The sequence below is a fragment of the Rhizobium sp. RHZ01 genome, assembly GCF_014851595.1.
GTDB lineage: Bacteria > Pseudomonadota > Alphaproteobacteria > Rhizobiales > Rhizobiaceae > Rhizobium > Rhizobium altiplani.
The window spans coordinates 56,057-112,948 of the sequence record NZ_JACUZZ010000017.1; the positions used below are offsets into that span (position 1 = coordinate 56,057).

At 60.8% G+C, this 56,892-nt stretch carries 55 protein-coding genes (2 of these 55 only partly in view); 26 read left to right on the forward strand and 29 right to left on the reverse strand.

Annotated elements, in window-relative coordinates; translation table 11 throughout:
• Positions 1-192, forward strand: partial view of an AraC family transcriptional regulator gene (locus tag IB248_RS18250; protein WP_192241473.1) — the final stretch only. Its footprint begins 636 nt before the window's first position; the window shows 192 of its 828 coding nt (coding positions 637-828); its start codon lies off the left edge, out of view; its stop codon occupies positions 190-192.
• Between the two features lie 57 nt (positions 193-249).
• Here the strand turns inward: IB248_RS18250 and IB248_RS18255 are convergent, their stop codons facing one another.
• Positions 250-1,833: a DHA2 family efflux MFS transporter permease subunit gene (locus tag IB248_RS18255; protein WP_018856516.1), complete on the reverse strand. Its 1,584-nt coding sequence runs from the start codon at positions 1,831-1,833 to the stop codon at positions 250-252.
• Between the two features lie 23 nt (positions 1,834-1,856).
• The gene (locus tag IB248_RS18260) at positions 1,857-3,056 is read right to left on the reverse strand and encodes an HlyD family secretion protein (protein ID WP_192241474.1); all 1,200 of its coding nucleotides are present in this window, start codon (positions 3,054-3,056) and stop codon (positions 1,857-1,859) included.
• 123 nt (positions 3,057-3,179) lie between these two features.
• Here IB248_RS18260 and IB248_RS18265 point away from each other — a divergent pair, with 123 nt between their 5' ends.
• Positions 3,180-3,836 carry a TetR/AcrR family transcriptional regulator gene (locus tag IB248_RS18265; protein WP_192241475.1) on the forward strand — a complete coding sequence of 219 codons (657 nt, stop codon included), beginning with the start codon at positions 3,180-3,182 and terminating at the stop codon, positions 3,834-3,836.
• A 9-nt stretch (positions 3,837-3,845) separates the two neighbouring features.
• Here the strand turns inward: IB248_RS18265 and IB248_RS18270 are convergent, their stop codons facing one another.
• Complete coding sequence (locus IB248_RS18270) at positions 3,846-4,394, reverse strand: glutathione peroxidase (RefSeq protein WP_192241476.1); 549 nt, start codon at positions 4,392-4,394, stop codon at positions 3,846-3,848.
• Between the two features lie 136 nt (positions 4,395-4,530).
• Between IB248_RS18270 and IB248_RS18275 the strand changes: the two genes are divergently transcribed.
• Positions 4,531-5,292, forward strand: coding sequence for a DUF4239 domain-containing protein (locus IB248_RS18275; protein ID WP_018856512.1), 762 nt, complete (start codon positions 4,531-4,533; stop codon positions 5,290-5,292).
• Positions 5,293-5,352: 60 nt separating this feature from the next.
• Here IB248_RS18275 and IB248_RS18280 read toward each other — a convergent pair whose 3' ends face one another.
• A complete protein-coding gene (locus IB248_RS18280; RefSeq protein ID WP_192241477.1) occupies positions 5,353-6,387 on the reverse strand; it encodes an aldo/keto reductase in 1,035 nt (344 codons plus the stop codon).
• A 112-nt stretch (positions 6,388-6,499) separates the two neighbouring features.
• Between IB248_RS18280 and IB248_RS18285 the strand changes: the two genes are divergently transcribed.
• The 4 genes from IB248_RS18285 to lysS all read left to right on the forward strand — a co-directional run bounded on the left by IB248_RS18285 (position 6,500) and on the right by lysS (position 12,085).
• Positions 6,500-7,054 (forward strand): TetR family transcriptional regulator, encoded by a 555-nt coding sequence (locus tag IB248_RS18285; RefSeq protein ID WP_018856510.1) that lies wholly within the window; start codon positions 6,500-6,502, stop codon positions 7,052-7,054.
• Between the two features lie 100 nt (positions 7,055-7,154).
• Positions 7,155-8,924: an SLC13 family permease gene (locus IB248_RS18290; RefSeq protein ID WP_192241478.1), complete on the forward strand. Its 1,770-nt coding sequence runs from the start codon at positions 7,155-7,157 to the stop codon at positions 8,922-8,924.
• A 190-nt stretch (positions 8,925-9,114) separates the two neighbouring features.
• Entirely contained in the window at positions 9,115-10,572 is a 1,458-nt protein-coding gene (gltX, locus tag IB248_RS18295) for a glutamate--tRNA ligase (RefSeq protein ID WP_025658866.1), read from the forward strand.
• A 16-nt stretch (positions 10,573-10,588) separates the two neighbouring features.
• Entirely contained in the window at positions 10,589-12,085 is a 1,497-nt protein-coding gene (lysS, locus tag IB248_RS18300; protein ID WP_112646044.1) for a lysine--tRNA ligase, read from the forward strand.
• 67 nt (positions 12,086-12,152) lie between these two features.
• Here the strand turns inward: lysS and IB248_RS18305 are convergent, their stop codons facing one another.
• Positions 12,153-12,878, reverse strand: coding sequence for a hypothetical protein (locus IB248_RS18305; protein WP_113471964.1), 726 nt, complete (start codon positions 12,876-12,878; stop codon positions 12,153-12,155).
• A 181-nt stretch (positions 12,879-13,059) separates the two neighbouring features.
• Between IB248_RS18305 and IB248_RS18310 the strand changes: the two genes are divergently transcribed.
• The 8 genes from IB248_RS18310 to IB248_RS18345 all read left to right on the forward strand — a co-directional run bounded on the left by IB248_RS18310 (position 13,060) and on the right by IB248_RS18345 (position 20,537).
• Complete coding sequence (locus IB248_RS18310) at positions 13,060-13,968, forward strand: LysR family transcriptional regulator (protein WP_018856505.1); 909 nt, start codon at positions 13,060-13,062, stop codon at positions 13,966-13,968.
• 130 nt (positions 13,969-14,098) lie between these two features.
• Positions 14,099-15,259, forward strand: a complete 1,161-nt coding sequence (locus IB248_RS18315; RefSeq protein ID WP_018856504.1) for an ABC transporter substrate-binding protein — start codon at positions 14,099-14,101, stop codon at positions 15,257-15,259.
• Between the two features lie 199 nt (positions 15,260-15,458).
• Positions 15,459-16,445: an ABC transporter ATP-binding protein gene (locus IB248_RS18320; protein ID WP_018856503.1), complete on the forward strand. Its 987-nt coding sequence runs from the start codon at positions 15,459-15,461 to the stop codon at positions 16,443-16,445.
• Complete coding sequence (locus IB248_RS18325; protein WP_018856502.1) at positions 16,442-17,416, forward strand: ABC transporter permease; 975 nt, start codon at positions 16,442-16,444, stop codon at positions 17,414-17,416. Before IB248_RS18320 ends, IB248_RS18325 begins: the two co-directional genes overlap by 4 nt.
• Complete coding sequence (locus IB248_RS18330; protein WP_018856501.1) at positions 17,406-18,221, forward strand: ABC transporter permease; 816 nt, start codon at positions 17,406-17,408, stop codon at positions 18,219-18,221. Before IB248_RS18325 ends, IB248_RS18330 begins: the two co-directional genes overlap by 11 nt.
• Before the next feature lie 15 nt (positions 18,222-18,236).
• Complete coding sequence (locus IB248_RS18335) at positions 18,237-19,664, forward strand: gamma-aminobutyraldehyde dehydrogenase (protein ID WP_192241479.1); 1,428 nt, start codon at positions 18,237-18,239, stop codon at positions 19,662-19,664.
• Positions 19,665-19,722: 58 nt separating this feature from the next.
• The gene (locus IB248_RS18340; protein WP_018856499.1) at positions 19,723-20,217 is read left to right on the forward strand and encodes an ester cyclase; all 495 of its coding nucleotides are present in this window, start codon (positions 19,723-19,725) and stop codon (positions 20,215-20,217) included.
• Between the two features lie 146 nt (positions 20,218-20,363).
• The gene (locus tag IB248_RS18345; protein WP_018856498.1) at positions 20,364-20,537 is read left to right on the forward strand and encodes a DUF1328 domain-containing protein; all 174 of its coding nucleotides are present in this window, start codon (positions 20,364-20,366) and stop codon (positions 20,535-20,537) included.
• Here IB248_RS18345 and IB248_RS31810 read toward each other — a convergent pair.
• The 5 genes from IB248_RS31810 to IB248_RS18360 all read right to left on the reverse strand — a co-directional run bounded on the left by IB248_RS31810 (position 20,534) and on the right by IB248_RS18360 (position 23,285).
• Complete coding sequence (locus tag IB248_RS31810; protein ID WP_246779271.1) at positions 20,534-20,986, reverse strand: adenylate/guanylate cyclase domain-containing protein; 453 nt, start codon at positions 20,984-20,986, stop codon at positions 20,534-20,536. The genes IB248_RS18345 and IB248_RS31810 overlap by 4 nt on opposite strands.
• Positions 20,983-21,411 carry a hypothetical protein gene (locus IB248_RS31815; protein WP_246779272.1) on the reverse strand — a complete coding sequence of 143 codons (429 nt, stop codon included), beginning with the start codon at positions 21,409-21,411 and terminating at the stop codon, positions 20,983-20,985. The genes IB248_RS31810 and IB248_RS31815 overlap by 4 nt, the downstream gene beginning before the upstream one ends.
• A 23-nt stretch (positions 21,412-21,434) precedes the next feature.
• On the reverse strand, positions 21,435-21,776 hold the full coding sequence (locus IB248_RS31820) for a MerR family transcriptional regulator (protein WP_162763489.1): 342 nt from the start codon (positions 21,774-21,776) through the stop codon (positions 21,435-21,437).
• A 38-nt stretch (positions 21,777-21,814) separates the two neighbouring features.
• Positions 21,815-22,453, reverse strand: coding sequence for a DUF1345 domain-containing protein (locus tag IB248_RS18355; RefSeq protein WP_192241480.1), 639 nt, complete (start codon positions 22,451-22,453; stop codon positions 21,815-21,817).
• Between the two features lie 100 nt (positions 22,454-22,553).
• Positions 22,554-23,285, reverse strand: coding sequence for an SDR family oxidoreductase (locus tag IB248_RS18360; RefSeq protein WP_192241481.1), 732 nt, complete (start codon positions 23,283-23,285; stop codon positions 22,554-22,556).
• 208 nt (positions 23,286-23,493) lie between these two features.
• Between IB248_RS18360 and IB248_RS18365 the strand changes: the two genes are divergently transcribed.
• Positions 23,494-24,330 (forward strand): amidohydrolase, encoded by an 837-nt coding sequence (locus IB248_RS18365; RefSeq protein WP_192241482.1) that lies wholly within the window; start codon positions 23,494-23,496, stop codon positions 24,328-24,330.
• A gap of 57 nt (positions 24,331-24,387) precedes the next feature.
• Here the strand turns inward: IB248_RS18365 and tal are convergent, their stop codons facing one another.
• Positions 24,388-25,353, reverse strand: coding sequence for a transaldolase (gene tal, locus IB248_RS18370; RefSeq protein ID WP_018856492.1), 966 nt, complete (start codon positions 25,351-25,353; stop codon positions 24,388-24,390).
• A gap of 355 nt (positions 25,354-25,708) precedes the next feature.
• On the opposite strand from tal, the gene IB248_RS18375 reads away from it, so the two are divergent.
• Positions 25,709-26,692, forward strand: a complete 984-nt coding sequence (locus IB248_RS18375) for a sugar-binding transcriptional regulator (RefSeq protein ID WP_025658858.1) — start codon at positions 25,709-25,711, stop codon at positions 26,690-26,692.
• A gap of 20 nt (positions 26,693-26,712) precedes the next feature.
• Here IB248_RS18375 and IB248_RS18380 read toward each other — a convergent pair whose 3' ends face one another.
• The 3 genes from IB248_RS18380 to IB248_RS18390 all read right to left on the reverse strand — a co-directional run bounded on the left by IB248_RS18380 (position 26,713) and on the right by IB248_RS18390 (position 28,746).
• Positions 26,713-27,192 carry a hypothetical protein gene (locus tag IB248_RS18380; RefSeq protein ID WP_062374324.1) on the reverse strand — a complete coding sequence of 160 codons (480 nt, stop codon included), beginning with the start codon at positions 27,190-27,192 and terminating at the stop codon, positions 26,713-26,715.
• Positions 27,193-27,306: 114 nt separating this feature from the next.
• On the reverse strand, positions 27,307-28,179 hold the full coding sequence (locus IB248_RS18385) for a bifunctional helix-turn-helix domain-containing protein/methylated-DNA--[protein]-cysteine S-methyltransferase (RefSeq protein WP_062374322.1): 873 nt from the start codon (positions 28,177-28,179) through the stop codon (positions 27,307-27,309).
• Between the two features lie 69 nt (positions 28,180-28,248).
• Complete coding sequence (locus IB248_RS18390) at positions 28,249-28,746, reverse strand: DUF2244 domain-containing protein (RefSeq protein ID WP_112646056.1); 498 nt, start codon at positions 28,744-28,746, stop codon at positions 28,249-28,251.
• Between the two features lie 22 nt (positions 28,747-28,768).
• Between IB248_RS18390 and nth the strand changes: the two genes are divergently transcribed.
• The gene (nth, locus tag IB248_RS18395; protein ID WP_018856487.1) at positions 28,769-29,551 is read left to right on the forward strand and encodes an endonuclease III; all 783 of its coding nucleotides are present in this window, start codon (positions 28,769-28,771) and stop codon (positions 29,549-29,551) included.
• Between the two features lie 34 nt (positions 29,552-29,585).
• Here nth and IB248_RS18400 read toward each other — a convergent pair whose 3' ends face one another.
• The gene (locus IB248_RS18400; protein WP_192241499.1) at positions 29,586-30,299 is read right to left on the reverse strand and encodes a sulfate transporter family protein; all 714 of its coding nucleotides are present in this window, start codon (positions 30,297-30,299) and stop codon (positions 29,586-29,588) included.
• A 231-nt stretch (positions 30,300-30,530) separates the two neighbouring features.
• Between IB248_RS18400 and IB248_RS18405 the strand changes: the two genes are divergently transcribed.
• Positions 30,531-31,385 carry a MurR/RpiR family transcriptional regulator gene (locus IB248_RS18405; protein ID WP_025658852.1) on the forward strand — a complete coding sequence of 285 codons (855 nt, stop codon included), beginning with the start codon at positions 30,531-30,533 and terminating at the stop codon, positions 31,383-31,385.
• A gap of 20 nt (positions 31,386-31,405) precedes the next feature.
• Here the strand turns inward: IB248_RS18405 and IB248_RS18410 are convergent, their stop codons facing one another.
• The 8 genes from IB248_RS18410 to IB248_RS18445 all read right to left on the reverse strand — a co-directional run bounded on the left by IB248_RS18410 (position 31,406) and on the right by IB248_RS18445 (position 40,616).
• Positions 31,406-32,989, reverse strand: coding sequence for an FGGY-family carbohydrate kinase (locus IB248_RS18410; protein ID WP_192241484.1), 1,584 nt, complete (start codon positions 32,987-32,989; stop codon positions 31,406-31,408).
• Positions 32,989-33,678 (reverse strand): HAD family hydrolase, encoded by a 690-nt coding sequence (locus tag IB248_RS18415; RefSeq protein ID WP_018856483.1) that lies wholly within the window; start codon positions 33,676-33,678, stop codon positions 32,989-32,991. Before IB248_RS18415 ends, IB248_RS18410 begins: the two co-directional genes overlap by 1 nt.
• An 83-nt stretch (positions 33,679-33,761) precedes the next feature.
• Entirely contained in the window at positions 33,762-35,243 is a 1,482-nt protein-coding gene (locus IB248_RS18420; protein ID WP_192241485.1) for a mannitol dehydrogenase family protein, read from the reverse strand.
• A gap of 106 nt (positions 35,244-35,349) precedes the next feature.
• Entirely contained in the window at positions 35,350-36,348 is a 999-nt protein-coding gene (locus IB248_RS18425) for an ABC transporter ATP-binding protein (protein WP_018856481.1), read from the reverse strand.
• Between the two features lie 18 nt (positions 36,349-36,366).
• The gene (locus IB248_RS18430) at positions 36,367-37,197 is read right to left on the reverse strand and encodes a carbohydrate ABC transporter permease (RefSeq protein WP_026371704.1); all 831 of its coding nucleotides are present in this window, start codon (positions 37,195-37,197) and stop codon (positions 36,367-36,369) included.
• Position 37,198: 1 nt separating this feature from the next.
• Positions 37,199-38,071 carry a sugar ABC transporter permease gene (locus IB248_RS18435; protein ID WP_025658847.1) on the reverse strand — a complete coding sequence of 291 codons (873 nt, stop codon included), beginning with the start codon at positions 38,069-38,071 and terminating at the stop codon, positions 37,199-37,201.
• A 135-nt stretch (positions 38,072-38,206) separates the two neighbouring features.
• Positions 38,207-39,517: a sugar ABC transporter substrate-binding protein gene (locus tag IB248_RS18440; RefSeq protein ID WP_026371702.1), complete on the reverse strand. Its 1,311-nt coding sequence runs from the start codon at positions 39,515-39,517 to the stop codon at positions 38,207-38,209.
• Between the two features lie 145 nt (positions 39,518-39,662).
• Entirely contained in the window at positions 39,663-40,616 is a 954-nt protein-coding gene (locus tag IB248_RS18445; RefSeq protein ID WP_025658845.1) for a sugar-binding transcriptional regulator, read from the reverse strand.
• Positions 40,617-40,838: 222 nt separating this feature from the next.
• Here IB248_RS18445 and IB248_RS18450 point away from each other — a divergent pair, with 222 nt between their 5' ends.
• The 3 genes from IB248_RS18450 to IB248_RS18460 all read left to right on the forward strand — a co-directional run bounded on the left by IB248_RS18450 (position 40,839) and on the right by IB248_RS18460 (position 43,825).
• Entirely contained in the window at positions 40,839-41,492 is a 654-nt protein-coding gene (locus IB248_RS18450) for a response regulator (RefSeq protein WP_025658844.1), read from the forward strand.
• Between the two features lie 2 nt (positions 41,493-41,494).
• Positions 41,495-42,829, forward strand: a complete 1,335-nt coding sequence (locus IB248_RS18455) for an ATP-binding protein (RefSeq protein ID WP_192241486.1) — start codon at positions 41,495-41,497, stop codon at positions 42,827-42,829.
• Between the two features lie 72 nt (positions 42,830-42,901).
• Positions 42,902-43,825, forward strand: coding sequence for an ROK family protein (locus IB248_RS18460; RefSeq protein WP_169682948.1), 924 nt, complete (start codon positions 42,902-42,904; stop codon positions 43,823-43,825).
• 44 nt (positions 43,826-43,869) lie between these two features.
• On the opposite strand, the gene IB248_RS18465 is transcribed toward IB248_RS18460, so the two are convergent.
• The 6 genes from IB248_RS18465 to IB248_RS18490 form a co-directional block, all read right to left on the reverse strand.
• Positions 43,870-47,019 (reverse strand): efflux RND transporter permease subunit, encoded by a 3,150-nt coding sequence (locus tag IB248_RS18465; protein ID WP_169682966.1) that lies wholly within the window; start codon positions 47,017-47,019, stop codon positions 43,870-43,872.
• A 26-nt stretch (positions 47,020-47,045) separates the two neighbouring features.
• Complete coding sequence (locus IB248_RS18470; RefSeq protein ID WP_113472048.1) at positions 47,046-48,182, reverse strand: efflux RND transporter periplasmic adaptor subunit; 1,137 nt, start codon at positions 48,180-48,182, stop codon at positions 47,046-47,048.
• A 52-nt stretch (positions 48,183-48,234) separates the two neighbouring features.
• Entirely contained in the window at positions 48,235-48,843 is a 609-nt protein-coding gene (locus IB248_RS18475) for a TetR family transcriptional regulator (RefSeq protein ID WP_192241500.1), read from the reverse strand.
• A 295-nt stretch (positions 48,844-49,138) separates the two neighbouring features.
• Positions 49,139-49,570, reverse strand: coding sequence for an OsmC family protein (locus IB248_RS18480; RefSeq protein ID WP_018856470.1), 432 nt, complete (start codon positions 49,568-49,570; stop codon positions 49,139-49,141).
• A 149-nt stretch (positions 49,571-49,719) separates the two neighbouring features.
• The gene (locus tag IB248_RS18485) at positions 49,720-50,937 is read right to left on the reverse strand and encodes an adenylate/guanylate cyclase domain-containing protein (RefSeq protein WP_018856469.1); all 1,218 of its coding nucleotides are present in this window, start codon (positions 50,935-50,937) and stop codon (positions 49,720-49,722) included.
• A gap of 62 nt (positions 50,938-50,999) precedes the next feature.
• Positions 51,000-52,022 (reverse strand): LacI family DNA-binding transcriptional regulator, encoded by a 1,023-nt coding sequence (locus IB248_RS18490; protein ID WP_169682941.1) that lies wholly within the window; start codon positions 52,020-52,022, stop codon positions 51,000-51,002.
• Positions 52,023-52,116: 94 nt separating this feature from the next.
• On the opposite strand from IB248_RS18490, the gene IB248_RS18495 reads away from it, so the two are divergent.
• The 4 genes from IB248_RS18495 to IB248_RS18510 all read left to right on the forward strand — a co-directional run.
• On the forward strand, positions 52,117-53,298 hold the full coding sequence (locus IB248_RS18495) for a phytanoyl-CoA dioxygenase family protein (RefSeq protein ID WP_192241487.1): 1,182 nt from the start codon (positions 52,117-52,119) through the stop codon (positions 53,296-53,298).
• A gap of 84 nt (positions 53,299-53,382) precedes the next feature.
• The gene (locus IB248_RS18500) at positions 53,383-54,204 is read left to right on the forward strand and encodes an SDR family oxidoreductase (RefSeq protein WP_169682939.1); all 822 of its coding nucleotides are present in this window, start codon (positions 53,383-53,385) and stop codon (positions 54,202-54,204) included.
• Positions 54,205-54,303: 99 nt separating this feature from the next.
• Positions 54,304-55,215, forward strand: coding sequence for an SMP-30/gluconolactonase/LRE family protein (locus IB248_RS18505; RefSeq protein WP_018856465.1), 912 nt, complete (start codon positions 54,304-54,306; stop codon positions 55,213-55,215).
• 143 nt (positions 55,216-55,358) lie between these two features.
• A protein-coding gene (locus IB248_RS18510) for a glycoside hydrolase family 2 TIM barrel-domain containing protein (RefSeq protein ID WP_113472052.1) crosses the window boundary here: on the forward strand, positions 55,359-56,892 show its 5' portion. The gene runs 710 nt beyond the window's last position; only the first 1,534 of its 2,244 coding nucleotides appear in the window; its start codon is at positions 55,359-55,361; the stop codon falls past the right edge of the window.

A 56,892-nucleotide genomic window follows, 5' to 3' on the forward strand; every position in this document is an offset into this window, starting at 1 on the left:
CTGTCGCCGAAGGCTTTCCAGCTGCGCCTTCGTATCGATCGGGCCAAGCAGCTGCTGACGACATCGGATCGGTCGATCGAGGCGATTGCGTATGCCGTCGGTATTGACGATTCCTTCTACTTTTCGCGACTGTTTCAGGATCGCGAACACTGTTCGCCAAGCGAATTCCGCCGTCACTACCGCAGAACATGACTGTGGCCGGATCGAGTCCGGCCGCAGTCATGCATTGATTCGGTTCAATTGCGCTGTTCAGTGGGCGCCGGCGCCGCCACCGGGCTGCGCCTTGCGCGTGAGCAACAGGGCGAAGGCGGCAATGGCCAGCACGACGCCGATCACAGCGAAGGTGTCGCTAAAGCCAAGGATCAGAGCCTGGCGTCTGACGATCTGACCCAAGGCGACGATGGCTTTCTGGCTGGCGACTGCCGGATCGGAGACGCCGTGTGCCAGGAAGTAGTTGGTGGTTTGGGCGAGGCGATCACGAACCTCATCGCGAGCCAGCGTTACAGACTGCCCGATGATATTCGAATGGAACTGCTCGCGCTCGGTCAGGATCGTGCCAAGCGACGCCGTGCCGACCGCGCCGCCGAGGTTGCGCAGCATGTTCGTCAGGCCCGAGGCAGCCGCCGCATCCGACGCAGCAATACCAGCGGTCGTGATTGCGGTGATCGGGGTCAGGACCAGGGCCTGGCCGATCGCCCGCACGATGTTCGGAATCCAGAACTGATCACCGGCGTTGTTCGCTGACAGCGTGATGTTCATGAAGCAGCTGATCGCGAAGATCGAAATGCCGAGGAAACCGATATAGCGGGCGTCGAAGCGCTTCATCAGCAGCGGAACGAGGGGAATGAGCAGCAGCTGCGGCAGGCCGGTCCAGGCCAGGACATTGCCGATCTGCTCGGCATTGTAACGCTGCACCTGTCCCAGATACTGCGGCAGGATGTAGACGGTCCCGAACAGCGCGACGCCGACGAGCACATTGACGGCAACGCCAATGCCGAAGTTGCGCTGCTTCAGGAGACTGAGCTTCACCAGGGGCTTTTGAACCGTCAGTTCGATCCAGATGAAGGCAGCGAGGAAGACGAACGCCACGATGCTGAGCTTGACGATGAAAGGCGAGGAGAACCAGTCCTCCTTGTTTCCCTCCTCGAGCACCGTCTGCAGGGCGGAAAGGCCGATCGCCATGGTAACAATGCCGGCCCAGTCACCTTCCTTCAGCAGGTGGAGCTGCATCGGCTGCTTCTCGAGCGTCAGGGCAAGCGCAGCGGCCATGATGGCGCTCGGGAGCGCGTTGATGAAGAAAATCGTCTGCCAGCCGTAGTTCTCCGTGAGATAGCCGCCGATCGTCGGGCCAATGGCCGGGGCAAAGGTGACGGACAGGGCAAAGAGTGCGAGGCCGCGAGGCTGCTGAAACTTGGGCAGCTTGGTAAGCACCATGGTGAACGCCATGGGGATGAGGACACCGCCGGCAAATCCCTGCAGGCCACGCAGCAGAATCATCGTGCCGAGATCGTGGGCGAAGGCACAGGCGATCGAAAAGATCGGGAAGAGAACCGAATTGACGAGAATGTAGCGGCGGAAGGAAAAGACGCTGCTGAAATACGCCGTCAGCGGAATGACGACGATCTCACCGATCAGATACGACGTCGAGATCCAGGCGCCGTTGTCAACGCCGGTGCCGATGCCGCCCTCGATATCGAGGAGCGAGGCGTTGGTGATCTGGATGTTGAGGATTGCCATGAACGCGCCGATCATCCCGGCAAGTACGGCAATCCAATCCTTTACGCTGGCGCCCGGCTGGGAGACAGGGGCAACGGTTGCAGTTGTGGTAGACATGGCACCACCCTCATCCTCTCCGGTCAGGCCCCATCGGCCGCATCGGCGGCCTTGGTGTTGATGCTTGGCTGCACCGACATGCCGGGGCGAAGATCGCCGGCTGCCGCTCCATTGCCGTCGAGCACGATCTTGACCGGGATACGCTGAACGACCTTCGTGAAGTTGCCGGTGGCGTTGTCCGGCGGCAGCAGCGCGAATTCCTGGCCGCTGGCCGGTGCGATGCTGTCGACGTGACCGTGATAAGTGCGGCCCGGGAACGTATCGACTTCGATCTCGACAGGCTGGCCGGCATGCACGTCGGTCAGCTGCGTTTCCTTGTAGTTCGCAACGATATAGGCCGCGCTGGTGGGAACGACCGACATCAGCTGCGTGCCTGCCTGGACGTACTGGCCAACGCGCAGTGTACGGTTGCCAACGGAGCCATCGACCGGCGCCACAATCGTGGCATAGGAGAGATTGAGTTCGGCCTGGCGCTCAAGCGCCTGGCTGCGGGTGAGCGCAGCCTTTGCCTGGGCAAGCTCGGCATTCAGAAGATCGACCTGCTTTACGGCTGCATCGAGGGCGGCGCTGTCGCGCACGATGGTCGCCTGTGCTGCCGCGATCTGCGAGGCGGCCTGCTGCGCGGTCTGGACCGGGGCGTAACCGTTGGTGGCCAGGCTCGAATAGCGCTTGTTGTTCTGCTCGGCGAACGTCTCGTTGGCCTTGTCGACCTCGACCGTGGCGCGGGCGGCGGCGATCGTCGATTGCTGGATCTGGAGGGCCGCCTCCTTCGCATTCAGCGTCGCCGCCGCGGCGGCAACGTCGGCCTTCGCCTGGTCGAGCGCGGCTCGGAAGTCGCGATCATCGATACGCGCAAGCGGCTGACCCGCCTTGACGGTCTCGTTGTCGTTGACGAGTACCCGGGCGATGTAGCCGGAAACCTTCGGCGCGATCGCACTGTTGTCCGCCTTCACATAGGCGTCGTCGGTCGACACGTGGAAGCGACCGACCGTCCAGTAATCGTGTCCGTAGTAGGCACCCGCGGCCACGATCGCGAGGGCGGCTGCGCCAAGCAGGAGCGACCGGCCGGCTCGCTTGCGGGCTTGCGGCACGTCAGCGGCAGCGCGTGGCGCCTCCGCGTGCGGCGGCTTGCTCGCTTCAAGCGTTTCCGGGATCACCTCTGCGACCGCTACGGCGGTTGGATCGGCGTTGTTGTTCAGAGCATGCAGCTTCTGGGCGGTCATTGTTTTCTCCGGATCATGGCCGCCGTCGCAAGCGATGCAGCCTCTGATGCACAAAATGGAAAATTGACGTTTTCCAAAATATGCTCTATAAAATGGATGTCAACTTGAATTTGGAAAATACAGATGGTCCAAAATCACAAGATCGAGAGAAGGCCGCGCGGCAGACCGCAGGCGCGGTGCGACGAGGACACCAGGAGCGTCATCATCGAGGCTGCCAACAAGCAGTTTCACGCGAACGGATATGCAACGGCGTGCATCGCGGATATTGCGCAGGAAGCGGGCGTCTCGACGAAGACGCTCTACAGGCTGTTCCCGACGAAAGCCGACCTCTTTTCCGACCTAATCACCGATCGCATTGGACGCTTTTTGCTGGCTCTCGACCCGACTACGCTTGCCGCGGCCGATCTTCGCCAGGGACTGGAGCGGATGCTGATGGCTTACGGCATGCTGACGCTTTCGGACGACACAATCACGATGATGCGGCTTGTGATCGGCGAGTCCGACCGCTTCCCGGAGATCTCCGCTTCCTTCTACGAAAAAGCCATCGTCCGAACGAATGCGCTGATGGAGGGGTGGCTGCGCAAGCAGGTTGATCGCGGCGTCATCGCTCTCGAAGACCCGCATGCGGCCTGCGGCATGCTGCGCGGCATGATGGCCATGGAGCCCCAGCGCGCCGCCATGCTGCGCCAGCAGCCGGCGCCGGGGATTGAGGAGATCGCGGCCCGGGCGAAAATGTGCGCCAACCTGTTTCTGAACGGCGCAGCAGTCGCTCCGGCTTAATAGCCGGCCTTAGGCGGTCTTTGAAAGTTCCTTGTCGATGGCCGAAACCAGTCGCTGGTCATCTGCCGTCACGTCAGGCGCAAACCGCGCCACGATCTTGCCAGCGCGACCGATCAGGAACTTTTCGAAGTTCCAGAGAATTTCACTCTTATCGTCGGTCGCCAGTCCATTGCTGCGCAGCCGCTCCCGCATCGGACCTTCGCCGACGGCAGTCCCGGCAGCCGCCGTCAGGTTCTGGTAGAGCGGATGCTTGTCCCCGCCCTTGACGGAGATCTTCGAGAAGATCGGAAACTTCACGTCATAGGTCAGCGTGCAGAACTCGACGATCTCGGCATCCGTACCCGGCTCCTGCCCCTTGAAATTGTTTGCCGGAAAGGCGGCAATCACGAAGCCGCGCTCTCGCTTGTCCTCATAGAGCTTCTCAAGCCCTTCATATTGAACGGTGAGGCCGCATTTGGAGGCGACATTGACGACCAAAATCACCTGGCCGCGGTGATCGTTCAGCGTTGTCTCGCGACCATCGGCCAGCTTCACCGGTATGTTCAAAAGATCCGTCATCGCTATCTCCACCATGAATTCCGCCGCGGAAGCTATACCCAACGGAGCGTTTGTCCAGCGGGCAGATCCGGTCCACTGACAAAATCAATTAAAACAGCTAGTTTGCCGTCGAGAGCACGGGAGGGCGCAACGAAAGATGGCACTGGAATCGCTGGTGGCGGCCGTTGTCTTTGCTTTGCTCATGACAGCCTCGATCGGAACGATGCTGACCTATTCAAAGCTGCCTGTGCATCACCGGCAGGACGAGACCAACACCGTCGTTCGGCTCGTCGCCAACATCTTCGTCGTCATGACATCGCTGGTCTTCGGCCTGATGATCAATTCCTCGAAGAACACTTTCGGCGAGATCGACAAGAACGTTCACGCGTTCGCAACCCAGATCATCCTTCTCGACCGGACCTTGCGGACCTATGGCCTCGAGGCCACGGAAACTCGCAAGCGTCTGGAGAACTACGTCGAAAAGGCTCTCACCAATCCGGCACGCGCCGCGCCGGATCCGCTGGTCAAAAGCGACCGCACAAGCGAGATTGCCCTCAACGCCGTCGGAGACAGTCTGGCACTGATCGTGCCTTCCGACCCGGGCCATGTGGTGTTGTGGAACGACGCTCGCCAGCAATATCAACGGATCGTCGAGCAGCGCTGGGTCATCGTGGAACAGTCGGAAGGCGTCATCCCAAGGCCGCTCATAAGCATGCTGACGGCGTGGCTGACATTGATCTTTGCGAGCTTCGGCTATCGCGCGCCAAGAAACATCATTGTCGTGCTGATGTTCACCATCTCCGCGCTCCTGATATCGCTATCGATCTTCATCGTGCTGGATATGGATATTCCATTCTCGGGCTGGATCCAGATCTCCGACACACCACTTCGCAGGGCGCTTGCCGAGCTTCAACAATAGCAACTGCGAAGCACCGCGCCGTCCTGGAAGGAGCGACGCGGTGTGGCCACGGCATCACAGTTAGCGAACCGCAATCGTCGGCCAGTCGATGAGGTCGGCCTTTGCACCGGCCAGCGTGTTGCGGCTCTGGGAGACCACATCGTGGGGAAAGCCGAGCGATATCGCGCTCGCGTCATCGAGGCGCCGAACCTGCTCCTCACTAAGCTTCACGTCCAGCGCGGCAAGGTTGTCGGCAAGCTGCTCAGCCGTTCGCGGCCCGATGATCGGCAGCGTGCCCTTGTGCAGCACCCAGGCGATGGCGATCTGGCCGGCCGGCACGCCGGTTTCCTCGGCGATTGCCAAAACTGTATCGACCGTTGCCGTCTTGCGCGCATCGCTTTCGGAGTGAATGACGACGCCGAGCCCCTGCTGGCGGCCAGTTTCGCCCTTGCGGTACTTACCGGTCAGCAGCCCGCCACCGAGCGGCGACCAGCCGACAGTACCAAGGCCAAAGGCCGCCGCCATCGGCAGCAGCTCGCGCTCGGACGTACGCTCGACGAGGCTGTACTCCAGCTGCAGAGCCGACAGTGGCGCCCAGCCACGAAGCTCGGCAAGCGTGGCACCAGTCGCCACGCGCCAAGCCGGGAAGTCGGAAAGTCCGGCATAGAGGATCTTGCCCGAGCGGACGAGATCATCGAAACCTCGCATGATCTCGTCGATCGGCGTCACGGCATCCGGCATGTGCGCCCAAAGAAGATCGATCCGATCGGTGCCGAGCCGCTTCAGGCTTGCCTCGACCGACTGAACCATGGCCTTGCGGCTGTTGCCTGTACGCTGGAGGCCGGCCGCGTGACGATCACCGAGCGAGAACTTCGTCGCGACGACCATGTCATCGCGGTCGCTCGCGATGAACTCGCCGACCATCGTTTCCGACTGGCCGAATTGATACTGGTCGGCCGTGTCGATGAAGTTGCCGCCGGCGTTGCGGTAGCCATCGAAGACCACCTTGGCCTCCTCGCCACTGGAACCGTAACCCCAGCCCGTCCCGAAATTGCCTGTGCCAAGTGCCAGGCTGGAGACACGAAGTCCGGTTCGGCCGAAAATCCTATAGCGCATTGTCATTGCCTTCCTTGCTTCCTTGGTCAATTTTAAATGACGATCGTCATTCATTTGCATTTAAATGACGGACGTCATATAATTTGTCAAGAACAAATGATGAGAGCCTCAAATGCGCCCAACAAAGGAACAGGCGAACCAGAACCGCCAACGGATCATCGACACGGCCGGTCGGCTCTTTCGAGAGAAAGGAATTCATGCTGTCGGCGTCGACGAAGTAATGAAGGGCGCCGGATTGACGCATGGTGGTTTCTACGGCCACTTCAAATCGAAGGGCGACCTTGCCGCGGAAGCCGTCAGCCACGCCCTTTTGGAAAGCCTACGTTCCGAACCCGCCTACGCCACGCTCGGTGCGTTGGCGAAGAATTATCTATCGAGGGCTCATCGAGATGCGGCGGACAGCGGCTGCACGGTTGCGGCTCTTGGCCCGGAAATCGCCCGCCTCCCCAAGGGGCAGCGCGGCGGGATCACCGACTACGTTCGCGCACGCATCGAGCAGGTCGAACAGATCCAGGCGCAGCAGGGGCAAACGGTCGATCGCGGCAAGGCCATAGCAGATCTCTCAAGCCTCGTCGGAGCCCTCGTCATGGCGCGCGCCGTCGATGACCCTGCCCTCTCGGACGAAATCCTCACTGAAACGATCCGTATCCTCGACGGGCGGCGTTAGGAACTTTGCCCGCGGCGCGGCATTGATTAGTCCAGCGGAGCTTACAGTTATCGGTACGGCGGGGCACTCGCCGGTGCCAACCTCAAGTTGCTGGAATCGCATGACAACGCAGCAGATCCTCGCCTTCGGGCTCATCGGCCTGATGATGGCAGTCTTCATCTGGGATCGGTTTCGCTATGACCTGGTTGCCTGTTGCGCTCTCGTGCTGGCCATCTGCGTCGGTATCGTGCCTTTCAACCGGGCATTTTCGGGCTTCAGCGACGACATCGTGATCATCGTCGGCAGCGCCCTCATCGTCAGCGCCGGCGTGGCGCGCTCGGGGATCGTCGATACAACGATCAAGCGCTTCTTTCCGAACCTGACCAAGCTGCATGCGCAGCTCGCGCTGCTGCTCATTGTCGTCGCGCTTCTGTCGGCCTTCATCAAGAACATCGGCGCGCTTGCGATCATGATTCCAGTCGCCTTCCAATTTGCCCGAAAAAGCGGGAGGTCTCCGTCGCTTTACCTGATGCCGATGAGCTTTGCCGCGCTACTCGGCGGGTTGATGACGCAGATCGGCACCTCACCAAACATCGTGGTCTCGCGGCTTCGCGGCGAAATCACCGGGACGCCTTTTACGATGTTCGACTTCACACCCGTCGGCGCGACGCTTGCTCTGGTTGGCATTGTCTTCTTGATCCTTTTCCACTGGCTAGTTCCCGAACGGCAGAACGAGAACCCATCGCTTGAGGAAGCGTTGGATTTGAAGAACTATTTCTCCGAAGCAACGGTGGTCGAAGGCTCCGGCTTCGAAGGCAAAAAGCTCAACGAGCTCCTGCAGCTCGGCGATGGAGAAGTGGTCGCAACCGCGATCCTGCGCGGGCATTCGCGCCTCGCGCCGTTCCCCGACGTTCTCCTGAAGCCGGGCGACACGATTCTGCTGGAAGGGCGTCCTGAAGCCCTGGATCGCGTCGTTTCCAACGCCAAACTCAAACTTTCAGGCAAACCGATCCCCGAAGCAAAGACGGAGGGCGACGTGACTTCGATCGAAGCAGTGGTCTCCTCCGAGTCCATGCTGATCGGGTGGTCCGCGCGCCAGCTCTCGCTCTGGAACCGCCGGCGCATCAACCTGCTTGCGGTCAGCCGGCACGGGCACAGGCTGACCGAACGGTTGAGCGAAGTCACCCTGCGCGCCGGCGATGTTCTTGTGCTGCAAGGCAGCCGTCGAAACCTGCCGGGCTTCCTGCAGGAATTCTCCTGTCTCCCATTGGCGCAGCGCGAAATCATGCTCGGCACGCCGCGCAGAGCTTACGTACCGCTGCTGATCCTTGCGACAGCGATGGGGATGACGGCGGCCGGAATGGTTCCGGTTTCGGTCGCCTTCTTCTGCGCCGCGCTGGCGATGGTCGTTTTTCGGGCCATCCCCCTTGCCGAGGTCTACAAGGCGGTGGACGGCCCGATCCTCATCATGCTTGCCGCGCTGATCCCCGTCTCCGACACATTGCGAACGACCGGCGGAAGCGATCTGATTGCCGGGTGGCTGGGGCACTTCGCCGCCCAGATGCCGCCCTTCGGCGCGCTGACTTTGATCGTCATCACCGCCATGGCGGTAACGCCGTTCCTCAACAATGCGGCAACGGTTCTGGTCATGGCGCCAATTGCGGCGAGCTTTGCCCACACGCTCGGCTATAGACCGGAGGCCTTTTTGATGGGGGTCGCCATCGGCGCTGGCTGCGATTTCCTGACGCCGATCGGCCACCAATGCAACACGCTGGTCTTCGGTCCCGGCGGCTATCGTTTCAGCGATTACCCCCGCCTCGGCCTGCCGCTGTCATTCGTCATCGTCCTCGTCAGCGTACCTGTCCTGCTCTACGTCTGGCCTGTCCATTGATGCGATCGCCCATTTTCCTTGACGCGCGCGGTCGAATATGGCCTTAAGGCCAGCCAAATGGGCAATCGGCGGATGAACGGGGGCAGTGCCCTTTTCCGGCCGGTTTCCTGATCCAGTTATCTGCATTCTTTCCGGCCGAACGTCGCTTTCTCAGGCAAGCCGTCCGGCATTCATTTGACGGGCACATAAAATGACAGCTTCCGGCGTCCGCGTCCGCATTGCTCCCTCGCCGACCGGCGAGCCGCATGTCGGCACTGCTTACATCGCTCTCTTCAACTACCTTTTCGCCAAGAAGAACGGCGGCGAGTTCATTCTGCGCATCGAAGACACCGATGCGACGCGCTCGACCCCGGAATTCGAGACCAAGGTGTTGGACGCGCTGAAATGGTGCGGCCTCGAATGGAAGGAAGGTCCTGACATCGGTGGCCCCTACGGCCCGTACCGTCAGTCCGACCGCAAGGACATCTACACCCCATACGGCCAGGAACTGCTGGACAAGGGGCATGCATTCCGCTGTTTTTGCACGCCTGAGCGTCTGGAGAAGATGCGCGAAGAGCAGCGCGCCGCCGGCAAGGCGCCGAAGTATGACGGCCTCTGCCTGAAGTACTCGGCCGAAGAGGTCTCCGCGAAGATGGCCGCCGGCGAAGGCTCCGTGATCCGCATGAAGATCCCGACCGAGGGCTCCTGCGACTTCACCGACGGCGTCTATGGCGATGTCAGCATTCCGTGGGATTCCGTTGACATGCAGGTCCTGATCAAGGGCGACGGCATGCCGACCTATCACATGGCAAACGTCATCGACGACCATCTGATGCGAATCACCCATGTCGCGCGCGGCGAAGAATGGCTGGCATCCGTGCCGAAGCACATCCTGCTTTACCGCTACTTCGGTTGGGAGCAGCCGGTGTTCATGCATCTGTCGCTGATGCGCAATGCCGACAAATCGAAGCTCTCGAAGCGCAAGAACCCGACGTCAATCTCCTACTACTCCGCTCTCGGCTATATCCCGGAAGCGCTGATGAACTTCCTCGGCCTGTTCTTCGTGCAGATCGCCGAAGGCGAAGAGTTGCTTGATATGGACGAGCTTTCCGAGAAGTTCGATCCCGAAAACCTTTCGAAGGCCGGCGCCATCTTCGACATCCAGAAGCTCGACTGGCTGAACGGCCGCTGGATTCGTGAGAAGCTATCCGAAGAGGAGTTCCAGGCCCGCGTGCTCGACTGGGCGATGGAGAACGATCGCCTGAAGGCGGGCCTGCGCCTGTCGCAGTCGCGCATTTCCAAGCTCGGCGAACTACCTGACCTCGCAGGCTTCCTGCTGAAGTCCGACCTCGGCGTTGACCCGTCGGCCTTCGCCAAGATCAAGTCACCGCCGGAAGAGATCCTCGAGATCCTCAACACCGTCCAGCCGGATCTCGAAAAGATCCTCGAATGGAACGTCGAGACGATCGAAGCCGAGCTACGCGCCATTGCCGACCGCATGGGCAAGAAGCTGAAGGTCGTCGTGGCCCCGCTCTTCGTCGCAGTATCAGGCTCGTCGCGCTCGCTGCCGCTCTTCGACTCGATGGCGATCCTCGGCCGTTCCGTCGTGCGTCAGCGGCTGAAACTGGCCGCCCAGGCAGTTGCCTCCCTCGTCGGCCCGAAGAACTGAACCGGACGTTTGCATCATGACTGAAAAGACCGAAACAGCGACCCTTTCCTCCGACGCGACCGAGGTCCGCGCCCAGAAGCTGAAGCTGCTGCGCGAACAGATCGGCGAGGTCTATCCGGCGCATTTCCACCGGACCATGACCAATGCCGAACTGGCGGAGAAGTACAAGGACCTCGAATCCGACGTCGAGACGCAGGATGTCGTGACCGTTGCCGGTCGCGTCTATTCCTCGCGCAACTCCGGCATGTTCATGGATATCCATGACGCCTCGGGCAAGATCCAGATCTTCAGCCACAAGGACGTGACGCCGGAAGAAGCCCGCAACATGCTTGGCATGATCGATATCGGCGATATCATCGGCGTGACCGGCACGGTGCGCCGCACGAAGCGCGGCGAGCTGTCGATCAACGCTCGCGAAATCACCATGCTGACGAAGTCGCTGCTCCCGATGCCGGAGAAGTGGCACGGCGTTTCCGACGTCGAGATCCGCTATCGCAAGCGCCACCTCGACATCATGACCAACGAGGAATCGAAGCTCCGCTTCCAGCAGCGTTCGAAGATCGTGTCCGGCATCCGCCGCTTCATGGAAAACGACGGCTTCATGGAAGTCGAAACGCCGATGTTGCACTCGGTCTATGGCGGCGCCACCGCCGAGCCGTTCAAGACGCATCACAACACGCTGAAGCTCGACATGTACCTGCGCATCGCGCCGGAACTGTACCTGAAGCGGACGTTGGTCTCCGGCCTTACCGACAAGGTATTCGAGATCAACCGCAACTTCCGCAACGAAGGCGTCTCGACCCGGCACAATCCTGAATTCACGATGATGGAGTGCTACTGGGCCTATGCCGACTACGAGGACATCATGGACCTCGTGGAGCGGCTGTTCGAAAGCCTGGCACTGTCGATCCACGGCACGACGGAATTCCCCTTCGGCGACAAGACGATCTCCTTCAAGGGGCCGTTCAAGCGCGTGCCGATGCCAGACGCCGTCAAGGAAGTGACCGGTATCGACTTCCTCGCCATGAAGACCGACGAGGAAGCCCGCGCGGCTGCCAAGGCCGCCGGCTTCGAAGTCGAGAAGGACTGGACCTGGGGCGAATGCCTTGCCTTCATCTTCGAAGAAAAGGTTGAGGCCACGCTCATTCAGCCATCACACGTCACCCACTTTCCGAAGGACATCTCGCCCTTCGCCAAGGAAGTGCCAGGCGAGCCGCGCCTTGTCGAACGCTTCGAGACCTACTGCAACGCCTGGGAACTCGGCAACGCCTTCTCGGAACTCAACGATCCGGAAGAGCAGCGCCGCCGCATGGTCGAGCAGCTGGAGCAGGCGCACGCCCGCGGCGAAAAGGAAAAGCAGCTGGACGACGAATTCCTCGATGCGATCGACCAGGGCATGCCGCCCGCCGGCGGTCTCGGGATCGGCGTCGACCGCCTGATCATGCTGCTCACCAACGCCCCATCGATCCGCGACGTCATCCTCTTCCCGGCTCGACGCAGCAAGGCCGACTGAGCCGGCTTACCTGGAATAGAAAAAGGCGGCGACCCGTTGGGCTCGCCGCCTTTTTTGTTGGAAAGGGTTAGTGGCCGGCTCCGGGCGCGGCTTCCGGCGCAGCAGGCTCTTTGGCAGGTGCGGAGCCATGTTCGCCGCCTTCCGCGGGCTTTACTTCCTTTGCCTCTGCTGTCTTCGCAGTTTTCTTGCCCTCTCCTTCGCCGCCCTTGGTAGCGGCAACGGCGATGGGATCGATACAGTCCGAATAGTCCCTGAAGGACGCGTTCATCGCGGTTATCTCGTCCTCGGGTAGATCGACGCGTTCGCCGAAGAACAGCCCGTTGTCCGCCGCCTCCCCGTCATAGTAACGGGCGGTGTAGGTCTTGGCTTCCGTGCTTTCGAGGACGGGATCGGGATGCGGAATATAGACGACGTCAGCGCCGATCGCCCTGCCGCGAATATCCGAGCGCAGCGTCGGTCCGTTGGTATCGAGAACGACGACTTGCACGAGATCGGGCCTCTGCGCATCGTAGATCGTCTTGGCGACGCGAAGCGCGGTCTTGACGCGAGTCATGCCATCGGTCGGCTCGGTCTTGATATATTTACGGATCCAGACGCGGTTCTGCTTCTTGATGGTGACGAGATTGACGTCGGTGCAGGAGAGGCCGTTCATCGTCTCTGCGGAAGGGCCAAGGAGCCTATCCTTGCCGATAAAAAGCGCGGCACCGCCGGAGACGCCCCCGAGAAGGGCGACGCCAGCGATGATAAACACCAATTTCCGGGAAGGCCGGAAGATGCGCAGTAGGGCCTTCACGCCAACTGCTCCGCCATTAACAAGCTCCAACGCAATACGAGTGGTTTCGACGCTAGAGAAATGACGTTTCCGAATACTTAAACGCGGGCTCTAAGTTTGCATCAGTATGGGATTAACACCAAAAAAGGTCCAAGCTTTCCCTATGCTTGCCAATGTCCTCACGGCCATGCTCTAACGGCTGATGGCCTTCACGCTTCGCCAGATCCAGTACTTCGTTGCCGTCGCCGAGCAGGGCTCTGTAACGCGCGCCGCGCAGAACCTTTCGATCTCGCAATCGTCGGTCACGGAGGCCCTCAAGGAGCTTGAAACCGACCTCGGCGTCGAGCTTTTCGAGCGTCATCCACGCGGCCTGACGATCACCCACAATGGCCATCAGTTCCTTCGCCATGCGACGAAAATCCTGGCAAGCGTGACGGATGCGCGCACCAGCTTTTCCGGCAAGCAGAACGAGATCTCCGGCAAACTCAACATCGGCGTCACCTCGCTCGTCGCCGGCTATGTGCTCTCCGACCTCCTGGCCCGCTATCGCCGCGCCTGCCCGGGCGTCGAAGTCAGCGCAATCGAAGACAATGGCGGCTATCTCGAGCACCTGCTGGTCGGCGGCGAACTGGATGTGGCCGTCATGGTCATTTCCAACCTGCGCGACCGCATGGCCCTGCAGGCAGAGATCCTGGAGACGTCACCTTACCGGTTGTGGTTGCCCATGGGCCATCCACTCGTTTCCGCCGACATCATTTCCGTGGCGGACATCGCTCGCGAACCGCTGATCATGCTGACCGTCGACGAAATCGAGGAAAACACCGGCAAGCTGCTGTCGGCGCTTGGCGCACGGCCGCATGTCGCCTTCCGCACGCGCTCGGTGGAAGCGGTACGCAGTCTGGTCGCGACCGGTGCCGGCGTGGCGCTATTGCCCGACCTGGTCTATCGCCCCTGGTCGCTGGAAGGCGACCGAATCGAGAGCCGTGACGTGTCCGGCTCCCTTCCGGTCGTCCAGGTCGGCATGGTCTGGCGAAAGGGCTCGAGTTTGCCGCAAGCGGCGCGCGACTTCGTGGGCATCGCAGAAGCCCTGCGATCCGGCCGGCCCCGGTGATCCTTCGGACGATATCGGATATTCCGATATCGCCTTTCTGATAAATGAATTTGCGAAACCGGAAAATTCAGCGCACCTTTCAACCGGGAACATAACGCCACGAAAAGTGGCAACAACCGGGAGACATCAGATGAAATATCTTCTGAAATCGTGCACTGCTGCCCTCGCGAGCGTGAGCTTCGTGACGCAGGTTGCCGCAGCCGAACCGCTGAAGGCGCTTGGCAAGGGCGAAGGTGCTGTCAGCATCGTAGCCTGGGCGGGCTACATCGAACGCGGTGAAAGCGACAAGAGCTACGACTGGGTCACCGGCTTCGAAAAGGAAACCGGCTGCAAAGTGTCGGTCAAGACGGCGGCGACCTCCGACGAAATGGTCTCGCTGATGAACGAAGGCGGATTCGACCTCGTCACGGCCTCCGGCGACGCGTCGCTTCGCCTGATCGCAGGCAAGCGTGTCCAGCCGATCAACACCGATCTCATCCCGAGCTTCAAGAACGTCGATCCGCGCCTGCAGAAAGGCGCATGGTACACGGTCAAAGACGTCCACTACGGCGTTCCCTATCTCTGGGGGCCGAACGTGCTGATGTATAACACCGATGCCTTCAAGGATAAGGCACCGACCAGCTGGAAGGTCGTTTTCGAGGAAGAAACCCTTCCCGACGGCAAGTCCAACAAGGGCCGTGTTCAGGCCTATGATGGTCCGATCTACGTTGCCGATGCCGCTCTCTACCTGATGGCGCACAAGCCGGAACTCGGCATCAAGGATCCCTATGAACTGAACGAAGACCAGTACAAGGCGGCGCTCGACCTGCTGCGCGGCCAGCGCAAGCTCGTCTCCCGCTACTGGCACGACGCGATGATCCAGATCGACGACTTCAAGAACGAAGGCGTCGTGGCCTCCGGTTCCTGGCCGTTCCAGGTCAACCTGATGCAAGCCGACAAACAGAAGATCGCCTCCACCTTCCCGGAAGAAGGGGCCACCGGCTGGGCTGACACGACCATGCTGCATGTCGACAGCGAACACCCGAATTGCGCCTACATGTGGATGGAGCATTCGCTGCAGGCCAAGGTCCAGGGCGATGCCGCTGCCTGGTTCGGCGCCGTTCCTTCCGTTCCCGCTGCCTGCAAGGGCAACGAGCTGCTGACCGACGAGGGTTGCTCAACGAACGGTTATGATCACTTCGACAAGATCAAGTTCTGGAGAACGCCGACGGCCAAATGCGCAACGCAGGGCGAGTGCGTACCGTATCACCGTTGGGTCTCCGACTATATCGGTGTGATCGGCGGACGATAATCCGCCCGCACAACCTCTCCTTCTCCGCAAGCGGAGAAGGCGCCCGCTGAGGGCAAGGCGAGGGGACAATGAAGACAAGAGCGAAACGTCCGAGCGCTGGGGGCAACGACGGAACGCCGAATTGTCACCTCGTCGGGGCCCCTTGGGCCGCATCCTTCCCGCTGGGAAGATGAAAGACGCAACATCCCGGAGTTTTACAATGATTCCCGCCGTCCGTTTCCAACAGGTCTCGCGCCATTTCGGGCCGGTCCGCGCCGTCGACAGCGTCGATCTCGAAATCGCGCCCGGCGAGTTCTTCGCCATGCTTGGCCCTTCCGGCTCCGGCAAGACAACCTGCCTGCGCCTGATCGCAGGCTTCGAGCAGCCGACGGGCGGCCACATCGAAATCTTCGGTGAGACCGCCGAAGGCATCCCGCCCTATCGCCGCAACGTCAACACCGTCTTCCAGGACTACGCGCTCTTCCCGCATCTCAACATCCTCGACAACGTCGCCTACGGGCTGATGGTCAAGGGTGTCGGTAGGCCAGAGCGCACCAAAGCCGCCGAGCAGGCGCTGGAGCTTGTGAAGCTTCCCGGTTACGGCGCGCGCAAACCCGGACAGCTCTCCGGCGGCCAGCGGCAGCGTGTGGCGCTCGCCCGCGCCCTCGTCAACAAGCCGAAAGTCCTTCTCCTCGACGAACCGCTCGGCGCGCTCGACCTGAAGCTGCGCGAGCAGATGCAGGAGGAATTGAAGAGCCTGCAGCGCGCGCTCGGCATCACCTTCATCTTCGTCACCCACGACCAGGGCGAGGCCCTGTCGATGGCCGACCGCGTCGCCGTCTTCAACAACGGCGGCATCGTCCAGGAAGGTACGCCGCACGACATCTATCGGCGCCCGAAGACGCGCTTCGTCGCGGATTTCGTCGGCTCCTCCAATGTCATTGCGCCCGATATGATGACCGCGCTCGGCGGCGAGAAGCGCTGGGCGAGCCTGCGTCCGGAAGCGATCCACGTCGCCGGCGAAGGCGTTGAGGCGCGTGTGGAGCATGCAAGCTTCCTCGGCGCGGCAACCCGCCTCTCGGTCGATATCCGCGGCACCCGCCTGCACGTCATGCTGCCGGCCGGCGCCAACGTGCCGGATGTCGGCACAAGCGTCCGCCTCGTCTGGCAGCCCGTCGACGTGCATTACATGGATGACGCAGCATGACAGCGCTTGCCCTCACCAAACCGGCGGAACTGCGCGAGACCTCGATCCTTCCCGGTCGCGGCGGTTTCTTCGGACAGCTCTCGGACGCCTTCTGGCGCCATCCTAGACTGCTGCTCTTCCTGATGCTGACGCCGCCGCTCCTGTGGCTCGGCATCATCTACATCGGCTCACTGATCGCGCTGCTCCTGCAGAGCTTCTTCTCGATCGATGATTTCTCGGGCCTGGTGAATTACGAGTTCACGCTTGCGACCTATGCGCAACTCCTCAGCCCGACGAATTTTGACATCATCATCCGCACCATCATCATGGCGGCGCTGGTGACACTGGCTTCTGCCGTCGTCGCCTTTCCCATCGCCTACTACGCTGCTCGCTATGCGCAGGGCAAATGGAAGGCGCTGTTCTACCTCGGTGTCATGCTGCCGCTGTGGTCGAGCTATCTCGTGAAGATCTACGCCTGGAAACTCATCCTCGCGAAGGAAGGCATCCTCACCTGGATCTTCGAGAAGCTGCACCTGTCCTGGCTGCTCGACGGCATCCTCAACCTGCCCGTTGTCGGTGGCAATTCGCTGTCGGTCAGCTATCTCGGTACGTTTGTCGTCTTCGTCTATGTCTGGCTGCCCTACATGATCCTGCCGACACAGGCAGCACTCGAACGCGTCCCAGGCAACCTGATCGAGGCGTCGTCCGATCTCGGCGCCACACCGAGCCAGACCTTCCGCACCGTACTTTTCCCGCTGGCGCTGCCCGGTATCGTCGCCGGCTCGATCTTCACCTTCTCGCTGACATTAGGCGACTACATCATCCCGCAGATCATCGGTTCGTCGCGCCTCTTCATCGGCCAGGCGGTCTATGCCCAGCAGGGCACCGCGGGCAACGTCCCGCTCGCGGCCGCCTTCTCCGTCGTCCCGATCGTCATCATGGCCGTTTATCTCTGGCTGGCCAAGAAACAGGGGGCCTTCGATGCGCTCTGACCGTTCCCAGCGTTCACCGCTGCTTCTAAAGATCGCCGCAGCCGGTGGCCTGCTCTTCCTACACCTGCCGATCCTCTTGATCTTCGTCTATGCCTTCACGACGGAAGAGAAGAGCTATCAATGGCCGCCACCGGGACTGACGACGCAATGGCTCGCCATCGCGTGGAACCGCCCGGATGTCTGGTCAGCGCTCGGCCTCTCCGTGCAGGTCGCCTGCATCGCCACCGCGATCGCGCTGGTGCTCGGCACGCTCTGCGCAGCCGCAGTAAGCCAGACGAAGTTCTTCGGCCGTGAAGCAATCTCGCTCCTCGTCATCCTACCGATCGCGCTGCCCGGCATCATCACCGGCATTGCACTGCGCTCGGCCTTCAGCCTGTTCGACATTCCATTTTCGGTCTGGACGATCGTGCTCGGTCACGCGACCTTCTGCGTCGTTGTCGTCTACAACAACGCCGTCGCCCGCTTCCGCCGCACCTCGGGTTCACTGATCGAGGCATCGATGGATCTAGGCGCCGACGGTTTCCAGACCTTCCGCCACGTCATCCTGCCGAACATCGGGACCGCGCTTCTGGCCGGCGGCATGCTCGCCTTCGCGCTGTCCTTCGACGAAGTCATCGTCACCACCTTCACCGGCGGCCAGCAATCGACGCTGCCGATCTGGATGCTCGAAGAACTCATCCGCCCACGCCAACGCCCGGTCACCAATGTGGTCGCGATGGTCGTCGTGCTCGTCACTTTCCTGCCGATCCTGGCAGCCTACTACCTCACTCGCGACGGCGACCAGGTCGCCGGAGCCGGCAAATAATTAAGGGAGAACATCATGGACACCGCGATGCTGATTGGGTCCCGTTTCGAAGCGGGCACGGAAACGGAAGAGCACATCCTGAACCCGAAGACGGGCGAGACCGTGCTTGACCTGCCGGAAGCCTCGCTTGCCCAGATCGACGCTGCCGTCGACGCCGCAGAATCCGCATTCCAGGACTGGTCGCAGACGACACCGGGCCAACGCTCCAGCTACCTCCTCAAGATCGCCGATGCGATCGAGAAGGACGCCGAGGGGTTTGCCGCGCTGGAAGCCCTGAACTGCGGCAAGCCGATCAATGCCGTGTTGAACGACGAAATCCCGGCAATCGTCGATTGCTACCGCTTCTTTGCAGGCGCCGTCCGCAATCTGCACGGCCCCGTCGCCGGCGAATACCTGCCTGGTCATACATCAATGATCCGCCGCGATCCGGTCGGTATCATCGGCTCCATCGCGCCGTGGAACTATCCGCTGATGATGATGGCCTGGAAGCTGGCTCCGGCAATCGCCGGCGGCAACACCGTCGTCTTCAAGCCCTCCGAACAGACGCCGCTCACCGCACTTAAGATGGCGAAGCTGCTTGCCGATATCCTGCCGGAAGGCGTCGTCAACGTCATCCTCGGCCGCGGCGAGAGCGTCGGCAATGCCCTGATCAATCATCCGAAGATTTCGATGGTCTCGATCACAGGCGACGTCGCTACCGGCAAGAAAGTTCTGCAGGCAGCCGCCAAGACCGTGAAGCGCACCCACCTGGAACTCGGCGGCAAGGCGCCGGTCATCGTCTTCGACGACGCCGACATCGACGCTGTTGTCGCGGGCATCCGGACCTTCGGCTACTACAATGCCGGCCAGGACTGCACCGCCGCCTGCCGCATCTACGCCGATGCGAAGGTCTACGACAGATTCGTCGCCGACCTCTCCTCAGCCGTCTCCTCGATCAAGTTCAATCAGGCCGACGACACCGAGAACGAGATCGGCCCACTGATCTCCAAGCGCCAGCGCGACCGCGTCGAAAGCTTCGTCGCCCGCGCGTCCGAACACAAGCACATGGAAATCACCACCGGTGGCAAGACCTCCGGCGACAAGGGCTTTTTCTACACGCCGACGGTCGTCGCCGGCGCCACGCAGGATGACGAGATCGTTCGCCGCGAGGTTTTCGGTCCGGTCGTTTCCGTCACCCGCTTCACCGATGTCGAGGATGCCGTCACCTGGGCGAACGACAGCGACTACGGCCTCGCTTCGTCGGTCTGGACCAAGGACATCAGCCGCGGCATGAAAACTGCCGCCCGCCTGCAATATGGCTGCACCTGGATCAACACACACTTCATGCTCACCAACGAAATGCCGCATGGCGGCCTGAAGCAATCAGGCTATGGCAAGGACATGTCCGTCTACGCACTGGAGGACTACACCGCCGTCCGGCACGTAATGATCAACCACGGTTGATCCCGCGCGGCCGGGCCGTAACCTGCAAACAAGAACATGCAACAAAAGGGGAGTCGAAATGAAACGCCGTACCATTCTTGCCGCCTTCGGTGGCATCTGTCTCGCCTCGACGCTTTCGGCCATGCCGGTCTATGCGGCCGATCAGACGCCGGTTGAGGTCGTTCAACAGTACCTGGCCGCATGGAACGCCCACGATGCCGGCAAGGCCGCTTCCTATTTCGATGACAAGATCAGCTACTACGACGCATCGGTTGGCAAGCCGACCGTCGGCAAGGCCGAGGCCAAGGCGGCCGTGATCGACAACTTCATGACCGCTGCGCCGGATCTGAAATGGGAGATGCGGGGTGATCCGATCGTCAGCGGAAACAAGGTTTCCTTCGAGTGGACCTTCTCAGGGAAGAACAGCGGTCCTTGGGCCGATGGGACCAAGGCAACCGACAAGTCCTTCTCCTTCGACGGTGCCTCGGTCTTCGTCATTGAGAACAACGTGATCAAGCAGCAGTCGGACTACTACGACGCCCTTGGCTTCTACAAGCAACTGGGCCTGATGTAACATGGCAATCCGGCCGGCGGCGCTCCCCAGGGGCGTCGCCAACGCTTTCAGCTACCGCTGCGGGCTGCGCCCACCGGTTGCGTAAAATATGGAACAAATTTCCTCGCCCTGCGTCATCTAAACGATGAGCAAAAAGGAAAAAATCCATGCTTAGATGGGCTCTCATATTCTTCGTTATTTCGCTGATTGCCGGTTTCTTCGGCTTCTCCGGCATCTCGGCCGCAACGGCAACGATTGCTCGCGTTCTCTTCGGCATCGCGCTGGTGATCTTCCTGATCTTCCTGATTCTGGCGCTGATGGCCGGCAATGCGGTGCTTTAACCTGCCGCCGCGCGTTGGGCGGCAAAGAGAGGCACCGAGTCCTTGAAGCCTTTCAGGGAAACAGCTCCCAGACCCTGGAAGGCAAGACCGCGTGCTGCCGCTTCCGCGGCAGCACGCGTATTGAGGCAGACAAGTGTTTGGGACGGCCCGGCAACGGCCGAAACGCGCGCCGCGAGATTGACCGTCCGGCCGAAAATATCCCCGTCACGAGGCACAACCTGCCCCGTCGCTACACCGACCCGCACAGGCGGCAACTCATCCAAACGGCTCTGCTCCACCAGCGATAGCGATGCTTGCACCGCCGAGGCTGCATCCGGAAACAGCATCATGACGCCGTCGCCCAGTGGCTTGACGATACGTCCGTCGAACGCGCATGAAAGCCGTTGGGCGATTGCTTCAAAACGGGCGGCCTTCTCGGCGGCAGACACATCGCCAATCTCACGCGTCAAGCCCGTGAAGCCGGAAAGGTCGGGGCCACGGCCGGCAGGCTGTCCTCGTCGCCAGGCTCCAGCCCGTGTTCGCGCAGGGCATCCTGCAGCCTTCCGACGATATTGTCGAACACCGCCTCCTCCAGCATCCGCCGCTGCAGCAGGAACAGCATCCGGAAGCCGATCCGCTGTAGTGCCAAGCGCTTGGTGGCGGCAACCTCGAAAAGATGATGGTAGCTAAGGCCCGCATTCAGCATCGGCTCTTCGACCTCGCCGCGGAAGAGGTCGCGCATCGTGTCGACACAGCGGCGAACCGACTGACCGAAAACGCGCAGCACCCGCTCCATCCCGACAACGGAGGCACCAAGCTGCCTGCACTCCGCCAACAGCCAGATAAATTCCGCATCGTCCTCGCGAAGCGGTTGATCCGCTGAAAGCGGCGGCAAGCTGGCGCATGCCCTTATGCCATTCAGCTCGTCGAGATCCAGTTGCCCTGCCGCCACCTCGGCCGAAACAACGCCTCGGTCATCGCTACGGGCTCGAACATCAGCTGATTGGCGAACTCCAGAGTAAAGATCCGCCGCCTCAGACCTTCCGCCAGCACATCGAGGCTGATGCCGGCTTCCTGCAGGGCAACTATCAATCGGAGCCGGCTGACATCGCTTGCGGCATAGCCTGTGTATCCAGGACCAATGATCTCTAGGCGCTCGAGATCACGCAAGCGGGCATCGTCACAGCCGGCAAGGACCAACAATCTCTCACACGGCAATGCTTCCATCACGGCAACCTCTGGGGGATGAGATTGCTTCATACATCAAATCCGTGTGTCCCTCCACGCAGCCAAAGGCGTTAGAGCAGACTTGCTCCGACATTGATGGCAAGGGCCAGGATCGTCGTATTGAACAGGAATGAGAGGATGGAATGCAGGAGCGTCAGCTTGCGCATGGTGACCGATGTCGTCGCAACGTCGGCCGTCTGTGAGGCAACGCCGATCGTGAAGGAGTAGTAGAGGAAGTCCCAATAAATAGGCTCGTCATTGCCTTCCGGAAACTTCAGCCCTTCCCCCTTGGCCTCTCCGCCATAGAAGCGATGTGCGTAGTGCACCGTGAACAAGGTGTGCAGGAATGCCCAGGAGATCAGGATCGTGGCGATTGCACCAAGCGATCGTGCGAGCGCCTCGCTTGCGTCAGCCCCCTTGGCTGCATGAAGTTCCAGCGCGATACCGGCAATGCTGGCGAGCGCCGCCAAAATAGACAGCGCCATCAGGAAGACGTCTGAAAGGTCGAGATCCTCAGCTCTCTCGCGGATGCTAGCGACGGTCGCGCGCAGCATTCGGCGCCAGGTGAGCGCCGTAAAGACGATGGCGCCGGCGTTCCAGCCAAAAATCAGGTTCTGCGGATTGACCTCGCGGCTGGTGAGCAGCAGGAAAGTCACGAGTCCAGCGGTCACGGCGACGACGAACACCATGTGTCTGCGTAGTTGCTCCATGACCTGACTTTCCCGGCGCCCAGCGTCTGCCGCCGTCACAATCCTACCGCTGCAAGATTGCCTTTGATATCAGTTTGATGGCGGCAGGAGCAATATGGCTTTAGCCGGTCCAGCCGCCATCGACGACATGGATCTGGCCCGTCGTGAAGCCTGCCTCGTCACCGGCAAGATAGGTCACCAGAGCGGCGATCTCCTCGGGTGTGGCGATGCGACCCATCGGCTGGCGGGCGATGAAATCCTTCAGTGCCTTTTCGTAGTCGCCGGTCGCACGCAAGCGCTCGTGCAGCGACGGGCTGTCCACGGTACCGGGGCAGATCGCATTGGCGCGGATACCCTTGGCAACAAAGTCGGCGGCAATCGACTTGGTGAGGCCAATCACGGCTGCCTTCGATGCACTGTAGGCAAAGCGATTGGGAACGCCCTTCACACTGGAGGCGACCGAAGCCATGTTGACGATCGACCCCTTCCCCTTCTCCAGCATCCCGGGAAGGAAGGTACGGCAGGTCGTATACATCGCCTTGGCATTCAGGTTAAAGGAAAAGTCCCAGTCCTTCTCCTCGCATTCGAGGATCGAGCCTGCATGAACGTAGCCTGCGCAATTGAAGAGAACGTCGATCGGGCCGATCGTGGCTGCGAAGGCACGGACTGCGTCGCCATCGAGCGCATTGAGGACATGCTTCTCGGCGCCTTCCAGGGTGGAAAGCGTGTTTTCGTTGATATCGGTCGCATAGACATGCGCGCCGAGTGAAATGAAGCGCTCAGCGCTTGCTCGACCGATACCCTGACCTGCCGCCGTGATGACGACTTTCTTGCCTTCCAGACCGTGGCTCATACATCCTCCCAAATTCCGGCGCTTGCGGCGCATTCATTCATATGCAAACAATATATTCAGATTGGCGTCAACCTGATGGAGCGAGGTTTGCGCCGGAAGCCTAGTTGATCTTGTGTGGCCGGGCATGAAAAATCTGGTGGCTGAAAAGCCAGTCGGCGCCGCCGCCGCAGCTTGCGGCAAACAGCATGGCATGAATGGGAGGAACCGCATGCTCTTCGACACACACCTGCACATCGTCGACCGGCAGGCGCTCGACTATCCCTGGCTCTCCGGCGCGGGTGATCTTAATCGTGACAATCTCTATGAAGACTATGCGCGCGATGCGCTACGCTGCGGCATCTCCAATGTGCTGCACATGGAAGTGGACGTTGCACCGGCGCGCATCGACGACGAGACGAATTACGTCAGGGAAGTCAGCCGCCGCCAGGGCAGTCTTGTGCGTGGCGTCATCGCCGCCTGCCGGCCGGAGGAGGATCGTTTCGCGGCCTATCTGGAGCGATCGGCTGCCGATCCCTTCGTCAAAGGCTTCCGCCGCGTCCTCCACGTGGCCCCCGACGACACAGCCGCCCGACCGCTGTTTCGCGAGAACATCAAGCGCCTCTCCGGCACCCGCATGACGTTCGATCTCTGTGTCTTCCCGCATCAATTCGAGACCATCCTCGCGCTGGTCGATCACTGCCCGGATGTTCGCTTCATTCTCGACCATTGCGCCAACCCGCCGATCAAGGATGGGATGAGCGACGTCTGGCGCAAGGGCATCACGGAATTCTCCCGCCGCTCGAACGTGACGGCAAAGATTTCAGGCGTCATCGCCTATGGGGATCTCGAAAACTGGTCGGTCGAGAGCCTCCGCCCGTATGTCGAACATACGATCGGCAGCTTCGGTTGGGATCGCGTCGTCTGGGGCAGCGACTGGCCCGTTTGCACGCTCGGCGGCGGGCTGGCACCCTGGGTCGCTGCCACCCATGCGCTGACCTCGGGCTGCAGCCCGGAAGAGCGCGACAAGCTCTATCAGGCCAACGCCAAGCGCATCTGGTCGATATGACACGAAAAAGGGCGGCACCGATGGCACCGCCCTTCTTGGTTGGAGCGCTCGTAAGCCTTAAGCAGCTGCGAGCTGCAGTTCTTTCTGAACGTTGCTGCGAAGCGTACCGAGGTCCTTGGCGAAGGCACGGATGCCTTCGGCGAGCTTTTCGGTCGCCATCGCGTCTTCGTTCATCATCCAGCGGAAGATCTTTTCGTCGACGGTGATCTTCGGGGCAGGCTTCGTCACATCAGGCGACAGCTTGCGCTCGAGCTTGCCCTGATCGTTGGAGAGTTCGTCGAGCAGGTTCGGCGCAATCGTCAGGCGATCGCAACCGGCCAAGGCTTCGATTTCGCCGGCGCTGCGGAACGAGGCACCCATGACGATCGTCTTGATGTCGTTGGCCTTGTAGTAGTTGTAGATGTCGCGGACGGAGATGACGCCCGGATCTTCCTCAGGCGTGAATTCCTTGCCAGTCGACTTCTTGTACCAGTCGAGGATGCGGCCAACGAACGGCGAAATCAGGAACACCTTGGCGTCCGCGCAGGCAACCGCCTGGGCCTTGGAGAACAGGAGCGTCAGGTTGCAGTCGATGCCTTCCTTCTGCAGGATTTCGGCGGCGCGAATGCCCTCCCAGGTCGAAGCCAGCTTGATGAGGATGCGGTCACGCTCGATGCCGCGTTCCTTGTAGGCAGCGATGATCGAACGGGCCTTGGCAAGCGACGCTTCGGTATCGAAGGAAAGGTCCGCATCGACTTCGGTTGACACGCGGCCCGGAACGAGCTTCACGAGCGCAGCACCGACGGAGATCGCCAGGCGATCGGCAACGGCGGCGGAAACGGCCTCCGGATTGCCGCCCTGCTTCTTGCCCCAGGCAACAGCTTCCTTGACGGTATCTGCGAACATCGGCGTACCGAGTGCCTTCAGCACGATGCTTGGGTTCGTCGTGCAATCGACGGGCTTCAGACGGGCAACAGCCTCGATGTCACCGGTATCGGCAACGACCGTGGTAATCTCGCGGAGGTGGTCAAGCTTGGATGTCATGGTTACTGGTCCTTTTGACTTGAGCTGCGCGCCGATGCGAACTTCGCCCGGCAAATAATCTACGAATGGGCAGTCTGCGAGCCGCCTGTGTAAGCAGCGGTCGCGTCATCCCCGCGAAACGGCGTCACGCCTCGGCCGCCAAGTGCCGATGGGACGTCCCGCTTACCTGCACATTACCTCCTCGGTCGCACGGATGCGACTTCTTGGCGGCGACTATCACTATTCCCCGCCAGATATGTCAAGGACATTTGTGCATTTCAATTGACATAAGTGTCACACCCGTCATTATCGGCGGAACAACGAACCTGTCCTGGCTTGATGATAGATCTAGGGCGCAATTCGCTCCGGAGGAGATGTGGTCAAGCTCAAACGTGGCACGCATACGGCTTATTCCGAAGCATCCTCCCTTAGGTTGCGTGCGGCTTGGCTCTATTACAATCAGGGACTGACGCAGAAGGATGTCGCCGAACAGCTCGGCATCAGCCGCACGACCGTGATCCGCCTGCTCGACGAGGCGATGAAGCGCAGCGAAGTGCAGATTTGGATCAACGACTCGATCGGCGATTGCGTCGAACTTTCGGTAAAACTCGAGCGCGCCTATGGCCTCGACGAAGCGATCGTCGTGCCGGCGCCGGCGCAGCCTGACGCCAACTCGTTGGCAAAAAGCGTTGGCCTTGCGTTGGGACAGTTCCTCTCCGAGGCCATTCCAGACGACTACACAATCGGCGTCGGCTGGGGCCGAACCATGACGGCTTCGCTCTCAAGCTTCCGGCCGCCCCGCCGCGACAATTGCAAGGTCGTCTCCCTCCTCGGAGGTGTCGTCGCCGTCCACCAGACGAACCCGATCGACTACACCTGGCGCCTCGCGAGCCAGCTCGGCGCCGAATGCTATATGTTCCTTGCCCCGCTTCTGGTGGATTCGACGGAAACGAAGCGGAACCTCATCGAGAAATGTGGCCTGGACACGATCTATCGGCTGGCGGAAACGCTGGATCTCGCGATCGTCAGCTGTGGCGACATCGGCCCGCACTCTACCTCCCTGTCGGAAGGGTGGATCTCGAAGGCCGAGCTGCAGCAGCTGATCGACGCCGGCTGCGTCTGCGACACGATGTTCAACTTCCTCGACAAGGACGGCAACACGATCGATCACTCGATCAACAGCCGCGTCATGTCCGTGGATCTCGACACATTGAAGAGGGCCAAGCACATCGTGCTGTCATCCGGCGGCGCGCATCGCGCGGTCGCAATCCGTGCCACCATCAAGCGGATCGGCTGTAACACGCTGATCACGGACGAGGGTGCCGCCAAGGCTCTGCTGGGCCTGGCAGAGGCGGCTTAGCGGCGTTTAGCCAGCATCCGCTATCGCAGCTGGCACAGATGCGACAGTTGCGATTGCGCCCAGTTGCGCCCGAAATCCTGGGTATCCGGCAGTGCCGATAAAAGACTTCCGATCTCGCCATCGATTTCTAGATGGGTGTCCGTGATCCTGCATGCACCCACATCAAGGGCGACGGTGGCAACAACCTTGCCTTCCACCGGCGCCATCTGGAAGAGCGAATTGTCGCCAGTTTCGCAGGTCAATAGCGCCGTCGCCCTGATGGATGCGAGACTGTCCCCCGTAGAACAGACATCTGCAGACACAACCTTGAAGCTGCTGGTTCGATTGGGTCCCACGGGAAGCTGTTCGCATAACTGCGCGGTCGATATCGCGCGCGCCACCTCCGGCCATTCCGGGCTACTCATCGCCGATTTGCAGCCCGCCCAGGCCGGAACCAGCGACATCGCAAGCAGGCCAACGGCAATGCCGACGACCTTGCATGGCTTTTCTCCAGGGTTCATTTCCGCCTCCTCGAGTCCCAGCCATGGAATCAAGCAGGTGATTCCTGAGTTTTTGATGGCAGGACTCCCGAGGGAGGAAGCGTATCCACAGGTTGGATCGATGCGTCGCCGCGATCAGGCGTGCGCCGCCTCCCAGCCGAGCATGGCCCGCTTGCGCGTCAGGCCCCAATGGTACCCCGTCAACGCCCCGCTTTTGCCGAGCGCGCGATGGCAGGGAACCACGAAGGAAATCGGATTGGCGCCGACCGCCGCACCAACCGCGCGCATCGCTGTCGGTCGGCCGATATCGTGGGCGATGTCGCTGTAGGTGACAGCCTTGCCGAAGGGGATCTTCAGCAGGCTTTCCCACACCTGCACCTGGAAATCGGTGCCGATCAGCACGACACGCAGCGGCTGGTCCGATGTCCAGCGGCCCGGCTCGAAGATCCGCGTTGCGTAAGGTGCCGTCGCTTCGATATCCTCGACATAGGTCGCATTCGGCCAGCGGCATGTCATATCATCGAGACACGCGGCCTCGTCACCGTAATTGCTGAAAGCAAGCCCCGCGAGGCCACGGTCCGTCGCCATCACAAGCGCAACCCCAAAGGGTGAAGGATGGAAGCCGTAGCGGATCGTCAACCCACCGCCTTTGGCCTTCCATTCGCCGGGCGACATCGCCTCATGCGTGACGAAGAGATCGTGCAGGCGGCTGGGACCGGACAGCCCGACCTCGATCGAGGTCTCCAGAAGGGGCATAGCTTCCTCGCGTAGAAGCCGCTTCGCGTGGTCGAGCGTGACTGCCTGCAGGAAAGCCTTCGGAGACAGGCCGGCCCACCGCGTAAACGTCTTCTGCAACTGCGTCGGCGACTGATTGAGCCGCGCTGCGATCGTCTCCAACGACGGCTGATCGCGATAGTCCTCGGTGATGAGTTCGATCACCTGGCGCACGGTCTCGTAATCAGAGCCATCAGGCGTGATGTCTTTGTTCAGCTTGGCTACCATATTCATGATCTTTCTCCTTGTACCAAGGAGATAGTCAAGTGACCTCTCGCAAGCCACCCGATTCTTGCGTGCCGGTCAAATCCGTTGCTTGACGGTGGCAAGCGCCCCCTTGAAGGCCTTAGCGAAGCTCTCGCGATCATCGGGATTGAGGAAGGAGCCGATATCCGTGCCCCTTCCTTCGCCGGAAATATACATGGAAAGAATGCCTATCTCCTGATGTCTGCGAACGAAGAAGCGCGTCCAGAAGGGATTGAAGTGATGCTCGATCATCCGACCGGAGGGCGCGAACTTGCGGACGGAAATATCCGTACGCGACACGGTCACTTCCTCCCGCGCGCGGCCAGACCGATAGTTCAGCCAGAAGGCGCCGTAGAGGAGCAGAAAATCAAGCCCGAAGAAGAAGCCGATCGGCCAGGCGCCCGTCACGACGAAGAACATGCCATACAGGCCGCACACTGCGCCGGTCAAAAGCAGCAACACCTTGAAACCCTTGCGGCCAAGCGACCGGTAAGGAAAAAGCTCGGCGGCAAAAACAGGTTGTTCGTCGGCTTTATCGGCGTTGCTTTCCATCATGGCTGGCAAGTATAGGTTTTCCATGCCAACTCCGAAACTCAAATCCGCCGTCACATCGTCGCAGAACTCAAAAGTGATCGTTCGCCAGAAGAAGCCGGCAACGGTCCGTTCTGCCTATTCCGAAACCGAGCGCGAGGAGATATTCCGTCGCTTCTCCATCCAGCGGCCGGAGCCGAAAGGCGAACTGGAACACACGAACCCGTTCACGCTCGTCGTCGCTGTAGCCCTCTCCGCCCAGGCGACGGATGCCGGCGTCAACAAGGCGACACGCGCACTCTTCAGGGTTGCCGACACGCCCGAAAAGATGCTGGCACTCGGCGAGGAGCGGGTGCGCGACTACATCAAGACGATCGGCCTCTACCGCAACAAGGCGAAGAACGTCATCGCTCTCTCACAGATGCTGGTCGAGAAATTCGGCGGCGCTGTGCCGCAAACGCGTGACGAGCTGGTGATGCTCCCCGGTGTCGGCCGCAAGACCGCCAATGTCGTGCTCTCCATGGCTTTCGATCAGGCGACGATGGCGGTGGACACACACATTTTCCGCATCGCCAACCGAATCAAGCTGGCGCCGGGAAAGACGCCCGACGAGGTCGAGGAGCGGCTGATGAAGGTGGTACCGAAGCACTATCTCTATCATGCCCACCACTGGCTGATCCTGCATGGCCGCTACACCTGCAAGGCACGCAAGCCGGAATGCGAGCGCTGCGTCATCGCCGATATCTGCAAGTCGCCGGAAAAGAGCTGCGACGTGCCGGCGCCGCTGGTCGAGCTACCGCGCCAAGTGGTTGGAGAGGCCGTCGAGTAAGTCTGCGGCAGATCGCGGCGCTACCGATTTGGCCCTACCCGCGAAAGCCCGCGTCCCCGCGCGAAACCAGCTTGTGCAGGTGCACCATCAATCCAGCGGCGAAAAGCGGCGTCAGCAGATTGACGATCGGGATGGCAAGGAAGCCCGCAATAACAAGCCCCGCAAGGAACACCGTCGCCGCATGTTTGGCCCGAAACGATCGTGCCTCCTGCGGCGAACGAAACCGCATTGCAGCAAACTCGAAGAATTCGCGGCCGAGCAGGTAGCCGTTGACGAGGAAGAACGCGATTATGTTGACGCCCGGCACGAACAGCAGAAAAAGCGCCACGATGTTGCCGAGGATAACCACGCCAAGAAGCTTGATCGAGCTTGTGAGCGCCGGACCGAGCGGCATCGCCGTTCCAGACTGATCCGAGGGATAATCCCGTCTTTCAATCACCTCGGCCACATCGTCGAGAAACAGGCCGGCAACCAATGCCGTCACCGGTGACAGCAAAAGCGCCAGGCCAAGTGCAAGGCCGAGGCTGGCTGCGATCGCAAACACGAAGCCGAGCCACCCTGCCCAGTCCGGCATGGCGGGAAAGAAACTGGCAATCCACGGGAAGACGTACGATATGAACGCACTGCGCAGCGCCAGCCAAAGCCCGACGAGCAACAGGAGGGTCAATCCCAGGACCTTCCAGAACACTGACCGCGTCTCTGGCGCGAAAAGATTGATGAGAGATAGGCGGGCCGCCTGAAAGATCATTCCGAGGTCTCCGGTTGCAACAACCATGTAGGAATCCGAACTTTGAACGGCAAGGCTGAAACAAACTCGGATGACTAGCCCAAAACTTGTCGGAAAATCTATGTTACTATATAGTAATTTATCAACTATGATTGCTTGATCCTGAAACGCAGCTTCCGGAATAGTTGCAAACGACAAGCGTTGGCCATGCGTATCCGAGAAATGCTTTCGGGAAGATCGGGACGGGCCAACGTGGAAGATTTTGTTCAGAAGCTCCGCCAGTATGCCAAGTCCGGCACGCCGGCCGAACGACGAATCGCGAAATATTTCTCCGAGCATCTGAACGACCTGCCGTTCGAAACAGCCGCGTCGGTTGCCGATCGGCTGGATCTGAGCCCCATGACGGTGGGCCGCTTTCTACGCGCGCTCGGCTATCAGGGGCTCGACAGCGTCAAGGTCCATATCCGCGAAACAACCACCATTTCGCCAATGCAGATGCAGGCATCGCTCACCCAGCTGCAGGCCGACGCTTCCGCCGGCAAGCCGCTCGCGGTACTGGTCTCCGAGCAGATCCAGGCGCTGCACCATATCTACCATTTGACGGGCCAGCCCCTCTGGAATGAAGCCGTGTCGATGATATCATCCGCTCATGAGGTTCTTGTCGCCTCGCATGCTCATCTTTCCGGCTTCGCGTCCCACTTTGCTCAGCGATTGACCCATGCGCGCGACGGCGTCCACGCGCTTGATGGAACGGGCAGCCGCTTCGCCGAACTCTTCGCACGGCTCGATGGCAATGACGCCTTGCTGATCGTGATCGACAGCCGGCGCTTTGGCAAAGCCCGGCTGCTGGCCCGGACGGCACGGCGCTATGGATACAAGGTTATCTTGATTACAGCACAAGGCACCAACTGGATTCCGGATCAGGCCAATATCGTACTCGCCCTTCCGCCTGCCCGATCCGATGACGAAGACAACCTGCCGCCGCTGATGGTCCTCCTCGACTGTCTGTCGGAAGACGTTGTCACTGCGGCCGGCGAAGAAGCAGGCGCCCGCACCCGTCGCATGGCTGAATTCGGCAGCATGCTTGGAGACGGCGGAAACCGGTAGAGTCTTCCAGGATTAGGCGCCTACTCCATCGCTTCCAGTTCCGCGCGGTGGCGATACATGGCAAGCAGCCGGCGATAATCCCGGTCATAAAATGCCTGCTTGGCTGTATCCGGCAATCGCTCTTCGCCACCGGAGTACATGGCCGCCCCTGCTTCTGCGAGATCTCGATAGAGACCGCACGCCACGGAAGCGGCCATCGCCGTACCGAGGAGCACCGCCTCGTTCATCTTCGGCACAACGACCCTGCAGCCGGTTGCATCGGAATAGAGCTCCATCAGCACCGGATTTTTCACATGGCCGCCTGCGACATGCAGGGTGTCAGGCACATAGCCATATTCCTTCATCCGCTCGAGGATGTGACGGATCCCGAGCGCGATCGCGACTGCTGCGCGCCAATAGAGCGCGCAGAGTCCGTCGAACGACGTGTCGAGCGTCAGGCCGCTGATGCTGCCGACGGCATGCGGATCGGCGAGTGGCGAGCGGTTGCCGTGAAAATCCGGCAGTATAAAGATGCGGGCACCGAACTCGTCGCCCTCCTCGGCGCGAAGCTGCGCAATACGCTCGACGATCTTCTGATGCAGCGTAGCCGTTGGCTCGCCACCGGCTGCGTGCATCCGCACGATATGATCGAGCAGCGCGCCCGTTGCCGATTGCCCCGCCTCGACAAGCCAGGATTCAGGAAAGACGGCTTCGTAATACGGCCCCCACATGCCGTGGCTCGGTTTGCGCTCGCGCGAGAACGAAACGATGCAGCTCGAGGTGCCGGCGATCAGCGCCAATTGGCGTTCCAGCCTGCGAGCATCCTGCGCCTCGCCGCCAAGCGCACCCAGCGCCCCGGCATAGGCGTCGATCATGCCTGAGGAAACATGGCACGCCGTCGTCAGCCCGAGCGCCGAGGCGACCTCTTGCGTCAGCGTCCCGACACTCTTGCCGACCGGCACCGTTTCCTCCGGCAGCCGTCCGCGATCCAGTAGGTCATCGAGCCCAATCCGCTCGAGAAAATCCTTCCGCCACCCTTTGTCGAGATGTGCGAGATAATTCCACTTGGCCGTCAGCGTGCAGCGCGAGCGGGCGAGCGCGCCAGTTGCTTTCCAGGTCATGAAATCGGCGAGGTCGAACAGATAGCCGGTGTTCATCCAGGTGCCGGGCAGCTTCTTCTTCAGCCACATCAGCTTCGGCATTTCCATTTCCGGCGACATGAAGTGCCCGGAGTGCTCCAGCACGGGATGTTCCGTCGCCGTGCAGAAATCGGCTTCCTTCAGCGCCCGGTGATCGAGCCAGACGATCGTATCGAAACGGCGCTCTCCGCCGGTGGAAACACTGATCTGGTTGCCGTCGACATCGCGCACGACGAGCGAACAGGTAGCATCGAAACCGATCGCGCCCACCGATGCTGGCGCCGCGCCTGATTGCTCCATCGCCTTGCGAACGGCAATGCAGACCGCCGACCAGATGTCTTCGGAGTCATGCTCGGCGTGGTTTTCACGCGGCCTGTTCATGATGATCGGGTGTTCGGCCTTGCCCAGCAATGCGCCGCGAGCGTCGAAGACGCCGGCGCGCGCACTGCCCGTGCCGATATCAACCGCAACCACATGCTGAGGCATTAAAGGTGCATCCCGTCCTGCTTATGTTTGCGGACAAGGTGTATTAAATCCGGCATGGCGTCAAACACGGCTTCGGGAGAAAGTCGGTCAAGTTCAGCGCGATAGCCGGAAAAATTGGCGTGTGATCCGCCCGTGAAGGCAAACACCCTCATGCCCGCTGCCTTCGCCGCCTCGATCCCGGCGGGGCTGTCCTCCACGACCACGCAATTGGCGGGCTCTACGTTCATTTCGTGCGCCGCATGCAGGAAGAGATCGGGCGCGGGCTTGCCATGCTTGACCATGGTTGCGCTGAAGATATCAGGCAGCCGGTCGATCAGGCCGGTGACCGTCAGCGACAGGCGGATACGCTCGACTTGGCTGGAAGAGGCGACGCAACAGGGAATGCCGAGGGTGTCGATCGTCTCGGCGATCCCGGCCATCGGCTTCAGCTCCCTGCGAAACCGGGCGTAGAGATCGGTGCGGATTTGCTCAAGAAATTCCTGACCCGGGTGGACGTTGTATTCGGTCTTCATCGTCTCGATGACAGTCGCGAGACTTCGCCCGAGGAAACGGCCATAGACCTCTTCCTCGGTAATCGGGACATCGAGATCGTTCATCGCCTTCACGAGAACGCTCACCGATATCGGTTCGCTATCGACGAGCACGCCGTCGCAATCAAAGATGACGAGCCGTGTTTCAGCCTCAGCCATGGCAGACCCAATCGCAGTTGGTGCAGGAAGATGCATCCGCCGGATAAGGCGGAAGCCGGCGGCAGGAATGCCGCCAGTGATCCTTACACAGCAAGCTTGTTATCAAGATAAAGCTGCAGGGTTTCACGCGTGCCCTTTTCCCACAGGGTTTTCAATGCGTGGGCAAAGCGCTTTCGGAACAGCTCGGATTTTGACACCTCGCCAAAGGTGTCGTCGAAAACGAGGAACGCCATCGGATCGTCCTTGGCCTTCAGTGCGGCCGCATGCAGCCGATCGGCGCTGGCGTCGTTGAAGACGATGTCCTTGCCGCTGTCCGTCTTGCCGGCAAAATAGCGGCACCACAGAGCAGAAACCAGCGCGAGCCCGACCACGTCCCGCCCCTGGTTCAGATTGTCGAGCGTAGAGGGCAGGATGAATTTCGGCTGTCGGTTCGATCCGTCCTGTGCCAGGCGCGGGATGGTGTCGGCAATCTTCGGATTGAGAAGCCGATGCTCGATCAGCGCGAAATAGTCCGTCAGCGAGGTATCCGGGACCGGCGGAACGATCGGGATGATCTCATCCTTCTCAAGTTTGGCGAGGAAGGCACGGATCAACGGATCCTCCATCGAGTCGTGCACGAAATGGATATCCATCAGCGCTGCCGGATAGGCGATCGCCGCATGTCCCCCGTTCAGAATGCGGATCTTCATGTGCTCGTAGGGCGTTACATCGGGCACGAAGGTGACGCCGACCTTCTCAAGCGCCGGCCGCCCCGCCGTAAACTTGTCTTCCAGCACCCACTGCTTGAACTCTTCGCAATAGACGGGCCAGTTGTCCTCGATGCCGAAGGCGTCCTTCAACAAGTCGATTTCGCGCTGACCCGTTGCCGGCGTGATGCGGTCCACCATGGCATTCGGGAAGGCGACGTTCGCCTTGATCCAGTCGGCAAAGGCAGGATCGGAGAGACGCGCCGTGCCAACGACGGCATTCGACGTGACGACGCCGTTGTGGGGAATGTTGTCGCAGGACATGACGGTGAAAGGCACGATGCCCTTCTCCTTACGCGCCTTGAGACCGGCGACGACAAGGCCAAAGACGGTCTTCGGCTCGGCAGGATTCTGGCCGTCCGCAGCGATCGCCGGATGACCGGGATTGAATTTGCCCGAGGCGTCGATGAAGTAGCCGCCCTCGGTAATCGTCATCGAAACGATGCGGATCGCTGGATCCGCAAGCTTGGCGATAATCGCCTTGGCGTCACCGACCGGCAGGATGTCGATCATCGGCGCCGTAACGCGCGCAGCAGTCTTGTTGTTGTCCTGCTCGACGACCGTCGTCAGGAAATCCTGGGCGGCGAGCTTCTCGCGCATTGCGGCGTCGGAAGGGAGAATACCCGCGCCGATGATCGCCCAGTCATGATCCTGACCCAGATTGAACAGGTCGTCCAGATAGATCGCCTGGTGGGCGCGGTGGAAATTGCCCACGCCGAAGTGCACGATGCCCGCCTTCAACGACGCCCGCTCGTAGGTCGGTACGGCGGCCGTTTTTGCCACCTCGGAAAGCGTTGCCAACGATAGTTTGCACGTCATGTTTCAGTCCTCTTGAAGGTCTTCGGGATCGGCTAAGATCCCGGCATCGGTACGCCGGGCGCTTTGTCCGGCGTGCGCTCTCGTCCCCAACCCGGCAGCAATGCTCTCAGATGGTGAGACCACCCTCGTTGAATTTGTGGATCCGCGTCTTGTCGGGAGTCAGATAGACGACATCGCCGGCCTTTGCCGGGAAATCGCCGCCGCCACGCGCGGTGACATGACCAATACCCTCGACATCCACGTGCAGGAAGGTGTCCGCGCCGAGATGTTCGGCGACCATGACCTTGCCCTTCCAGTCGCCGCTTTCGGTCGACAACAGCACATGTTCCGGCCGCACGCCGATCGTGTGCGCTCCGAATTGCGCGGCATACTGGCTTTTGACGAAGTTCATCTTCGGCGAGCCGATAAAGCCCGCGACGAAGAGGTTTCGCGGCTTGTGGTAGAGTTCAAGCGGTGAGCCGACCTGTTCGATATTTCCACGGTTCAGCACGACGATCTTGTCGGCCATGGTCATGGCTTCCACCTGGTCGTGGGTGACGTAGATCATCGTGGTCTTCAGCTGCTGATGAAGTTCGCTGATCTCCAGGCGCATGTTGACGCGAAGGGCGGCATCCAGGTTCGAAAGCGGTTCGTCGAACAGAAACGCCGATGGCTGGCGTACAATCGCGCGGCCGATGGCGACGCGCTGGCGCTGGCCGCCCGAGAGCTGGCGCGGCTTGCGCTCAAGATAGTCGGTGAGGTTGAGGACGCGTGCGGCGTCTGCGACCTTTCTGTCAATCTCGGCCTTGTCGACGTTGGCCATCTTCAGCGGAAAGGCGATGTTGTTGCGCACGCTCATGTGCGGATAGAGCGCATAGGACTGAAACACCATCGCAAGGCCGCGCTCTGACGGGGCTTTCTCGGTTGCATCCTTTCCGTCGATCACGATCTTGCCATCCGACACGTCCTCGAGGCCCGCAATCAGCCTGAGCAGAGTGGACTTGCCACAGCCCGAAGGCCCGACGAAGACGACGAACTCGCCGTCCTTGATGTCGAGGTCGATCGACGGGATGACCTTGGCTTCGCCGAAGACCTTCGAGACTTTTTGAAGGGTAATGCTGCCCATGTTTCTCTCCGTAGTGTCTTATTTCACCGCGCCGAAGGTCAGGCCGCGGACGAGTTGTTTCTGCGAGAACCAGCCGAGGATCAGGATCGGGGCGATCGCCATGGTCGATGCTGCCGAAAGCTTGGCATAAAACAGGCCTTCGGGGCTGGAATAGGAAGCGATGAACGCCGTCAGTGGCGCTGCTTTCGAGGCAGTGAGGTTCAGAGTCCAGAAGGCTTCGTTCCAGGCAAGGATGATGTTGAGAAGCAGCGTCGATGCAATGCCCGGCACCGCCATCGGCGTAAGCACGTAGATGATCTCCTTGAAGAGCGAAGCACCATCCATGCGGGCCGCCTCAAGTATCTCGCCGGGGATTTCCTTGAAGTAGGTGTAGAGCATCCACACTATGATCGGCAGGTTGATCAAAGTGAGAATGATCACCAGACCGCTGCGGCTGTCGAGCAAGCCAAAATTTCTGAACATCAGGTAGATCGGGATGAGCGCCCCGACCGGCGGCATCATCTTCGTCGACAGCATCCACATCAAGACGTCCTTCGTCCGCTTGGTCGGCGAAAACGCCATCGCCCAGGCGGCCGGGATCGCGATGATCAGTCCGATCAGCGTCGAACCGAAGGAAATGATCACCGAGTTCATGAAGTGACTGAGGTAGTTCGAGCGGCTCTGCACTTCCGCGTAGCTCTCGGTCGTCCAGTGGAAGAACAGGAACTGCGGCGGCGAGGCGATGGCATCCGCTTCCGTCTTGAAGCTCGTCAGGAACGTCCAGAGGATCGGGAAGAAGATCAGGATGCCGAGCGCCCAGGCGACCGCCGTCATGACCATTTTGCGTCGAGTTGAGACCTTTCTAGCCATCTTAAGCCTCCAGATTCTTGCCAACAAGGCGCACGAGGAAGATAGCAACGATATTGGCAAGGATAACCGCGACGATACCACCCGCCGAGGCGCCGCCGATATCGAATTGCAGCAATGCCTGCGAATAGACGAGGAAGGTAAGGTTGGTGCTTTGCGTGCCAGGCCCGCCGTTCGTCGTCACCAGGATTTCGGCAAAGACGGAGAGCAGGAAGATCGTCTGGATCAGAATCACAACCGTGATGGCGCGGGCCATGTGCGGCAGGATGATGTAGAAGAATTTCGAGATCGCGCCGGCGCCGTCCATTTCGGCAGCTTCCTGCTGTTCTTCGTCCAGTGACTGAAGGGCGGTGAGCATGATCAGCGTCGCGAAAGGCAGCCACTGCCACGCGACGATCAGAATGATCGAGAAGAGCGGCGCGTTGGCAAGCCAGTCAAAGGGTTGCAATCCAAGCGCCTTGGCGAGATGTGCGAAGAGCCCGTTGACCGGGTTCATGAACATGTTCTTCCACACCAGAGCCGCAACCGTCGGCATCACGAAGAAGGGTGCGATCACCAGGATGCGAACGATCCCCTGCCCGTAGATATCCTGGTTCAGGAGCAGCGCAAACGCGATGCCGCCCACGACAGTGATCAGGAGCACGCCGAGCACCAGCAGCAACGTGTTGATCAAGGCGGCGATAAAGGCCGGGTCGGTCAGAAAATATTTGTAGTTCAGGAAACCGACGAAGGTTTCCATGCCCGGGCTGAGCAGATTGTAATTCAGCAATGAGAAATAGATCGTCATCACGAGCGGGACGATCATCCACAGGAAGAGAAGCACAACGGACGGTGCGATCATCATTCGCGCTGCGGAGCGGGTGTGTAACGTTGCCATGGCGATGACCGATCCTCTTCAAAAGGGCAGACGGCTGCAGGGCAGCTAAGAAAAAAGGGGCGCCGACGCAATTTGGGCATTCGGCGACCCAGATGGGCGGGGTCTCAACTCCCCCGCCTTCTCAGGAGGTTTTACCTATTTGATATAACCAGCCTTGGTCATTTCGCGGGTCGTCAGCTGCTGCGCACTCTGCAGTGCCTGGTCGACAGAAACCTGTCCTGCAAGAGCTGCGGAGAACTGCTGTCCGACGGCCGTGCCGATGCCCTGGAATTCAGGAATGGCGACAAACTGGACGCCGACATAAGGGACCGGCTTGACGGTCGGCTTTGTCGGGTCAGCCGCGTTGATGCTGTCGAGCGTCATCTTCGCGAAAGGCGCCGCCTTCTGGTAATCCGCGTTCGCATAGAGCGAGGAGCGGGTACCGGGAGGTGCATTCAGCCAGCCTTCCTTCTCGGCGACCAGGTTGGTGTAATCCTTGCTGGTTGCCCAGGCGACGAACTTCTCGGCCGCTTCGACCTTCTGCGAGCCTGCCGGGATGGCGAGGTTCCAGGCCCAGAGCCAGTTGCCGCGCTTGCCAAGGCCCTTGTCCGGAGCCAGAGCGAAGCCGACCTTGTCAGCCACGGTCGATTCCTTCGGGTTGCTGACGAAGGACGCAGCAACGGTCGCGTCGATCCACATGCCGCACTTGCCGGTCTGGAACAGCGCCAGGTTTTCGTTGAAGCCGTTCGACGAAGCACCGGGAGGTCCGGCGTCCTTCATCAGGTTGACGTAGAAGTTCAGCGTGTCCTTCCACTCCGGCTGATCGAACTGCGGCTTCCACTGCTCGTCGAACCAGCGGGCGCCGAAGGAGTTCGACATAGCCGTCAGGAAGGCCATGTTTTCGCCCCAGCCAGCCTTGCCGCGCAGGCAGATGCCGTAGATTTCCTTGTCCTTGTTGGTGATCTTCTTCGCGGCATCCGCGATGAAATCCCAGGTCGGCGCGTCAGGCATCTTCAGGCCGGCGGCGTCGAACAGGTCCTTGCGGTACATGACCATCGAGCTTTCGCCGTAGAACGGCGCTGCGTAGAGCTTGCCGTCGGTGGTCAGGCCGCTGCGGATTGCCGGCAGCAGGTCGTCGGTATCGTAGTTGGCGCCGAGATTGTCGAGTGGCAGCAGCCAACCCTGCTTTGCCCAGATCGGAACTTCATAGGTACCGATCGTCAGAACGTCGTACTGACCGCCCTTGGTTGCGATGTCGGTCGTAACCTTTTGGCGCAGGACGTTTTCTTCGAGCGTTACCCACTCGAGTTCAATACCGGGGTTCTTTGCTTTGAAGTCATCCGTCAGCTTCTGCATCCGGATCATGTCGCCGTTGTTCACGGTCGCGATGGTCAACGTTTCGGCCGAAGCCATGCCGGCAAACGCCAGTGCTGAGCAGGCGCCCAGCAGGAGAGTTCTCAATGTCATATCTTCCTCCCAGAAGATGAGTGCGAGCATTCGCTTTGCTCATGAGCAATTACTCACCCGCAGGCAAAGAATGTCAATCACCATTCGTTGCTGCATCAGCGAACAATGGTGTTATCTAGCTGATTTTAAAGAAATAAATATTTGCTCATGCCTTGAGCAAATACTCGGCAGTATCCTCATCGGTGATCAGCGCGTTGATCTGATGGCCTATTACAGCAGCCTTGATCGCCTTGAACTTGCGCTTTCCCTTGCCGATTCCGATGACCGTCGACGACTCGCGTGAGGGAATCGAGGCCGAGGCTACCCGCTCGTTGATCGGGTTGTCGAGAAGCTTGCCCTCGCTGTCGAACACCCAGCCGCAGATCTCGCCGACGGCACCGTTGCGCATCAGCTCCATCATCTCGTCTTTCTCGAGAAATCCGTCGACGCAAAGCGGGCCGTCGATGCCGAGCTCGCCGATGCCGACGAACGTCACGTCCGCCTGCGCGCTGATCTCGAGTGTCGAGCGAACGAGCTGCTGGCCATGCAGGGTTTCCCGTTCCGCCGCCGACGTCACGAGAACCGGCAGCGGCATCGGGAAATGCCGCGCCTTCACCGCGTCGGCCATGCTGAAGATGACGTTGTAGTAGGCCGCCGAACCATCGGGCGCGATGTTGCCGGTCAGCGATACGATGCGATGGTTGGGACATTCGATGGCGGGCAGTTGATCGACCGCCGCCTTCAACGTTCTCCCTGTGCCGACCGCCAGCACGATCGGATCCGGCCGCTTCAGCCAGCGCTCGATCTCCGCTGCGGCGGCCTCCGCGATGCCGACCGTCGCCGAACTGGAACCGGGATCGCTCGGGACGACCTCGACATGCTTCAGGTTGAACTTCTTGCGCACCGCATTGGCGAGTTCGAGGCAGGCAGCGATCGGATGGTCAAGCCGCACCTTGATCAGCCGTTCGGCGACCGCGAGCGACACCAGCCGTTGGGCCGACTGCCGGGAAATCCCCATGGAGGAAGCAATCTCATCCTGCGTTCGCCCCGCCACGTAGTAGAGCCATCCCGCACGCGCCGCATCATCCAGCCGTCCCGAAGTCTCGGATTTTCGTACCATCAAGTCTCTACCATGCTGAAAGGGGCGGCCACCGCCGACGGGAAGATGTACATCGCGCCAAATCAAACCAGAATTCGGGCAAATGTCGAGTGCATTGAGAAATTGCACAGCCTATTTTGGCTTGGAGCTGGAGCCGGGTGCCATCTGCTTGTCATCTTTGTCGATCAAGCCTTGCTTGACCGAAGGTTGAACTGCGAGCTAACTGGCACCGAGGAAAAAACTGTGCGAATTCTGCTGGTTGAAGATGACAGGATGATTGGTGGAGCAGTGCGGGATCACGTCGCCGCTGCCAATCATGCCGTTGACTGGGTGCAAAATCTCGCCGATGCCGACGCCGCCGCTCGACCTGTCGATTACGGGCTGATCCTTCTCGATCTTCAGCTCCCGGATGGCAGCGGCGTCGAGTTTCTGCGCCGTCTTCGCGAAAGGGGCCTGAAAACGCCCGTCATCATATTAACCGCGCGCGATCAGATCTCGGATCGTATCGACGGACTGAACGCCGGCGCCGATGACTATCTCGTGAAGCCCTTCAATCTGGACGAGCTGGAAGCGCGCATCATGGCCGTCGCGCGCCGCTACGACGCCAATCCGCATCCGGTGATCCGCATTTCCGATATCGAGATCAACCGGCCACTGCATCAGCTCTCCGTGGCCGGCGAGCCGATCATCCTGACGAGCCGCGAGTGGGCGGTGCTCGACCTCCTGACGGCGCGCCCGGGCGCGATCGTTCCAAAGGACCGGATCGAGGAAGCGCTCTATGCATTCGGCTCCGAAATCGAAAGCAATACGGTCGAGGTATATGTGAGCCGCCTGCGCAAGAAAATCGGCAAGGACCGTATCCGCACGGCACGCGGCATCGGCTACACACTCGGATGAAAATGAAACGTGAACGCAGCATCACCGGCCCGTTGATCCTTGCCCTGACGACCGTATTGGTTGTCTCCTGGCTTGCAGCGATCGGCCTGAGTTTCCGCGTGATGCAGCATGAATTCGATGAAATTTTCGACGCTGCCCAGCAGGAGACGACCGAGCGCCTGCTGGCGCTTATCCTAGCCGAGCTGAACCAGGGCACAGATCGCGATCCACGCAACATGGCGATGTTCGACGCTGCCGCCAGACGCGAGTATTTGACCTATCAAGTGCGCAACGCCAGCGGCAAGGTCGTGTTGCATTCGAATGACGCTCCAGCCGAGCCGTTCGACGCGCCGCTGAGCACCGGCTTTCACGATACACCAACGGCCCGGATCTACACCGAAATGGCGGCCGACGGCTCGCTGTTCCTGCAGGTGGCCGACCGGTTCAAGAACCGGAACGAAGCCGCGCGCGAAAGCGCCGTGACGCTGCTTATCCCCCTGGCAGCACTGATTCCCGCCAGCATCTTTGCGATCTGGTTCGTCGTCGGGCGGGCGCTGCGGCCGATTGAGGCGCTCCGGCGAGACATCGGGACGAAGGACAGCGGCAACATGGTTGAGGTCGATGGCCAGAACCTGCCGGTCGAGCTTAGGCCAATCGCTCGATCGGTCAACCTCCTCCTCGGGCGCCTGCGAGCGGCCCTCGAAGCGGAGCGCGAATTCACCGCCAACAGTGCGCATGAGCTGAGAACGCCGATTGCCGGTGCGCTGGCACAGACCCAACGGCTTGCGGAAGAATTGCCGCCCGGCCCAACGCAGGATCGCGTACAGCAGGTCGAAGCCTCATTGGTCAATCTCAGCCGGTTGGCGGAAAAGCTTCTGCAACTGTCACGCGCCGAGGCGGGTATCGGCGGGAGCGCGAGCCCGATCGACCTGCGTCCTGTCCTCGACATGGTCGTCACCGACTTCCAGCGCGACAGCCGTACGAACGGCAGGCTCAAGTATTCTGCTGCGCCCGATGCAAAGCTCGTCCGCAACGCCGACATGGATGCCTTCGGCATCGTCACGCGAAACCTGATCGAGAATGCCCTGATCCATGGCGATCCCGACCTGCCGGTCAATGTCAGTCTCGAAAGTGGCGGCATCATCCGTGTCGTCAACGGCGGGCCACCGATCCGCGAGGCCGAGATGGCGGGCCTGAAGAAGCGCTTCCGCCGCGGCAAGACGACAGCATCCGGTTCGGGGCTCGGGCTCGCCATCGCCGACCGTATCGTCTCCCAGATGGGCGGTACATTGGAATTGCGCTCCCCGCCAGCTGGCGAGAAAGCCGGCTTCGAAGCCAAGATGACCCTGCCTGCCTGACCCGGATTTGGCTTGCAAAACCCGCGGAAGGGTGCGAGCAGACGCAGAGGCCATCCAACCAGCAGAACCCTAATGATCATCTCTTTCGACATCGGCGGCTCCGCCATCAAGGGCGGAGTGGCGCACTCCGAAGCCGACATCACGCCGCTCGGCCGGCGTCCCACCCCCAAGGACGATTTTGCCGCATTCGTCGACACGCTGCGTGCCATCATCGCGGAAACCGGCGAGCAACCGACACGCCTGGCCTTCTCGATCGCCGGCGTCGTCGATCCGGATACGCAGCGGCTGACCTGCGCCAATATTCCCTGTATCCACGGCCGCAACCTCGCCGCTGATCTCGAGGCCGAACTTGGCCTGCCCGTCCTGATTGCAAATGACGCGGATTGTTTCGCTATGGCGGAAGCCGATCTCGGCGCCGGGCGCGGCCACCGCATCGTTCTGGGCGCCATTCTCGGAACCGGCGTCGGCGGTGGCGTCGTCGCAGATGGCCGGCTGATCAATGCCGCGGGCGGCTTTGCTGGCGAATGGGGTCATGGCCCGGCGCTGGCATCTCATGCCGGCAATCCGCCGGTTGCCATTCCGGCCTTTCCCTGCGGCTGCGGCCAGACGGGCTGCGTCGATACGGTCGGCGGCGCCCGCGGCCTCGAGCGGCTGCACAAAACGCTGCATGAAATCGACCTGTCCAGCCAGGAGATCATCGATGATTGGCTGAAGGCTGAGACCAAGGCGGCTCGCACCATCGATGTCTTCGTCGACCTCGTCGCCTCGCCACTCGCCCTGACGGTGAATATCACGGGTGCCACCATCGTGCCCGTCGGCGGCGGTCTTTCGAATGTCGAAGAGCTGCTTGCGGAGCTGGACAAGGCTGTCCGCCAGCGCATCCTGCGCAAATTCGATCGCCCGCTCGTGGTCCGCAGCGAATGCCGCGTCGAGCCGGGCCTGATCGGCGCCGCACTGCTCGGCTTGAAAGCGGAAGCCGCGGAAACCACGGTCTGACTAACGAAAATGGCGCGGTTCTCACCGCGCCATCGTCTTTCCCGTCATTCGGCCGCCAGGGCCGGCGGGTGCATTTCCTCCGCCTCTTCAGGTGCGTTGCCGTTTGCGACACCGTCCTTGGCCGCAGCTGCTTTCGGCTCCTTGCCGAAGAAGAGGGCGTAAGCGGCGGGCAGCACCAGGATTGTCAGCACCGTCGCGACAAGGATGCCGCCCATCATCGCATAGGCGAGCGGACCCCAGAAAACGCCGCGCGAGATCGGGATCAGCGCCAGGACAGCCGTCAGCGCCGTCAGCATGATCGGGCGGAACCGCCGCACGGCAGCACCGACGATCGCTTCCTGCCTGTTCATCCCCGCCTTGATGTCCTGGTCGATCTGGTCGACGAGGATAATCGAGTTGCGGATGATGATGCCGAGCAGCGCGATGACGCCGAGGATGGCGACAAAGCCGAACGGAGCGCCCGATATCAGCAGGGCCGCAGCCGCACCGATGATCCCGAGCGGACCGGTCGCCAGCACCAGCATCGCCTTGCCGAAGTGCTGCAGCTGCGCCATCAGCAAGAGGACGATGACGACGAGCATGATCGGTGCTTTGGCCGCGATCGAGGCCTGGCTTTCGGCGGAATCTTCCGCGCCACCCTGGATCTCGATCTTGTAACCGGCCGGCAGGCTGTCTCGTAGCGGCTGCATGTCGGCATACATCTTCATAACTACGTCGTTCGACTGGACGCCATCCGGCAATGTTGCACGAACGCTGATCGTCGGCAGACGGTTGCGCCGCCATTCGATCCCCTGCTCCAGAACGGGCACCACCTTGGCAACCTGGGAAACTGGGACGAAGCCGCCGAAGTCCGTCGGCACGTAGACCGAGTTGACGGCCGACAACAGCGAGCGATTGGTTTCCGGCTCACGGGCGACGATCGACACCGTCTCCTCGCCGTCACGGAAATCATCGAGCGGGGCGCCGGAGACAGCCGTTTGCAGCATCTGGCGAACACGCTGCGACGTAACGCCAAGCGCACGGGCACGGTCCTGATCGATCACCAGCTTCATCGCCGGCACCGGCTCCAGCCAGTCGTCGTGGATCGCACCGAGTTGCGGATTGGCTTCAAACTTCGCCTTCACCTCGTCGGCGATTTTGCGGACTTCCTGACGATCCGGTCCCATGATGCGCATCTGCACCGGCCAGCCCGTCGGCGGGCCAAGGAACAGACGATCGACCTTGCCTCTGATATCAGGGAAGTCTTCCGCAAGGATGGTCCGCAGCTTGACAATCAACCGCTCGCGCGCCGGCTCGTCGTTTGCCATGACGAGAAGCTGCGCGAAGTTCGGATTGCGGAGCTGCTGGTCGAGCGGCAGGAAGAAGCGCGGGGCGCCCTCGCCGATGTAGGTGGCGACGAACTTCTTGTCCTTGTCATCCATGATCTTGGCTTCGAGCGCTTTTGCCTGCGTCTCGACTTCCTTGATGCTGGTGCCCTCTGGCAGCCAGAGATCAACAAGGATTTCCGGGCGCGAAGATTGCGGGAAGAAGTTCTGCGGGATGAACTGGAACGCCCAAAGGCTGGTCGCAAAGGTCACCAGCGTCATGGCAATGACGATAATGCGATGGCGCACCGCCCAGCTGACCGTCGCTCTCAGGCGATGATAAAACCGCGTGTCGAAGGCATCGTGATGCTCGCCCGCATGGTGGCGCTGCTTCAGGATCATGTAGCCGAGCCATGGCGTGAAATAGACCGCCACGAACCATGAGACAACCAGCGCAATGCCGACCACGTAGAACAGCGTACGCACATATTCGCCGGCGGTCGACGCCGCAAAGCCGACCGGGATGAAGCCCGCGGTGGTAATCAGCGTGCCGGTCAGCATCGGGAAGGCGGTCGAGGAGTAGGCAAAACTGGCCGCTTCGATCTTTACAAGGCCTTCCTCTAGCTTTCGCTCCATCAGCTCGACGACGATCATGGCATCGTCCACGAGTAGGCCGAGCGCGATGATGAGTGCGCCGAGCGAAATGCGCTGCAGATCGATGCCGAACTCGTACATGATGGCGAAGGTCGCTGCCAGCACGAGCGGGATGGCGATGGCGATAACGAGACCCGAGCGCCAGCCGATCGACAGGAAGGAGACGATCAGCACGATGATCAGGGCCTCGCCAAGCGCATGCATGAACTCGCTGATCGCATCGGTGACGACGTCGGGCTGGTTGGAGATCTGGTCGACGGCGACACCGTAGGGCAGTGATCCCGCGAACCGCTCGTAGGTCGATTCGACATCCTTGCCGACATCGGTGACCTTGAAGCCCTTGGCCATGACGACGCCGACCTGGACGCTTTCATGCCCGTTGAAGCGATACTTGCGCTGATAGGGATCCTCGAGGCCCGAATAGACGGTAGCTATATCGCCAAGACGCGTGACCTGATTGCCGGCCTTTAGCCGCAGTTCGCGGATGTCCTCGGCCTTCGTTACGTCGCCTTCGACGGAAATCCGCACCGAACGTATGCCGGTGTCGACGGAGCCGGCCGGATCGACGCTGTTCTGTCCCTTGATCGCGTTCTGCAGGTCGAGCACGGTCAGTCCGCGTTCGGCCAGAGCCTTCGAGGATACGTCGATGTAGATCTTCTCTGGCTGATCGCCGATGATGACAGCCTTCTCAACGCCCGGCGTCGTCAGAAGCATGTCACGCGCCTGGATGGCGAATTTCTTCAGCTCCGGATAGCTGTAACCTTCGCCGCTGATCGAATGCAGCGTGATGTAGGTATCGCCGAACTCATCGTTGAAATAGGGTCCAAGCAGCCCTTCGGGCAACTCGCTGGAAATGTCGCCGACCTTCTTGCGCACCTGGTAGAAGGCGTCAGCGACCTGCTGGCTGTTGGTATCGCCCTTCACCTGCAGGGTGATGATGGCGCTGCCGGCCCGCGTGTAGGATTTCACCCAATCGATATGCGGCGTTTCCTGGAGCTTGCGCTCGATCTTGTTGACGACCTGGTCTTCCATCTCCTGGATGGAGGCGCCCGGCCAGATGGCCTGCACGACCATGACGCGAAAGGTGAAGTCCGGGTCTTCCTTCTGGCCCATGCGCATCAAGCCAAGGACGCCGGTGATCAGGATCAGGCCGAACAGGAAGCGTGCAATGCTCGGATGGCCGATCGCCCAGCGTGACAGGTTGAAGGGGCGCTTTTCGGCGTTGGAGTTGTCCATGGTCATAATCCTCTCCTGACCAGGCCTTAACGGATGACGTCGCCGGTTTCGGCCTGCGCCGACTGCTGTTCGGGCAGCTTGACCTTCAGGTTCTCGGCCATGAACTGCGTGCCGGCCGCGACGACGAGGTCGCCGGTTTTCAGGCCGTCGGCGACGTGGACGCCAGCGCCGGTGAAGTCCGTAACCTTGATTTCGCGGGCATGGACGGTCGATGCATTGCGATCGACGATCCAGACGATCTTCTTGCCATCCTTCTCGGCGAGCGCGCTGAGCGGAATGGCGACGTTGGTCTCGGCATTGCCAACGGCGGCCTCGATCGTCGCCGTCATGCCGAGCAGCACGCGATCGTCGTTCGGAAGGCTGACGCGGACCGAGAAGGTGCGCGACTGCGCATCGGCACTGCCGGAAACCTCACGCACCTTGCCATCGAGCACGAGCTTGTTGTCCGACCAGAAGCTGGCCTTGACGGTCTTGCCGGGTTTGAACTGCGCGATGTCGTTCTCCGGAACGGCGATCTGCACTTCCTTCTCGCCATCAAGCGCGACGGTCGCGACAGGCGTGCCAGCCGCGACGACCGCGCCTGTGTCGGCGCTGATCGAGGTAACGATGCCACTACGGTCGGCCTTCAACTCGGTATAGGCGACCTGGTTCCTAGCCTGGTCGACCGACGACGCCGCGGCATCGCGCGTCGAGACGGCCTGATCATAGCTAAGGGCTGCCTGCTCCATCTGCGATTTCGCCGTGACACTCTTGTCGAACAGTTGCTGCGCGCGTTTGTTGGCGAGATCAGCGGTTGCCACGCCCTTTTCGGCGGCGGCGAGGTTCGCCTCGGCGGTCTTGACCGCCAGTTGATAGTCCGTCGGGTCGATTTGGGCGAGCAGATCGCCCGGCTTGACGCGATCGCCGATGTTGACACGGCGGTCGGTGATCTTGCCGGCGACCCGGAAGCCGAGGTTCATCTCGACACGAGCCTTCACTGCACCGGAATAGTCCAGCGCGCGGGTATCGCCGGCCTCGGCAATCTCCACGACCTTTACCGGCCGGATGACCTCTTTCGTCTCGGCTTTCTTCTCGTCGCTGCATCCGGATACGGCAAGTGCGACGGCGCCGAGGAGCGCGAGACTGACTACGGACGGCAACTGAACTCTCTTCAGCGAAATCATCTTTCGCACTCCTGAAATCGGCTATCGGTTGATTTGCGGCCCTTGCCGCGAATTATTTCTTTAGCGCCCTGATCGAGAACTCGACCAGTTCGTCGACGGTGGCGCGGTTGGTCTTGGCAAGACATTGCGCCACCATCTGCGGATGACAGAGGCTGATTGTTGCAGCCCCGAAGCAGCGGGACGCGACATCCGCGTCCTGCTCGGCAAACTCGCCGGCAGCGATCCCCTCACGGATCACATCGGCGAGCAATTCATGAATACTGTCGATATGCCTTTCGATTACGTGCCAGTCGCGCTCGATGGCGACGATGACCATCTCATGCACTTTTTCCTGATCGAGCATGGTGTCGACCGTAATCTGATACTGGCCCTGCACAAAACGTCGCAGCCGGTCGGAAGCGCTGATCGGCAGGTGGCAGACGTCGTACGCCATCTGGTAGCTGTGAACCAGCATACGGCCACAGATCGCCTGGTGGATCTCCACCTTCGAGGCGAAGAAGCGATAGACGTTGGCCGGCGACATGCCGAGATCACGAGCGATGTCTGCCACCGTCGTCTTCGAATACCCGTAATGACGGAAAAGCCGCTCGGCAGCGTCGAGAATGCGGGTCACATTCTCCTGGCGCGTTATTTCGATCGTGTTTTCCGCAGCATCGCTAATCAATTTTGCGCACTCACTTACGACTGACGATTTTTGAATTTCGTCAGTCGTAAGACATCATTCGTAATTTGTCAAGGTTTGGCCGCATCTGAGACTCACGGCCGATCTGGTGTAAATAGGATGGGCATCTGCCAACTCTCGCCGTTCCCGCTTATCTGCGCGCGTGGCGAGCACGGAAAATCGCCCCGACGGCTTGGGCCGCAGGGCGCATAGATTCAGTCGATCGAAGCTTGGAAAGATGGACAGGTGACGAAGTGCCGACACCTCGGTGCGGCACTCGGTCTCACCTCAAGGCTCAGGCGAGCTTGACGTCGAGCGAGATCGGGACAGCCGAAAGGGCCTTGGAGACAGGGCATCCGGCCTTGGCCTTGTTGGCGAGCTCGATGAATGTCCTTTCATCGGCATTCGGAACCGTGCCGGTCAGCGTGAGATGGATCGCCGTGATGGCAAAGCCGCTCTCTACGCTCTCGAGCGTCACCTTTGCCGTCGTTTCCATATCGGTCGCCTTGAGACCCGCCTCCTCAAGGATCAGCGACAAGGCCATCGTGAAGCAGCCGGCATGCGCCGCCCCGATCAGTTCCTCCGGATTTGTCCCTGGGATGCCTTCGAAACGGCTCGAAAAACCGTAGGGATAGTGTTTGAGCGCGCCACTCTGCGTGGAGATCTGCCCCTTGCCGTCCTTCAGTCCACCGGACCACTGCGCTGAACCTGTACGATTGATCTGCATGCCGTCCTCCTGTTTGGATGAGAGAAAGCGGGCTGTCGCCGCTTCGCCCGATCTACGAGGCAACCCGCCTCTTCGACCGATATAATCCTCTATCGGCAGAAGGCGACAACGCCGTGAAATTTCTTCTGACGGCGCACGGACAGAAGGCGTCAGATCTCGATTCGCGCCGTGTCGAGCGTATAAAGCTCCTGCGCGCGCTTGACGCCACGGAGCGCGTAACGGCCGATGCAGGCCAGCGCGCCGCGTTCGTTCTCCGGGATCGTCGCCGCAAACTCCGACGACATCAGCACGTTGAGATCGACCGATCGGCACATCGAGGCAATCCGGCTGACTTCGTTGACGGCGGGGCCGATGACGGTAAAGTCCAGTCGCTCGCGGCTGCCGATATTGCCATAGAAGACATCACCGATGTGCAGGCCGATATAGACCTCGGTCGTCGGCCGTTCTTCCAGCGCGCGCTCATCGTTCAACGCCTTCAGCTTCTGCCGCAGCAATCGCTCGGCTTGCAGCGACGCAGCACAGGCATCGGCAGGCTCGTCCGCCTTGAAGATCGCCAGGACACCGTCGCCGATAAGCTTCAACACATCGCCACCGGCCTCATGGATCGCGGAAATGACCACATCGCTATAGGCGTTCAGCATCGGCAGGATTTCTTCCGGCGGCGCGGTGTCGGATATTTTCGTATAGTTCAGAAGATCCGAGAACCAGAGAGCCGCCGAGATCCGCTCCGACTTGCCTCGGGTGATTTTGCCTTCCAATACCTGCCGCGCGGCGTCATCGCCAAGATAAACCTCCGCGATGGTCCTCGCGATACGCGCCAGCGCGATACACTTGATCGCAAGGGCCAACACCGGCACCAGCTTCCGCAGAATGATGAGATCGTGATCAGAAAATCCCTCGGGATGGCGGGTCGCGAAATGAGAGAAGAAGCAATCCATCTCGCCGATCGTGCCGGCCTTGGCAAACCGGTGGACCATCGCGACGAAATCGGTGTGGCCCTGCGCCTGCATCGTGTCGAGCATGGCGAAGTCGGCCGGATCGCCAAAACCGATGCGCCGTCTGACCTCGTTCTCCTCTCCCGCCCACAGATAGTAGAAGGCGGAACGTTGCCAGCTCTCCAATGCCGGTCCTTCGCTGGTGGAGCCATACTCGAATTCGGTCTCGATCTCCTCCTGGCTGTCCCAACGGAACGCCCGGCCTTCGTGTACGGGATGCAGTGTGTCCATCAGAGCCATGCCGCGATCGAGCGGCAAGCCACGTTCGCGGCAGGCGTCGCAGAAGCCGGTCAACAGTTCGGCCTCCGACGCGCCCTTGAGCCCCTGCTCCGTCAGCCAGGCCGCAACTGTCCCTATATCGCTGTATTCCATACCGTTTCCCTCGCTCCTGCGAAAGCACTATCGCGATTTTACCGCTAAGGGAAAGGCAAACCTCAATCCGTAGCAGGCATGTTGTAAGGTGTAACAATCTCCAGCGACGACAATGCCGGAGGCGCAATTCCGCCCCTGACAGAACGGCCCATGACGGCGCGAAAGGCCGAGCGGGCATCCGTGCGCAGATCGTGGTGCAAGACGAAGCCGATCTTGCGGTCGGCAAGCAGCGCGCGATTGTCCGCATCGAGATCATGCGCGACGAACACGCGGATCGGCCGCTTCGCCGCCTCGAAGGCGGCCAGCACTGCCTGGTTTCCGCCGCCGATGGAATAGACCGCGTTGATCGCCGGATCCGCCGCGATTGCACGAGCGGCCAGCGTGCCCGTCGCTGCATCCGTTCCGTGGCCTTCGCTGATTTCGATCATCCCAATCTGGGGATAGCGTTCGCGCAGCACGCGGCGAAAGCCCATCTCGCGCTCCTCCTCACCGCGAAATCGACCGCTGGAGAGCGTGACGAGAACCCGCCCGGGCGCGTCGCCGAAATGCTCGCCAATAAGATAGGCTGCAGTCTCACCGGCCGCTCGATTATCAGCGCCCGCGTAAGCACTGCGGGAGGAATTCGGCAGGTCCGTCACCAAAGTGACTACCGGAATGCCGGCGTCCGTTGCGCGGGAAACCGCAGCAGTGACCTCCGGAACATCCGGTGCTTTCAAGACGATGCCGTTCGTGCCGCGCAGCCGGACCCGGTCGAGCAACTGCACCAGCTCTGCCTGCTTCATCACCTCGGCGAAATGGAAGCGGCACCGGAACACCGTCGGCAGAAAGGTGGCGACCTCCGCCTCAAAGGCATCGCGAACGGCGGTGCTGAAGCGGTCCGGCGTTTCCATCACGACATCGATGGCGAGCTTCCGCCCGCTCACCTCGCCGCCGATCTGCTGCTTTTCCAGCTCTGCGATCGCAGCCTGCACCCGCATCATCGTCTGATGCCTGACGCCACTCCTGCCATTGAGAACGCGATCCACCGTCGCTGTGCTCAGCCCGGCCTGGAAGGCGATATCCTTGACGAGAAACCGGTGTGCCACACAATCCGTCTTGATGGTTTTTTGATGGATTCCTGATCTATAACACACCAGTCGGCGGCGTATAGTGCCCTCATCGGAAAGGGAGGAGCACCTGATGAAAACCGACAACCTTCAGAAATTGCGCGCCGATCGCGTCTGGCTGACCGAGGATGCTTGCGATCTCGGCGACTTCCGCAAGCTTGCCGAAAAGACAACGGCTCTCGCCGACTATCCGACGGCCGACGCCGTCGAAAAGAACATTCTGATTTATGATAGCCCCAAGGTCGCTGCAGCGATCGCCAGCGGCCGCAGAGCGGTTCTCGCCGAGATCTGCGAAGCCTTTGGCGACGGCCCGGGCGTCGTCGTTTTCAAGCGCGCCTACAGGGATCCCGGCGTCATCGACCGCGCCAGCGCAATATTCAGCGAGATCATCGAGGAGCAACACCGAACCGCGAGCGGCGGCGGCGATCACTTTGCTAAGCCGGGTGCCAATGACCGCATCTGGAACTCGCTGGAAAAGCACTGCCTCGCCGATCCCGAGAACTTCGCCGAGTACTACGCAAACCCCATCGTCGCGATCGCAAGCGAAGCCTGGCTGGGCCCAAGCTATCAAATGACCGCCCAGGTCAACCGGGTCAATCCGGGTGGCGCGGCACAGTCCGCGCACCGCGACTACCATCTCGGCTTCCAGTCTTCCAAGGTGATCGAGCAATTCCCGGCGCATGTGCACCGGCTCTCGCCGGTGCTGACCCTGCAGGGCGCGATCGCTCATTGCGACATGCCGCTCGAAAGCGGTCCAACCCTCTTCCTGCCGCACAGCCAGACCTATGAGCCGGGCTACCTCGCGGTCAAGCGCCAGGAGTTCAAGGACTATTTCGAGACGCATCATGTCCAGCTGCCGCTCGAAAAGGGCGACGTGGTGTTCTTCAATCCGGCGCTGTTCCACGCGGCTGGTACGAACCGCTCGACCGACATCAAGCGCGTCGCTAATCTGTTGCAGGTCTCCTCGGCATTCGGGCGGGCAATGGAGACCGTGAACCGCGAGCGCATGAGCGCCAAGCTGTTCCCGGCTTTGAAGGCCCTGAGGGGCAAGCTGTCCGAAATCGAGATCGGCTATGCCGTTGCCGCCTGCGCCGAGGGCTACTCGTTCCCGACCAACCTCGACCGCGACCCACCGCTTGGTGGCCTCGCGCCGAAGACGCAAGCGCAGCTGATGCACGAGGCGCTGCGGGAGGATTGGGATGACGCGCGGTTCCTCTCGGCACTGGCGCAACAGAGCGAGCGGCGACTAAGCTGACGCATCCGCATTGACGAAATCAGCTCCCGGCGCCTTGGTGCCGGGAGCTTTCGGCATATAGGCCATCATTCAAAGGAGGAGTACATGACAACAAACCACAGCCGCCTCGACGGCAAGATCGCCATCGTAACCGGCGGCACTCAGGGACTCGGGGCAACGATCTCCCGCCTCTTCGCCGAGCGCGGCGCCAAGGGCCTTGTCATCTGCGGCCGCAACGAGCAGAAGGGAAAGGCCAAGGCCCATGAGATCGCTGCCGCCACCGGGGCCAAGGTCGTTTATGTGAAGGCCGACCTTGGCCAGGTCGAGGATGCCAGAAACGTCGTTCAAGTCTGCGACGAGACATTCGGTCGCGTGGATGCCCTGGTGAATGCGGCCGCCATCACCGACCGCGGCACAATTTTGAACACCAGTCCGGAGCTCTTCGACGCCATGTTCGCCGTCAATGTCCGTGCCCCGTTCTTCCTGATGCAGGAGACAGTAAAAGTGATGCGGCGCGAAAAAATCGAGGGCACCATCGTCAATATCGGCTCCATGTCGGCCAAGGCAGGGCAGCCCTTCATTGCCGCCTATTGCGCCTCGAAAGGTGCACTGGAAACCCTGACAAAGAACACCGCCTACGCGCTTCTACGCAACCGCATCCGCGTCAACGGCCTCAATATCGGCTGGATGGCCTCCGAGGGCGAGGACCGCATTCAGCGGGAATATCACGACGCACCGGCTGATTGGCTGGAAAAGGCGGCCGCGGCCCAGCCGTTCGGCCGCCTCGTGGATCCCGAGGAAGTGGCGCGTGCCTGCGCCTATCTTTCCTCGCCGGAATCAGGCCTCATGACCGGGTCCGTGATCTGCTTCGACCAGTCGATCTGGGGCGCCTATGACGGCTCGCCGCATCCGGACACAGCCCTCTAAAAAATGCAGAGCCCGGCGCTTTTGCCGGCGCCGGGCTCTGGAACACTTGACCGTTTACGTTTACGAAGATCGTCACATCGCTTTGGGAGGAGCTGACCCGTGTCAGAAGATGCGCTCTATGACATTCGTGACGACCGTTTCCGTGGCTTGATCGCCGGCAGCGCCCGGCTGGAAGAACTTTATAGCGGCTGTCGTTGGGCAGAGGGTCCCGTCTGGTTCTCGGACCTCAATTGCCTGATCTGGAGTGATATTCCCAATGAGCGGATGATGCGCTGGGTGCCCGACGGTAGCGTTTCAGTTTTCCGCTCTCCCTCGAATTACGTCAACGGCAACACCCGGGACCGCCAGGGCCGGTTGGTTTCCTGCGAGCACGGCGGCCGCCGCGTGACTCGCACTGAATTCGACGGCCGCATCACGGTGCTGGCCGACAGTTACAAAGGCAAACGCCTGAACTCTCCGAACGACGTCGTCGTGAAATCGGACGGCTCGATCTGGTTCACCGACCCGACCTACGGCATCATGTCCGACTACGAGGGCCATAAGTCCGAGCCCGAACAGGAAACCCGCAACGTCTACCGCATCGACGCATCGACGGGCGAGATCGAAGCTGTTGCCACGGATTTCATTCAGCCCAACGGCCTAGCCTTCGCGCCGGATGAGAAGCAGCTCTACATCGCCGATTCCGGCTCCCGAAACCATGATGTCCCCCGCCACATCCGCGTTTTCGACATCGTGGACGGCAAAAGGCTCGCGAACAGCCGGTATTTCTGCTCGATAGACAGCGGCGTGCCGGATGGGTTCCGTTTCGATGTCAGCGGCAATCTCTGGACCAGCGCTGCCGATGGCGTTCACTGCTTCGCGCCCGACGGCACGCTCCTCGGCAAGATCAAGGTGCCGCAGACGGTCTCGAATATCGCCTTCGGCGGCGTAAAGAAGAACCGACTGTTCATCACCGCCACCCTATCGCTCTATTCGATTTACACCACGACCAACGGCGCCCAATATCCATAGGATAGCATCGCGCGCCACTAGGACGTCAGCGCTGACTACCAGTCAGCCATCTCCAATCCAGAAAGAACCATCGATGCTTGAGTTTCCACGCGCCCTTCAGCAGCGCCAATCTGTTCGCAACGCCTTTTGCATGGGAGCCTGAGATGCGTTCCGTCGTCTCTTTCAACGAGAGCTGGAGTTTCCACGAGGGTTTCGGCCAGCGCCTGCTCGGGAGCTTCGATGGCTCAGCGACCGTCAGCCTGCCACACACGGCCGTTGAACTGCCGTTCAACTACTTCGACGAGACAAGCTACCAGCGGGCATTCACCTACCAAAAGATCCTGCGCTGGATGCCGGAATTCGAGGGCCGTGAGGTCTCGCTTGTCTTCGACGCCGCCATGGCCGATGCCGTCGTCTATTTGAACGGTGAAGAGATCATCGCGCACAAGGATGGCTACACACCGTTCGAGGCGCGCCTCAACGGCAGCCTGGTGGTCGGCGACAATCTGATTACCGTGAAAATCGACGGCAGCGAAAACCCTGAAATCCCGCCCTTCGGCGGCCGCATCGACTACCTGACCTATGCCGGCATTTACCGTGACGTCTGGCTGAAGGTCACGGACCCGGTTTCCATCGCCAACCTGAAGATCGAAACCCACAATGTGTTGGCGGAGGAAAAGTCGGCAAGCGTGCGTGTCGATCTTGCCAATCTGCAACAACTCACCTTCCTGGGCTCGGTATCCGCATCCCTGAAGGATGAGGATGGGCGCGTGCTCGCCACGGCTTCCGCGGAAACGACCGGTGAAGATGTTACTCTCTCTTTCAATGAGCTGACCGGTATATCGCTCTGGGATATCGACAATCCGGCGCTTTACGAAGTCACCGTCGAACTGAAGACAAGTCACGGTTCCGACCGCGTCTCGTCGCACTTCGGCTTCCGCACCGCCGAGTTCACGATCGAAGGCTTTCTTCTCAATGGCCGGCCGCTGAAGCTACGCGGTCTCAATCGCCACCAGGCTTTCCCCTATGTCGGCTATGCCGCTGGCAGATCGGCCCAGGAACGCGACGCCGATATCATGAAATCCGTGCTGAAGTGCAATATCGTCCGCACGTCGCACTATCCGCAATCGAAGTGGTTCCTCGATCGGTGCGATCGCATTGGTCTTCTGGTCTTCGAGGAAATCCCAGGCTGGCAGCATATCGGCGACGTCGAATGGCAGCAGGAATCGATCCGCAACGTGCGGCGCATGATTGAGCGCGACTGGAACCATCCCTCGATCATCATCTGGGGCGTTCGCATCAACGAATCACAGGACAGCCACGATTTCTATGTCGAGACCAACCAACTTGCCCGTGAACTGGACCGTACGCGGCAGACCGGCGGCGTCCGCTACATAACCGACAGCGAACTGCTCGAAGACGTCTACACGATGAACGACTTCATCCTCGGCAACGAGGAACTGCCCGGCAACAACCGCCCGCGCACGGCGCTTCGTCCACAGCAGGAATCCACCGGTCTGTCGTACAAGGTGCCCTACATGATCACCGAGTTTGGTGGCCACATGTATCCCACCAAGATCTACGACCAGGAGGCTCGCCAAGCCGAGCATGTCCGCCGACATCTCGAGGTGCTGAACGCAGCCTATGGCGATCCTGATATCGCGGGTGCGATCGGCTGGTGCATGTTCGACTACAACA

Excerpts from the sequence above, each read along its gene's own strand:
- IB248_RS18255 (WP_018856516.1), bottom strand. The coding sequence starts at position 1,833 with ATGTCTACCACAACTGCAACCGTTGCCCCTGTCTCCCAGCCGGGCGCC.
- IB248_RS18260 (WP_192241474.1), bottom strand. The coding sequence starts at position 3,056 with ATGACCGCCCAGAAGCTGCATGCTCTGAACAACAACGCCGATCCAACC.
- IB248_RS18265 (WP_192241475.1), top strand. The coding sequence starts at position 3,180 with ATGGTCCAAAATCACAAGATCGAGAGAAGGCCGCGCGGCAGACCGCAG.
- IB248_RS18270 (WP_192241476.1), bottom strand. The coding sequence starts at position 4,394 with ATGACGGATCTTTTGAACATACCGGTGAAGCTGGCCGATGGTCGCGAG.
- IB248_RS18275 (WP_018856512.1), top strand. The coding sequence starts at position 4,531 with ATGGCACTGGAATCGCTGGTGGCGGCCGTTGTCTTTGCTTTGCTCATG.
- IB248_RS18280 (WP_192241477.1), bottom strand. The coding sequence starts at position 6,387 with ATGCGCTATAGGATTTTCGGCCGAACCGGACTTCGTGTCTCCAGCCTG.
- IB248_RS18285 (WP_018856510.1), top strand. The coding sequence starts at position 6,500 with ATGCGCCCAACAAAGGAACAGGCGAACCAGAACCGCCAACGGATCATC.
- IB248_RS18290 (WP_192241478.1), top strand. The coding sequence starts at position 7,155 with ATGACAACGCAGCAGATCCTCGCCTTCGGGCTCATCGGCCTGATGATG.
- gltX (WP_025658866.1), top strand. The coding sequence starts at position 9,115 with ATGACAGCTTCCGGCGTCCGCGTCCGCATTGCTCCCTCGCCGACCGGC.
- lysS (WP_112646044.1), top strand. The coding sequence starts at position 10,589 with ATGACTGAAAAGACCGAAACAGCGACCCTTTCCTCCGACGCGACCGAG.
- IB248_RS18310 (WP_018856505.1), top strand. The coding sequence starts at position 13,060 with ATGGCCTTCACGCTTCGCCAGATCCAGTACTTCGTTGCCGTCGCCGAG.
- IB248_RS18315 (WP_018856504.1), top strand. The coding sequence starts at position 14,099 with ATGAAATATCTTCTGAAATCGTGCACTGCTGCCCTCGCGAGCGTGAGC.
- IB248_RS18320 (WP_018856503.1), top strand. The coding sequence starts at position 15,459 with ATGATTCCCGCCGTCCGTTTCCAACAGGTCTCGCGCCATTTCGGGCCG.
- IB248_RS18325 (WP_018856502.1), top strand. The coding sequence starts at position 16,442 with ATGACAGCGCTTGCCCTCACCAAACCGGCGGAACTGCGCGAGACCTCG.
- IB248_RS18330 (WP_018856501.1), top strand. The coding sequence starts at position 17,406 with ATGCGCTCTGACCGTTCCCAGCGTTCACCGCTGCTTCTAAAGATCGCC.
- IB248_RS18335 (WP_192241479.1), top strand. The coding sequence starts at position 18,237 with ATGGACACCGCGATGCTGATTGGGTCCCGTTTCGAAGCGGGCACGGAA.
- IB248_RS18340 (WP_018856499.1), top strand. The coding sequence starts at position 19,723 with ATGAAACGCCGTACCATTCTTGCCGCCTTCGGTGGCATCTGTCTCGCC.
- IB248_RS18345 (WP_018856498.1), top strand. The coding sequence starts at position 20,364 with ATGCTTAGATGGGCTCTCATATTCTTCGTTATTTCGCTGATTGCCGGT.
- IB248_RS31820 (WP_162763489.1), bottom strand. The coding sequence starts at position 21,776 with ATGAAGCAATCTCATCCCCCAGAGGTTGCCGTGATGGAAGCATTGCCG.
- IB248_RS18355 (WP_192241480.1), bottom strand. The coding sequence starts at position 22,453 with ATGGAGCAACTACGCAGACACATGGTGTTCGTCGTCGCCGTGACCGCT.
- IB248_RS18360 (WP_192241481.1), bottom strand. The coding sequence starts at position 23,285 with ATGAGCCACGGTCTGGAAGGCAAGAAAGTCGTCATCACGGCGGCAGGT.
- IB248_RS18365 (WP_192241482.1), top strand. The coding sequence starts at position 23,494 with ATGCTCTTCGACACACACCTGCACATCGTCGACCGGCAGGCGCTCGAC.
- tal (WP_018856492.1), bottom strand. The coding sequence starts at position 25,353 with ATGACATCCAAGCTTGACCACCTCCGCGAGATTACCACGGTCGTTGCC.
- IB248_RS18380 (WP_062374324.1), bottom strand. The coding sequence starts at position 27,192 with ATGAACCCTGGAGAAAAGCCATGCAAGGTCGTCGGCATTGCCGTTGGC.
- IB248_RS18385 (WP_062374322.1), bottom strand. The coding sequence starts at position 28,179 with ATGAATATGGTAGCCAAGCTGAACAAAGACATCACGCCTGATGGCTCT.
- IB248_RS18390 (WP_112646056.1), bottom strand. The coding sequence starts at position 28,746 with ATGATGGAAAGCAACGCCGATAAAGCCGACGAACAACCTGTTTTTGCC.
- nth (WP_018856487.1), top strand. The coding sequence starts at position 28,769 with ATGCCAACTCCGAAACTCAAATCCGCCGTCACATCGTCGCAGAACTCA.
- IB248_RS18400 (WP_192241499.1), bottom strand. The coding sequence starts at position 30,299 with ATGATCTTTCAGGCGGCCCGCCTATCTCTCATCAATCTTTTCGCGCCA.
- IB248_RS18410 (WP_192241484.1), bottom strand. The coding sequence starts at position 32,989 with ATGCCTCAGCATGTGGTTGCGGTTGATATCGGCACGGGCAGTGCGCGC.
- IB248_RS18415 (WP_018856483.1), bottom strand. The coding sequence starts at position 33,678 with ATGGCTGAGGCTGAAACACGGCTCGTCATCTTTGATTGCGACGGCGTG.
- IB248_RS18420 (WP_192241485.1), bottom strand. The coding sequence starts at position 35,243 with ATGACGTGCAAACTATCGTTGGCAACGCTTTCCGAGGTGGCAAAAACG.
- IB248_RS18425 (WP_018856481.1), bottom strand. The coding sequence starts at position 36,348 with ATGGGCAGCATTACCCTTCAAAAAGTCTCGAAGGTCTTCGGCGAAGCC.
- IB248_RS18430 (WP_026371704.1), bottom strand. The coding sequence starts at position 37,197 with ATGGCTAGAAAGGTCTCAACTCGACGCAAAATGGTCATGACGGCGGTC.
- IB248_RS18435 (WP_025658847.1), bottom strand. The coding sequence starts at position 38,071 with ATGGCAACGTTACACACCCGCTCCGCAGCGCGAATGATGATCGCACCG.
- IB248_RS18440 (WP_026371702.1), bottom strand. The coding sequence starts at position 39,517 with ATGACATTGAGAACTCTCCTGCTGGGCGCCTGCTCAGCACTGGCGTTT.
- IB248_RS18445 (WP_025658845.1), bottom strand. The coding sequence starts at position 40,616 with ATGGTACGAAAATCCGAGACTTCGGGACGGCTGGATGATGCGGCGCGT.
- IB248_RS18455 (WP_192241486.1), top strand. The coding sequence starts at position 41,495 with ATGAAACGTGAACGCAGCATCACCGGCCCGTTGATCCTTGCCCTGACG.
- IB248_RS18460 (WP_169682948.1), top strand. The coding sequence starts at position 42,902 with ATGATCATCTCTTTCGACATCGGCGGCTCCGCCATCAAGGGCGGAGTG.
- IB248_RS18465 (WP_169682966.1), bottom strand. The coding sequence starts at position 47,019 with ATGGACAACTCCAACGCCGAAAAGCGCCCCTTCAACCTGTCACGCTGG.
- IB248_RS18470 (WP_113472048.1), bottom strand. The coding sequence starts at position 48,182 with ATGATTTCGCTGAAGAGAGTTCAGTTGCCGTCCGTAGTCAGTCTCGCG.
- IB248_RS18480 (WP_018856470.1), bottom strand. The coding sequence starts at position 49,570 with ATGCAGATCAATCGTACAGGTTCAGCGCAGTGGTCCGGTGGACTGAAG.
- IB248_RS18485 (WP_018856469.1), bottom strand. The coding sequence starts at position 50,937 with ATGGAATACAGCGATATAGGGACAGTTGCGGCCTGGCTGACGGAGCAG.
- IB248_RS18495 (WP_192241487.1), top strand. The coding sequence starts at position 52,117 with ATGAAAACCGACAACCTTCAGAAATTGCGCGCCGATCGCGTCTGGCTG.
- IB248_RS18500 (WP_169682939.1), top strand. The coding sequence starts at position 53,383 with ATGACAACAAACCACAGCCGCCTCGACGGCAAGATCGCCATCGTAACC.